The sequence below is a fragment of the Pseudomonas sp. yb_9 genome, assembly GCF_043103635.1.
Taxonomy (GTDB): Bacteria; Pseudomonadota; Gammaproteobacteria; order Pseudomonadales; family Pseudomonadaceae; genus Aquipseudomonas; species Aquipseudomonas monteilii.
The window spans coordinates 1-55,992 of record NZ_JBICKA010000103.1; the positions used below are offsets into that span (position 1 = coordinate 1).

General features: G+C 62.9%; 54 protein-coding genes and 1 pseudogene (1 of these 55 only partly in view). 25 read left to right on the top strand and 30 right to left on the bottom strand.

Annotated features, from left to right (window positions below):
- The coding region (locus ACF8MI_RS25175) for a hypothetical protein (RefSeq protein ID WP_392518040.1) at nt 1-213 on the top strand (213 nt) is incomplete at its 5' end.
- A 314-nt stretch (nt 214-527) separates the two neighbouring features.
- On the opposite strand, the gene ACF8MI_RS25180 is transcribed toward ACF8MI_RS25175, so the two are convergent.
- Together ACF8MI_RS25180 and ACF8MI_RS25185 are read right to left on the bottom strand one after the other, a co-directional pair.
- Entirely contained in the window at nt 528-764 is a 237-nt protein-coding gene (locus ACF8MI_RS25180) for an Arm DNA-binding domain-containing protein (protein ID WP_060499304.1), read from the bottom strand.
- Nucleotides 765-921: 157 nt separating this feature from the next.
- Nucleotides 922-1,596, bottom strand: a complete 675-nt coding sequence (locus ACF8MI_RS25185) for a polysaccharide lyase family 7 protein (protein WP_156866797.1) — start codon at nt 1,594-1,596, stop codon at nt 922-924.
- A gap of 246 nt (nt 1,597-1,842) precedes the next feature.
- Here ACF8MI_RS25185 and ACF8MI_RS25190 point away from each other — a divergent pair, with 246 nt between their 5' ends.
- Complete coding sequence (locus ACF8MI_RS25190; protein ID WP_156866796.1) at nt 1,843-2,163, top strand: DUF1654 domain-containing protein; 321 nt, start codon at nt 1,843-1,845, stop codon at nt 2,161-2,163.
- A 38-nt stretch (nt 2,164-2,201) separates the two neighbouring features.
- On the opposite strand, the gene ACF8MI_RS25195 is transcribed toward ACF8MI_RS25190, so the two are convergent.
- Nucleotides 2,202-3,026 (bottom strand): S24 family peptidase, encoded by an 825-nt coding sequence (locus ACF8MI_RS25195; protein WP_060499301.1) that lies wholly within the window; start codon nt 3,024-3,026, stop codon nt 2,202-2,204.
- Nucleotides 3,027-3,190: 164 nt separating this feature from the next.
- On the opposite strand from ACF8MI_RS25195, the gene ACF8MI_RS25200 reads away from it, so the two are divergent.
- Entirely contained in the window at nt 3,191-3,505 is a 315-nt protein-coding gene (locus ACF8MI_RS25200; protein WP_060499300.1) for a hypothetical protein, read from the top strand.
- 76 nt (nt 3,506-3,581) lie between these two features.
- On the opposite strand, the gene ACF8MI_RS25205 is transcribed toward ACF8MI_RS25200, so the two are convergent.
- Complete coding sequence (locus tag ACF8MI_RS25205; protein ID WP_392518044.1) at nt 3,582-3,764, bottom strand: hypothetical protein; 183 nt, start codon at nt 3,762-3,764, stop codon at nt 3,582-3,584.
- A 94-nt stretch (nt 3,765-3,858) separates the two neighbouring features.
- A complete protein-coding gene (locus ACF8MI_RS25210) occupies nt 3,859-4,203 on the bottom strand; it encodes a hypothetical protein (RefSeq protein ID WP_060499298.1) in 345 nt (114 codons plus the stop codon).
- A gap of 161 nt (nt 4,204-4,364) precedes the next feature.
- Between ACF8MI_RS25210 and ACF8MI_RS25215 the strand changes: the two genes are divergently transcribed.
- A complete protein-coding gene (locus ACF8MI_RS25215) occupies nt 4,365-5,186 on the top strand; it encodes a shikimate 5-dehydrogenase (protein WP_200928545.1) in 822 nt (273 codons plus the stop codon).
- 126 nt (nt 5,187-5,312) lie between these two features.
- Here the strand turns inward: ACF8MI_RS25215 and ACF8MI_RS25220 are convergent, their stop codons facing one another.
- The 3 genes from ACF8MI_RS25220 to ACF8MI_RS25230 form a co-directional block, all read right to left on the bottom strand.
- Nucleotides 5,313-5,555, bottom strand: coding sequence for a hypothetical protein (locus ACF8MI_RS25220; protein ID WP_019099472.1), 243 nt, complete (start codon nt 5,553-5,555; stop codon nt 5,313-5,315).
- Between the two features lie 97 nt (nt 5,556-5,652).
- Complete coding sequence (gloA, locus tag ACF8MI_RS25225) at nt 5,653-6,180, bottom strand: lactoylglutathione lyase (RefSeq protein ID WP_060499290.1); 528 nt, start codon at nt 6,178-6,180, stop codon at nt 5,653-5,655.
- A gap of 225 nt (nt 6,181-6,405) precedes the next feature.
- Complete coding sequence (locus tag ACF8MI_RS25230) at nt 6,406-6,765, bottom strand: histone-like nucleoid-structuring protein, MvaT/MvaU family (protein WP_060499289.1); 360 nt, start codon at nt 6,763-6,765, stop codon at nt 6,406-6,408.
- Between the two features lie 361 nt (nt 6,766-7,126).
- Between ACF8MI_RS25230 and ACF8MI_RS25235 the strand changes: the two genes are divergently transcribed.
- Both ACF8MI_RS25235 and cobF read left to right on the top strand, forming a co-directional pair.
- Nucleotides 7,127-8,416 carry an OprD family porin gene (locus ACF8MI_RS25235; protein ID WP_060499288.1) on the top strand — a complete coding sequence of 430 codons (1,290 nt, stop codon included), beginning with the start codon at nt 7,127-7,129 and terminating at the stop codon, nt 8,414-8,416.
- A 67-nt stretch (nt 8,417-8,483) separates the two neighbouring features.
- Complete coding sequence (cobF, locus tag ACF8MI_RS25240) at nt 8,484-9,227, top strand: precorrin-6A synthase (deacetylating) (RefSeq protein ID WP_060499287.1); 744 nt, start codon at nt 8,484-8,486, stop codon at nt 9,225-9,227.
- Nucleotides 9,228-9,280: 53 nt separating this feature from the next.
- Here cobF and ACF8MI_RS25245 read toward each other — a convergent pair whose 3' ends face one another.
- A complete protein-coding gene (locus tag ACF8MI_RS25245) occupies nt 9,281-9,631 on the bottom strand; it encodes a response regulator (RefSeq protein WP_060499286.1) in 351 nt (116 codons plus the stop codon).
- 247 nt (nt 9,632-9,878) lie between these two features.
- Here ACF8MI_RS25245 and ACF8MI_RS25250 point away from each other — a divergent pair, with 247 nt between their 5' ends.
- Genes ACF8MI_RS25250 through ACF8MI_RS25270 form a run of 5 tightly spaced genes read left to right on the top strand, consistent with a single transcriptional unit; the run spans nt 9,879 to nt 16,378 of the window.
- Entirely contained in the window at nt 9,879-13,346 is a 3,468-nt protein-coding gene (locus ACF8MI_RS25250) for a response regulator (protein WP_200928544.1), read from the top strand.
- Entirely contained in the window at nt 13,343-14,164 is an 822-nt protein-coding gene (locus ACF8MI_RS25255; protein ID WP_019099468.1) for a protein-glutamate O-methyltransferase CheR, read from the top strand. The genes ACF8MI_RS25250 and ACF8MI_RS25255 overlap by 4 nt, the downstream gene beginning before the upstream one ends.
- Nucleotides 14,161-14,736 carry a chemotaxis protein CheB gene (locus tag ACF8MI_RS25260; RefSeq protein WP_104835070.1) on the top strand — a complete coding sequence of 192 codons (576 nt, stop codon included), beginning with the start codon at nt 14,161-14,163 and terminating at the stop codon, nt 14,734-14,736. Before ACF8MI_RS25255 ends, ACF8MI_RS25260 begins: the two co-directional genes overlap by 4 nt.
- On the top strand, nt 14,730-15,956 hold the full coding sequence (locus ACF8MI_RS25265) for a hybrid sensor histidine kinase/response regulator (RefSeq protein WP_060499283.1): 1,227 nt from the start codon (nt 14,730-14,732) through the stop codon (nt 15,954-15,956). Before ACF8MI_RS25260 ends, ACF8MI_RS25265 begins: the two co-directional genes overlap by 7 nt.
- A gap of 44 nt (nt 15,957-16,000) precedes the next feature.
- Complete coding sequence (locus ACF8MI_RS25270) at nt 16,001-16,378, top strand: response regulator (RefSeq protein WP_060499282.1); 378 nt, start codon at nt 16,001-16,003, stop codon at nt 16,376-16,378.
- A gap of 109 nt (nt 16,379-16,487) precedes the next feature.
- Here ACF8MI_RS25270 and ACF8MI_RS25275 read toward each other — a convergent pair whose 3' ends face one another.
- Genes ACF8MI_RS25275 through ACF8MI_RS25285 form a run of 3 tightly spaced genes read right to left on the bottom strand, consistent with a single transcriptional unit; the run spans nt 16,488 to nt 19,128 of the window.
- Nucleotides 16,488-17,069, bottom strand: coding sequence for a TetR/AcrR family transcriptional regulator (locus ACF8MI_RS25275; protein ID WP_104835068.1), 582 nt, complete (start codon nt 17,067-17,069; stop codon nt 16,488-16,490).
- A 12-nt stretch (nt 17,070-17,081) separates the two neighbouring features.
- On the bottom strand, nt 17,082-17,930 hold the full coding sequence (locus ACF8MI_RS25280; protein ID WP_060499280.1) for a 3-hydroxybutyryl-CoA dehydrogenase: 849 nt from the start codon (nt 17,928-17,930) through the stop codon (nt 17,082-17,084).
- Between the two features lie 13 nt (nt 17,931-17,943).
- Nucleotides 17,944-19,128: an acetyl-CoA C-acyltransferase family protein gene (locus ACF8MI_RS25285; protein ID WP_060499279.1), complete on the bottom strand. Its 1,185-nt coding sequence runs from the start codon at nt 19,126-19,128 to the stop codon at nt 17,944-17,946.
- A 168-nt stretch (nt 19,129-19,296) separates the two neighbouring features.
- Here ACF8MI_RS25285 and ACF8MI_RS25290 point away from each other — a divergent pair, with 168 nt between their 5' ends.
- Nucleotides 19,297-20,307: an AraC family transcriptional regulator gene (locus tag ACF8MI_RS25290; protein ID WP_060499278.1), complete on the top strand. Its 1,011-nt coding sequence runs from the start codon at nt 19,297-19,299 to the stop codon at nt 20,305-20,307.
- A 43-nt stretch (nt 20,308-20,350) separates the two neighbouring features.
- Here the strand turns inward: ACF8MI_RS25290 and ACF8MI_RS25295 are convergent, their stop codons facing one another.
- The gene (locus tag ACF8MI_RS25295; RefSeq protein ID WP_060499277.1) at nt 20,351-20,788 is read right to left on the bottom strand and encodes a carboxymuconolactone decarboxylase family protein; all 438 of its coding nucleotides are present in this window, start codon (nt 20,786-20,788) and stop codon (nt 20,351-20,353) included.
- 202 nt (nt 20,789-20,990) lie between these two features.
- On the opposite strand from ACF8MI_RS25295, the gene ACF8MI_RS25300 reads away from it, so the two are divergent.
- Nucleotides 20,991-22,187 carry a cyanate transporter gene (locus ACF8MI_RS25300; RefSeq protein ID WP_060499276.1) on the top strand — a complete coding sequence of 399 codons (1,197 nt, stop codon included), beginning with the start codon at nt 20,991-20,993 and terminating at the stop codon, nt 22,185-22,187.
- Here ACF8MI_RS25300 and ACF8MI_RS25305 read toward each other — a convergent pair.
- The 7 genes from ACF8MI_RS25305 to glcD form a co-directional block, all read right to left on the bottom strand.
- Nucleotides 22,180-23,613, bottom strand: coding sequence for a PLP-dependent aminotransferase family protein (locus ACF8MI_RS25305; protein ID WP_200928543.1), 1,434 nt, complete (start codon nt 23,611-23,613; stop codon nt 22,180-22,182). The two genes, ACF8MI_RS25300 and ACF8MI_RS25305, sit on opposite strands and share 8 nt — an antisense overlap.
- Before the next feature lie 81 nt (nt 23,614-23,694).
- Nucleotides 23,695-24,033: a hypothetical protein gene (locus ACF8MI_RS25310; protein ID WP_060499274.1), complete on the bottom strand. Its 339-nt coding sequence runs from the start codon at nt 24,031-24,033 to the stop codon at nt 23,695-23,697.
- 200 nt (nt 24,034-24,233) lie between these two features.
- Nucleotides 24,234-26,405, bottom strand: coding sequence for a malate synthase G (locus ACF8MI_RS25315; protein WP_200928542.1), 2,172 nt, complete (start codon nt 26,403-26,405; stop codon nt 24,234-24,236).
- 64 nt (nt 26,406-26,469) lie between these two features.
- Entirely contained in the window at nt 26,470-26,868 is a 399-nt protein-coding gene (locus ACF8MI_RS25320) for a heme-binding protein (RefSeq protein ID WP_060499272.1), read from the bottom strand.
- A complete protein-coding gene (gene glcF / locus ACF8MI_RS25325) occupies nt 26,861-28,096 on the bottom strand; it encodes a glycolate oxidase subunit GlcF (RefSeq protein ID WP_200928541.1) in 1,236 nt (411 codons plus the stop codon). Before glcF ends, ACF8MI_RS25320 begins: the two co-directional genes overlap by 8 nt.
- A gap of 9 nt (nt 28,097-28,105) precedes the next feature.
- Nucleotides 28,106-29,158: a glycolate oxidase subunit GlcE gene (gene glcE, locus ACF8MI_RS25330; RefSeq protein WP_060499270.1), complete on the bottom strand. Its 1,053-nt coding sequence runs from the start codon at nt 29,156-29,158 to the stop codon at nt 28,106-28,108.
- Nucleotides 29,158-30,657, bottom strand: a complete 1,500-nt coding sequence (glcD, locus tag ACF8MI_RS25335; RefSeq protein WP_104835064.1) for a glycolate oxidase subunit GlcD — start codon at nt 30,655-30,657, stop codon at nt 29,158-29,160. The genes glcE and glcD overlap by 1 nt, the downstream gene beginning before the upstream one ends.
- 194 nt (nt 30,658-30,851) lie before the next feature.
- On the opposite strand from glcD, the gene glcC reads away from it, so the two are divergent.
- Entirely contained in the window at nt 30,852-31,616 is a 765-nt protein-coding gene (gene glcC / locus ACF8MI_RS25340) for a transcriptional regulator GlcC (protein WP_200928540.1), read from the top strand.
- Between the two features lie 60 nt (nt 31,617-31,676).
- Here the strand turns inward: glcC and ACF8MI_RS25345 are convergent, their stop codons facing one another.
- Nucleotides 31,677-31,994 (bottom strand): DUF2388 domain-containing protein, encoded by a 318-nt coding sequence (locus ACF8MI_RS25345; protein ID WP_016487609.1) that lies wholly within the window; start codon nt 31,992-31,994, stop codon nt 31,677-31,679.
- Between the two features lie 214 nt (nt 31,995-32,208).
- Here ACF8MI_RS25345 and ACF8MI_RS25350 point away from each other — a divergent pair, with 214 nt between their 5' ends.
- Nucleotides 32,209-32,838: a glutathione S-transferase family protein gene (locus ACF8MI_RS25350; protein WP_104835061.1), complete on the top strand. Its 630-nt coding sequence runs from the start codon at nt 32,209-32,211 to the stop codon at nt 32,836-32,838.
- A gap of 24 nt (nt 32,839-32,862) precedes the next feature.
- Here ACF8MI_RS25350 and ACF8MI_RS25355 read toward each other — a convergent pair whose 3' ends face one another.
- From ACF8MI_RS25355 to ACF8MI_RS25375, 5 genes are all read right to left on the bottom strand, one after another.
- Nucleotides 32,863-33,714 carry an RHS repeat-associated core domain-containing protein gene (locus tag ACF8MI_RS25355; RefSeq protein WP_233458183.1) on the bottom strand — a complete coding sequence of 284 codons (852 nt, stop codon included), beginning with the start codon at nt 33,712-33,714 and terminating at the stop codon, nt 32,863-32,865.
- 261 nt (nt 33,715-33,975) lie between these two features.
- Entirely contained in the window at nt 33,976-35,076 is a 1,101-nt protein-coding gene (gene sfnR / locus ACF8MI_RS25360; RefSeq protein ID WP_060499256.1) for a sigma54-dependent transcriptional activator SfnR, read from the bottom strand.
- Nucleotides 35,077-35,085: 9 nt separating this feature from the next.
- Nucleotides 35,086-36,273 (bottom strand): acyl-CoA dehydrogenase family protein, encoded by a 1,188-nt coding sequence (locus ACF8MI_RS25365; RefSeq protein WP_200928538.1) that lies wholly within the window; start codon nt 36,271-36,273, stop codon nt 35,086-35,088.
- A 9-nt stretch (nt 36,274-36,282) separates the two neighbouring features.
- On the bottom strand, nt 36,283-36,843 hold the full coding sequence (msuE, locus tag ACF8MI_RS25370) for an FMN reductase (RefSeq protein WP_016711107.1): 561 nt from the start codon (nt 36,841-36,843) through the stop codon (nt 36,283-36,285).
- Nucleotides 36,844-37,096: 253 nt separating this feature from the next.
- Complete coding sequence (locus tag ACF8MI_RS25375) at nt 37,097-37,687, bottom strand: TetR/AcrR family transcriptional regulator (protein WP_104835054.1); 591 nt, start codon at nt 37,685-37,687, stop codon at nt 37,097-37,099.
- An 84-nt stretch (nt 37,688-37,771) separates the two neighbouring features.
- Here ACF8MI_RS25375 and ACF8MI_RS25380 point away from each other — a divergent pair, with 84 nt between their 5' ends.
- The 10 genes from ACF8MI_RS25380 (at nt 37,772) to ACF8MI_RS25425 (ending at nt 52,885) form a co-directional block, all read left to right on the top strand.
- On the top strand, nt 37,772-38,521 hold the full coding sequence (locus ACF8MI_RS25380) for an SDR family NAD(P)-dependent oxidoreductase (protein WP_060499253.1): 750 nt from the start codon (nt 37,772-37,774) through the stop codon (nt 38,519-38,521).
- A complete protein-coding gene (locus ACF8MI_RS25385) occupies nt 38,514-39,269 on the top strand; it encodes an SDR family oxidoreductase (RefSeq protein WP_200928537.1) in 756 nt (251 codons plus the stop codon). The genes ACF8MI_RS25380 and ACF8MI_RS25385 overlap by 8 nt, the downstream gene beginning before the upstream one ends.
- Nucleotides 39,270-39,426: 157 nt before the next feature.
- Nucleotides 39,427-41,502, top strand: coding sequence for a hydantoinase/oxoprolinase family protein (locus tag ACF8MI_RS25390; protein WP_200928536.1), 2,076 nt, complete (start codon nt 39,427-39,429; stop codon nt 41,500-41,502).
- A gap of 24 nt (nt 41,503-41,526) precedes the next feature.
- Nucleotides 41,527-43,191, top strand: coding sequence for a hydantoinase B/oxoprolinase family protein (locus ACF8MI_RS25395; protein ID WP_060499250.1), 1,665 nt, complete (start codon nt 41,527-41,529; stop codon nt 43,189-43,191).
- A gap of 3 nt (nt 43,192-43,194) precedes the next feature.
- Nucleotides 43,195-44,397 carry a pyridoxal phosphate-dependent aminotransferase gene (locus ACF8MI_RS25400; protein WP_200928535.1) on the top strand — a complete coding sequence of 401 codons (1,203 nt, stop codon included), beginning with the start codon at nt 43,195-43,197 and terminating at the stop codon, nt 44,395-44,397.
- Between the two features lie 25 nt (nt 44,398-44,422).
- Entirely contained in the window at nt 44,423-45,235 is an 813-nt protein-coding gene (locus ACF8MI_RS25405) for an NAD(P)-dependent oxidoreductase (protein ID WP_156866781.1), read from the top strand.
- A gap of 27 nt (nt 45,236-45,262) precedes the next feature.
- Nucleotides 45,263-46,459 carry an FAD-binding oxidoreductase gene (locus tag ACF8MI_RS25410; RefSeq protein WP_156866780.1) on the top strand — a complete coding sequence of 399 codons (1,197 nt, stop codon included), beginning with the start codon at nt 45,263-45,265 and terminating at the stop codon, nt 46,457-46,459.
- A 25-nt stretch (nt 46,460-46,484) separates the two neighbouring features.
- Nucleotides 46,485-48,170 carry a thiamine pyrophosphate-binding protein gene (locus ACF8MI_RS25415; RefSeq protein WP_104835048.1) on the top strand — a complete coding sequence of 562 codons (1,686 nt, stop codon included), beginning with the start codon at nt 46,485-46,487 and terminating at the stop codon, nt 48,168-48,170.
- 62 nt (nt 48,171-48,232) lie between these two features.
- A complete protein-coding gene (locus ACF8MI_RS25420; RefSeq protein WP_060499245.1) occupies nt 48,233-49,681 on the top strand; it encodes an NAD-dependent succinate-semialdehyde dehydrogenase in 1,449 nt (482 codons plus the stop codon).
- Nucleotides 49,682-49,996: 315 nt separating this feature from the next.
- Nucleotides 49,997-52,885 (top strand): HD domain-containing phosphohydrolase, encoded by a 2,889-nt coding sequence (locus ACF8MI_RS25425; RefSeq protein ID WP_200928534.1) that lies wholly within the window; start codon nt 49,997-49,999, stop codon nt 52,883-52,885.
- Between the two features lie 3 nt (nt 52,886-52,888).
- Here ACF8MI_RS25425 and ACF8MI_RS25430 read toward each other — a convergent pair whose 3' ends face one another.
- From ACF8MI_RS25430 to ACF8MI_RS25445, 4 genes and pseudogenes are all read right to left on the bottom strand, one after another.
- Nucleotides 52,889-52,975 carry a helix-turn-helix domain-containing protein gene (locus ACF8MI_RS25430; RefSeq protein ID WP_371920925.1) on the bottom strand — a complete coding sequence of 29 codons (87 nt, stop codon included), beginning with the start codon at nt 52,973-52,975 and terminating at the stop codon, nt 52,889-52,891.
- Nucleotides 52,976-53,260: 285 nt separating this feature from the next.
- Nucleotides 53,261-54,679, bottom strand: a pseudogene (locus tag ACF8MI_RS25435) (sigma-54-dependent Fis family transcriptional regulator); the annotation flags it as partial.
- 85 nt (nt 54,680-54,764) lie between these two features.
- Nucleotides 54,765-55,655, bottom strand: a complete 891-nt coding sequence (locus ACF8MI_RS25440) for a transporter (RefSeq protein WP_060499243.1) — start codon at nt 55,653-55,655, stop codon at nt 54,765-54,767.
- A 61-nt stretch (nt 55,656-55,716) separates the two neighbouring features.
- On the bottom strand, nt 55,717-55,992 hold the end of the coding sequence (locus ACF8MI_RS25445) for an NAD(P)-dependent alcohol dehydrogenase (protein WP_104835041.1). It continues 849 nt past the right edge of the window; the window shows 276 of its 1,125 coding nt (coding positions 850-1,125); its start codon lies beyond the right edge, outside the window; it ends in the stop codon at nt 55,717-55,719.

Consider the following 55,992-nt stretch of genomic DNA (forward strand, 5'->3'; position numbering starts at 1 on the left):
TCTGCGGATCGTGCTCTGTTGCCGGAAGAGGCTTTTGGACTTCAGGGCGTGAAGGCGATGAGCTGGTGGTCTGAGGCGAGCGATACCAATTTTGATACCACTGATGGGGAAATGAGGGGGCATGGAGGGGTATTTAACCCAATGAAATCAACCCCTTGCCACCGCCAACCCCCCCCAAAAAAACTGCATGGTGATGTTGGCGGCAAGGGATGAGGATTGGTGACGGAAACCGCTGTATGTGCGTACAGCCAGCTCGTACCAATTTTTGTACCAATGGCTGTGTTTTCCAGTGGGATGCAGTGTGGTGGTATGGGCTGGAAGGCCCGTAAATACGGGCTTTCCTCACTTTCGAAAACTCGCCAAACCCCAAAAAACATCTGTGGAGTATGGCCCAAACGCTGTCGAATGCCTTATGACTAAAGGGCGCAAGGTGAAGGAAATTTAATCCTGTAGCGGAGCAGAGCCTGATTTCAGGCGCACGGCCGCGCTGGCCGCTGGGCGCGGCCATGATCAGGTCGGATAACAAATCAGTCGGTACGCAGGATGGGAAACAGCTCTTTTGGGTTGCGTGATTCGGCGTTCATCAACGTGCACGCTGCCGCCGCTTCGGACTTGTTGATATAGCCCCGTTTGAGCCGCTGTTTTTCCTGGTTGTCGTAGATGTCGAAGCCGCCCGAAGTGGTAGCGGCATAGAACCGGTTACCGATGCGGAAAGAGTCACCTTCCACTGGCACGGCAGGGATAATGACGAATCGTGATTGCATGTTTCGCGCCTCCCCAGGCAGACAGTTAATTATTAGTCTGGGAGCGGGAAGGCAACAATATGACTCATCGAGACTAATCACTGGCGTGGCGTGTCACGGCGACCCGGCGCAACCCGTGACGGGCAGGGCGCCGAGATGCCTTTAGGGCTTGCATCGATCAGCGGTGGATCAGTGACAGTTCGCTGATGATGCAGACCGAGCCGTCATCGGCCGGTGTTGTATCGGTGTAGTCAACCTGGTTGTAGATGCCGCCGTGAAACTCGAACACGCGTGGCGCCCAGGTACTGTCGAGTTGCAAATTGCCTGACGAGCCGGAAACACCGTTGTATTTGGCCGTTACGTTGACCACGCCGGCAGACGTGGTGTGGATGCTGACGATGAACCTGCCTCCCAGCGGCACGCCTTTCAGCAGTGTCGAGTTCACCGGGTCGGCCTGGTTGTAGGTGCGCCGAAACCCCAGCGTGATGTTGCCCTTGTTCCAGAACACCTTCACTGGCGGGCTATCGTCCCCGCGCACGTGCATCTGGGCGATGACCACCTTCTGTGCAGCGTTGACCTTGGTCAGCGTCATGGTTTGGTAGTTCCAGTGATCCTGGGCGCTGGCCAGTGTCCACTCCTCGGTTTCCGTCCACTCGCAGCGGGTCCTGTGGGTGCTTTTGCTTGAGGCGCCTTTGGTGGGGGCTGAGAACTGGATCGAACCATCGCTGAGCACCTTGACGATGCTCGGGTAACTGGCAATTGCTTCAGCACCGTTGAGTTCGAGTGCAACGGGGTTGGACGAGGATACGGCTACCGGCGTAGCGATGATGAGCTTGCTGATGTCTACGGTCATGAGAACTCCTGACGCAAAGCTAGGATTGGCTGGGGGCTCTGGCGGACGTGTTTGCGGCTGCGGGATAAAAATTAGCCACAAGCTAAATTTTAGTCAATAGCGTAAGGCTAAATAAATTTCGCTTTGCGCAAAATTACCCAATGGCGAAAATTTTCAGCGGTGGGGGCTTTACGCTGGATTTTGCGGTGAGATAAGCTTTTCTAAACAACTGTACAAATATACAGATTTCAGAGTGAGAATAGGCCTATGCACATGCAGTCAACTTCCCGGCAGCGTCAGGCAATGACCGGAATCGAGCGTCTTAGCCTGCGGGTGTCGTCCATGATCAACCACCCGGTCGCGCAGACCCAGCGCTGGGTGGTGGTGCATCGCCTGAATACCGACGGTGATGCGGAGTGGGAGGAGGTGATGGGCCTGTTGTCCGAAACGTCCGAGTTGGACCTTACGTTCAACGATGACGAGAGCGTTACCGTACGTTGGGCGCGCAGCAGTGTGGAGGAGCGCGACGACTTCATCGTTGAGCAGGACAGCAAGGCGGAGGAGGTGGAAGCGCAGGCGCCATTCTGAGCATCATGAAAAGCCCGCCTGGGTGGCGGGCTTCGGCGTTAAACCAGGTGTGCATTCCACACCAGCAGCACCCGGGCCTGGATGTAGGTTTCTTCGCGGCGGATCATGCGGTCCTTGTGCCGTGAGTTGTCGGAGATCATCTCGAAGTGGTCCTCATCAGCGATTTGCAGCCGCTTGATGTAGATGTGATCGCCCCAGGAAAAGAAATAGATCCCGTCGCCCACGAAATCCCGGATGCTCACATCCACGATCAGCGGGTCACGGTGCCTGATGGTCGGTTCCATTGACTGGCCCCAGCCGGTCACCATCTTGAGGTGGTGGTGTTCAGTGAATTCCACGCCCAGCTCGCGAAGATGGCTAGGGCTGACGCGAACGTCCTTGAACATTTCCGGGTAATCGTGGGGGATCTGGCCACCGCCCATGGCGGCCCGCACGTCGTAGTGGGCAATCCATACTTCATCACCCACCAGGCCAGGGCGAACAAGCTCGGCCTTCCCCCGTGTGGCGTCCAGCGGCTCTTCAGCTGCGGCCAGCAACCGCTGCCGAGTTTCTTCGGGGATGCCTTTGCCACTTCTGGCAAGCATCTGCTTGACCAGGTCGGCCGCAGAAAGTTTGCCGTCGACAATTTCGACTGGCAGCTGCACCGGGTCACCTGTCGACAGTGCGTCGAACCACCCGCGTGGCAGGCCTTCGATGCCCTCGATTCGGCGGGCTACGTCATCGCCCAGGTTTTTTGCGGTCTTGTCAGAAAGGATCTGGCTCAGGTGTGCAGGCGCCATCCCCCAGCGTTCTGCGCAGGATCCCTTCCTCTGGCTGCCGATCAATTTGACCAGGTTGTGCTTGCGAATGTCGTAGATGTCCATAGGGCAAAGCATGCCAGTCTTTAGCTTGCTGCTAAATGTGCGCACGGCTAAATTGCCTCTTGTGATGAAATTAGCTGTAGGCTAAATTAAAGCGGCAAACAAGGAAAGCCAGCGAGACACTTTTCTCCAGGGCTCATCACTTCATCATTGGTAATGAGGTTCACATGGATCCGACCGACCTCGGCCCAGGCACAGTCACTTGGCTGAGCGGTACGGGCACGGTGTTGCTAGGTGCGTTTCTGTGGCTGCGCAAGTGGTTGTCCAGGGATGCGGCCGAACGTGCGATGGACAGCGCGGATGTTGCAGTTATCCGCCGCCTGACCGAGCTGCTGGACATCGAGCGCGATGCCCGCCGAGAGGCAGAAACCAAAGCGGACCAGCTGGCCAGGGAGCGCAACGAGCTGGTGCTGACGGTAGGGCGGCTTCAGGGCAAGATCATGGTGCTGAGCAGCCAGCTGAGCCGTAGCTCGCAACGCTGAGGCGGCCCAGGCAAAAAAAAGCCCACCATCTTGGTGGGCCATAAGGGCGTAGGGAGCAACGCACAACAAATTCGGGTCAGGCAACCAAGGTGCCGGGTTGCAACTGTGCAACCAGTGCCTGGGCCGAGGCCAGTGTCGGCATCGGGCCGCTCACGGCTTCACCGTTGCGTACCAGGTACCAGCAAGCCAGCTGGCCCTGCTCACGCAGTGAGGCGGGGACGGCGCTGCCAACGACGGACATGATATGGATAGTGGCCATGGGGACCTCCTGCAAGACATGGCACTACCATACGCAGCCGCCGGGGCGGTTTGAAATCAACGTGCTCAATAGTGGTCATTAGTTCTATCAACCCTTACCAGCGCGGCGGGCCGTAATACACCGGCGGCGGGCCGTAGTAGGTGCGGTAGCCCGGGGGCGGTGGTGCTGGTGCGTAGTACGGCTGGTAATACACCGGCTGCGGTGGTGGTTGCACATAGACTGGCGGCGGGCCGTAATAGACCGGCTGGCGTTCGACATACACGGTGCGGTCACGTCCGCCATACACCGTTGCCCCGACCACCGCGCCGACCACCGCCGCGCCCAACAGCGGGCCCGGCCCATACCAACCGCCGCCGCCATGGCCGCCATGCGCAGCAGCAGGCCCGCTGACGGCCAAGGCACCAATCAGCAAGGCAACTCCGGGAATGAGACGGTTCATAACGCAACCTCGCAGGGAAACCCCTCGTTCGGGGCCTTACTACTATGACTCCGGTCTTCGTCAGCTGAGCACAGGGAAACGGTAAAGGTTATGTAAGGGACGACGAGTGGTTGCCTCTGATACGCTGAAAAAACGTTTCAGCTATGAAAAAGGAGCAGGTTATGTCGACAACTCCAAGCAAGGACACTGTACTGTGCATCTCCCTGGCCGGGCGCCCCGGCACCTTCGGCGTGCGTTTTCACAACCACCTGTACCAGCAGTTGGGCCTGGACTTCTATTACAAGGCCATGCGCACGGATGACCTGCCAGCCGCCGTGGCAGGTATCCGCGCATTGGGGATCCGCGGGTGTGGCGTGTCGATGCCGTACAAGGAGGCCTGCATGGCCCTGGTCGACGAAATCGACCCGTCGGCTGCGGCCATTGAATCGGTGAATACCCTGGTCAACACCGAGGGGCACCTGAAGGCCTACAACACTGACTACCTGGCTGTCCGCCAGTTGCTGGCACAGCATAAGGTCGACCCGGGCACTGCCTTTGCCCTGCGCGGCAGTGGTGGCATGGCCAAGGCCGTGGCCAGTGCCTTGCGCGATGCCGGCTTTGCCGAGGGCTTGATCGTTGCGCGCAACGAGCAAGCCGGGCGCCAGCTGGCGGATACTTGTGGCTATCGCTGGGTACCGGACCTGGGCGATATCTGCCCGCCGATGCTGGTGAACGTGACGCCAATCGGGATGGCGGGTGGACCGGAGGCCGAAGAACTGGCGTTTTCCGAGCTTGCCATTGCAGCGGCGGAGCGGGTGTTCGATGTGGTGGCGATGCCGGCGCAAACCCCGCTGATCCGCCGGGCGCAGGCGTTGGGCAAGCCGGTCATCACGGGGCTGGAGGTGATTGCCTTGCAGGCGCTGGAACAGTTTGTGCTGTACACCGGGGTAAGGCCAACGCGGTCGCAGGTGGATGCGGCGGTGTCGCACGCCCGGGATATCTAGTGACTCCTGTATTGGTCTCTTCGCCGGCAAGCCCGCTCCCACAGGTACTGCACACATTTCAGGTTGTGTGATTTCCCTGTGGGAGCGGGCTTGCCGGCGAAGAGGCCAGTACAGGCAATCAAGGGATCAAAACACCTTGTGCCCCTCATCCAGCTGCTGGTCAACCAGGGCCCGGCCGTGAGCCAGCGACACATGCTGCGCATTCTCAAGGTCCGAGAAAAACTTCATTGGCATCGACATGCGCCTGCTGGTATGCCCGTCAGGGGCGGTGATCAGGCAGCCGGCGGCATAGGGCAGGGGAGAGTCGGGGTGGGGCATCACGCTGGCGGTGATGGTGTGCTTGCGGTATTCACAGTGAAGAGATTGCATCGTCCTTACCTCGCTGTGGCATGTGAAGCAGTTACCTTCATATACCACAGCAAGGGGCCGGGAGTTCCCGGCCCGACGAGCGCACGGCGATGAACGCTTAGCCTTCGAGTTCGGTTGGCTGGATCACTTCCACCCAGTAACCGTCCGGGTCCTTGACGAAGGCCAGGTAGTTCATGCGCCCGTCCTGCAGGCGTTTCTGGAACGGTACGTCCAGCGCTTCGAAGCGTGCACAGGCGGCGCGCACGTCCGGCACCGAAATGCAGATGTGGCCAAACCCGCGCGGGTCGGTGTTGCCGTTGTGGTAGGTAAACCCGGCATCGTTTTCGGTGCCGTGGTTGTGGGTCAGCTCCAGTACGCCAGGGATCGACTTCATCCACTGATGGCGTGCGGCGTCATCGGCAGGGATCTGCGCCGGGTCGACCAGGGCCAGGAAGTACAGGCTGAAAGCGGCTTCGGGGAAGTCGCGCTTGTCCACCAGGCGAAAGCCCAGCACGCGGGTGTAGAAGTCCAGCGATTTCTCGATGTCCTTGACCCGCAGCATGGTGTGGTTGAAGACGAACTGGGCGGTGGCGGTGTCTGGCTGGGCGGTGACGCCAGGCAGGGTTTGCAGATCGTGCAGGCTCATGGGAACTCCTGAGACGGGGCCGGGGCAAGGGCGCCGGCAAAACGGACAGGCTGGCCATGATACGGCAGTGCGCCGATAGCGCAAATGAAAGCGCCCTGCACAAGGCAGGGCGCTGGAATTAGAGGCCCGCATGTGCGGGCGCGTGATGGGGTCGCTAGTCCTTTAGCTGTCTCGATACTGAGCCAGTCCTTGTGAAAAAAGTGTGAAGTGCGCGTGGACGTTTCATCAGCGTACCCAGCTGTCTACCGTCGCGGCGCCGTACTGTTCTTTCCAGGCCTTGAGCCCGCGGTGGTTGCCGCCTTTGGTCTCGATTCGCTCGCCGGTGTGCGGGTTTTGATACACCTTCACCACGCGTGGGCGGCGCTGTTGCTTGGGCGCGGCGCCAGATACCCGGGTCACGGCTTTCGGGTCGAGGATGGCGATGATATCGCGCAGGCTCTTATCATAGCTTTTCATCAGGCCGACTAGTTTCTGCTCGAATTCGATTTCGCGTTTTAGGCCGGCATCCTTTTTCAACGCTTCCAGTTGCGCCATCTGTTCCTGGAGCGCTTTTTCGGCAGCACGAAACTCTGCAAGTCTGGACACTGTAATCACTCCTGTACGTCGGTCGTGGGAGGGCGTGACGAACATTGAGGAAGAATGAAAACGCCGGCCACGCGGGTGGGTTCTGCTGTTCGCTGATATCGAGTGTAGTCATTCATGGGTACTGGGTAAACTGCTAACTTTTTGTAAGTAATTTGGGAACTTTCCTAGTTTTGCGCGCGTTATTTCGCCGGTTTTCTGCGGCGACCTGCCGGGACGCTTAGACCATGGTCCAATGGCCCGTGCCAGAGCCTTTGCGCGATCATTTCAGATGATGGTCGGCTATTGTTCTGGCCTGTCGCAGTACCGTGACCAACGCGTGCCACAGGTTGTTAACCCGTTTTTATTCTGGATGTTTCCTCGCATGTTTGCCCCTTTCCCCCTCGCCCCCGGGCGCCGTGTTGCCGGCCTGTTCCTGTTGTGTGCCGGCGTCAATGCCCAGGCCGCCGGTTTTCTGGAAGACAGCAGTGCCAAGCTTGAAGCACGCAATGTCTATTTCAACCGGGATTTTCGTGACGGCCACAGCAGTTCCAGCCAAGGTGCGTCCAAGCGCGAAGAGTGGGCACAAGGCTTCATCCTCAATGTGCAGTCGGGTTATACCCAAGGCCCGGTAGGTTTTGGTGTGGATGCACTGGGCATGTTCGGCTTCAAACTGGATTCCAGCCCGGCCGACAGTAACAGTGGTTTGCTGCCGTCTTCCGGCCACGACCCACGGCACTCGGCCGACCAGTACGCGAAGATGGGCCTGGCGGCAAAGGTCAAGGTCTCCAACACCGTGCTCAAGTACGGTTCGATGATGCCGGATATGCCGTTGCTCAAGTACAACGATGGTCGCCTGCTGCCGACCATGTTCCATGGCGCCATGCTCACCTCTGAAGAACTGCACGACCTGAAGTTCACCCTGGCTCGCCTGAACAAATACACCGCCCGGGATTCCACCGACCGCCAGGACATTCGCGTGCACTGCAAGAACAAGCGCTATGCCTGCGATATCGAAGCCGACCACTTCGACCTGGCCGGTGTCGATTACCGTTTCAACGAGCGCTTCAGCGCCCAGTACCAAGTGGCCAAGCTGGAAAACATCTACCGCCAGCACTTCCTCGGCCTGGTGGTCAGCCAGCCGCTGGCAGTCGGCAGCCTGTCGGCCGATCTGCGCCTGATCAAGAGTGACGACATCGGCAATGCCCGCGCTGGCGCAATCGACCACCGCGCCTTCAGCGGTATGCTCGGCTACAGCCTGGGTGGCCACAAGCTCAGCGCCGGCTGGCAGCGCATGTATGGCGACAGCGCCATGCCGTACCTGGATGGCAGCAACCCGTACCTGGTCAACTATGCCCAGGTCAACGACTTCGCTGCCGCCCAGGAGCGTTCCTGGCAAGTACGCTATGACTATGACTTCAAGGCGCTGGGCGTGCCCGGCCTGACCTTCTTCACCCGTTACATCAACGGCGACAACATCAAGGTGCCGGGCAGCACGGCCGAAGGTAAGGAATGGGAACGCGACACCGAGTTCAAGTACCAGGTGCAAAGTGGCACGTTCAAGGATGTCAGCGTACGCCTGCGTAATTCCACTTACCGCAGTAACTACGAGAAGTGGGCGCGTGACATGGACGAAACACGGGTAATTGTCAGTTATAACTTCTCGATGTTCTAAGCGATCGCTTTGCCAAATACCAGCTGCCAACTGACAATGGCGGCTGGTTCCCGCAAAGGGCAGGGCAATGAAAAACCTGTTGTTGATCGGCATCGGCCCGGGTGACCCGCGCCAGGTTACCTATGAGGCCGTCGATGCGTTGCGAAAAGCCAGTGTGTTCTTCGTGCTCGAAAAAGGTAGCGACAAGGATGAACTGGTGCGTCTGCGCAAAGGCATTCTGCAGCGCTACCGGCCCGAGGGCGGCTATCGCCTGCTACAAGTAGCCGACCCTTTGCGCGATGCCCGGGCGGACGATTACCTGGCTGCGGTACAGGGCTGGCACCGGCAGCGGGCTGCGCTGTATGCGCAGTTGATCGAACAGGAAATTGACGACGGCGAAACCGGCGCTTTTTTGCTGTGGGGCGAGCCGACCCTGTACGACAGCACCCTGCGCGTACTCGATCTGGTCCGAGAACGTGGCCTGGCGCTACGCCTGCAGATAGTCCCTGGCATCAGCAGTGTGCAGGCGCTGGCTGCGCGTCATCAGGTGCCACTCAACCGCATTGGCGAGCCGCTGACCGTGCTACCAGGGCGGCGCCTCACCGGGCAGGGGCCAATCGACAACGTGGTGGTGATGCTCGACGGGCAGTGCGCGTTTGCCCAGCTGGATGATCCAGCGTTGGTCATCTACTGGGGCGCTTACCTGGGGACCGAGGATGAAGTGCTGATTGCTGGGCCGTTACAGGCGGTGAAGGCGCAGATTCTGGAAGTGCGTGAGCGGGAACGGCGGCGCAAGGGGTGGATCATGGATACCTACCTGTTGCGCAGGTAGTTGTGAGGTGTATTGCCTGTGCCCGCGAATAAGCCGGTACAGGCAACCCTATCTCAAACCGGGCCGAGGATGGCCACCACCTTGTCCCGCAACTGATCGATACTGAACGGCTTGCCGATCATGTGCATGCCCTCGGGCACATTGAGGCTGTCTGCATAACCGCTGGCGAACAGTACAGGCAGTAGAGGGCGCAATTCGCGCGCCTTGCCGGCGAGCTCTTCGCCACGCATGTCCGGCAAACCCACATCGGTCATCATCAGTGCCAGCGCCTGGCTCGCGTCTTCGAGCACCCGCAGGGCGGCTGCGGCGTCTTCTGCCTCGATCACTTCGTAGCCCAACTCATCGAGCACTTCGACCATCAGCATACGAACGATGTCGTCGTCTTCGACTACCAGAAGGTGCATGGTACGGGTCCTGTGCAATGAATGTCTTTAATCTGTGCACCGGGCGGCACCAGAAGTTCCCGAGGATACCGATCCATGCAATCAGATGGAACGATTGGCGCACGCCACCTTCAAATACTGGCTAAATGCCCTGCCAGACCTGCCAAAGCTGGTTAGACTCGCTTAACAGGACGGCGCAGTGGCAGACAACTATAACGATTGATCAGCCACGCTTTTCAATGGACTTTTCTTGCTTGGGCCCTTTCACATGATGCAATCAGCCTTGATGGACCAACGAAGCTTTCGCAAGCTGTTGAGCCGCAACATCGGTCTCCCGCTGGGGGTGGGCCTGCTGGGTGCCGTGGCCTTTGTCGCGGTGATCAACTACCTGCTGTCGGCCATGCAGTGGGTTGAGCATACCGACCGGGTGATCGGTAATGCCAACGAAACGGTCAAGCTGTCGATCGACATGGAAACCGGCATGCGCGGCTTTCTGATCACTGGAGACGAGCGTTTCCTCGACCCCTACGAGGTGGCCAAGCCGCGTATTCTGGCCAGCTTGCAGAGCCTGCGCGGCATGGTCGAGGACAACCCGCAGCAGGTCGACCGCATTGATCGGCTGATTGCCCTGCAGCAAGCGTGGAATACCTTCGGCAGTGAGATGATCAACCTGCGCCGCAACCAGGGCGATTACCAGGGGTCGATCGGCAATGGTCGGGGCAAGCGCCTGACCGACGAGATCCGTAAGGAATTCGATGGCCTGATCGGCACCGAGCAGCAACTGCGCATGGCACGCAACGAAAAGGTCAGCAGCGTTACCGTCACCGCCATTTCAGCCTTTTTGCTGTTCATCGTCGGCCTCAGCGCCTTGTTGGCTTATCTGGGGCGGCGCGACCTGCTGGCGTTGTCGAACAGCTACGAAGAGAACTTCAAGGCCCAGCAACGTGCAGCCGAGCGCCTGGAACACCAGGCCTGGCTGCGCAATGGCCAGACCCAACTGGCCGAACAGGTGCTGGGCCAACTGACCCTGCCCATGCTCGGTGACAACATCCTACGCTTCTTTGCCCGCTACCTGGGCAGCGTGGTGGGGGCGGTGTATGTGCGTGACGAACACGGGCGCCTGGTGCGTGTGGCCACCTATGGCCTGGACGCTGAAGAGCAAGCCCGGGAACAGGTGAAAGGCGATCATGACGGCCTGCTGGCTCAGGCCGTACGTGAAGGCCGACTGCTTTGCCTTGAGGAACTGCCTGAAGACTATTACCGCTTGAGTTCCGGCCTGGGCAGCGGCCTGCCACGCAATGCCTTGCTGATGCCGGCGATTGATGGCGGCCATATCAACGGTGTGGTCGAGCTTGGCTTTCTGCGCCCCCTGGAGGCGCGTGATCACGAAATGATGGAACGCCTGGGCGGTAACCTCGGCATTTCCATTGAAAGTGCCCGCTACCGCCAACGCCTGCAGGAAGTGCTGGCCGAAACCCAACAGCTGAACGAAGAGCTGCAAGTGCAGCAGGAAGAGCTGAAAACCGCCAACGAAGAGCTGGAAGAACAATCCCGCGTGCTCAAGGAGTCTCAGGCCCACCTTGAAATCCAGCAGGCGGAGCTGGAGCAGACCAACGAGCAGTTGTCCGAACGCACAGAGGCGCTGGACCTGAAGAACGACGAGCTGATGCAGGCTCAGGACGAACTGCAGGCGCGCGCCGACGAGCTGCAGCGCTCGAGCAAGTACAAGTCCGAGTTCCTGGCCAATATGTCCCACGAGCTGCGCACGCCGCTGAACAGCTCGCTGATCCTGGCCAAACTGCTGTCGGAAAACGCCGAAGGCAACCTGAGCGATGAACAGGTCAAGTTCGCAGATTCGATCTACTCGGCCGGCAATGACCTGCTCAACCTGATCAACGACATTCTCGACATTGCCAAGGTCGAGGCCGGCAAGCTCGAAGTGCGCCCTGAAAGCACCCAGGTGGAACGCCTGGTTGAGGGCCTGCGCGGCATGTTCGAACCGCTGGCCGGGCACAAGGGGCTGGCCTTCGAAGTAAACGCTGAACCGAATGTACCCGCCACCCTGTTCACCGACCGCCAGCGCCTGGAGCAGATCCTCAAGAACCTGCTGTCCAATGCCATCAAGTTCACCGAGCGTGGCCAGGTGAGCCTGAACATCGGTTACCAGGCTGGCACTGGCATTGTCTTCGCTGTGCGCGATACTGGCATCGGCATTGCCGCCGACCAGCAGCAGGCCATTTTCGGTGCCTTCCATCAGGTCGACGGTACCAGCAACCGCCGTTACGGTGGCACCGGCCTGGGGCTTTCGATCTCGCGCGACCTGGCGCATTTGCTGGGCGGGCAGATCAGCGTTGACAGCAGCCCTGGCAAAGGCAGTGTGTTCAGCCTGATCCTGCCAGAGCACTACGAAAGCGTGGGGCACAGCGTGGAGCCCCTCAGCCTGCGCCCGGCGGTCGACACCCTGCCGCCTGCCCCTCAGGTGCCGGTGGCGGCAGCGCCAAAACGCCCGTTGCCGGCGTTTGACGACGACCGTGAGGGCGCGCCGTTCGGCAACCGCTGCATCCTGGTGATCGAAGACGAACCCAACTTCGCCCGCATCCTCTTCGACCTGGCCCATGAACTGGGTTACAGCTGCCTGGTGGCGCAGGGCGCCGACGCAGGGTTCGAGCTGGCCGCCCAGTACATCCCCGATGCGATCCTGCTGGACATGCGCCTGCCCGACCATTCGGGCCTGACGGTATTGCAGCGCCTCAAGGAGCAGGCCTGCACCCGGCACATCCCGGTGCATATCATTTCTGTCGAAGACCGGGTCGAGGCCGCCATGCACATGGGCGCTGTCGGCTACGCGGTCAAGCCCACCAGTCGCGACGAGCTCAAAGAAGTGTTCGCCCGCCTGGAGGCCAAGCTGACCCAGAAGCTCAAGCACATCCTGCTGGTGGAAGACGACGACCTACAGCGCGAAAGCATTGCCCGCCTGATTGGCGACGACGACGTCGAAATCACGGCCGTGGCCATGGCCCAGGACGCCCTGGAACTGCTGCGCGAGAACATCTACGACTGTATGATCATCGACCTCAAGTTGCCCGACATGCTCGGTAACGAGCTGCTCAAGCGCATGACCGCCGAAGATATCCGTTCCTTCCCGCCGGTGATCGTGTATACCGGTCGCAACCTGACCCGCGAAGAAGAAGCCGACCTGCTCAAGTATTCGCGTTCGATCATCATCAAGGGCGCTCGCTCGCCGGAGCGCCTGCTGGACGAAGTCACGCTGTTCCTGCACAAGGTCGAGTCGCAGTTGTCCAATGAACGCCAGCGCATGCTCAAGACCGCACGCAGCCGCGACAAGGTGTTCGAAGGCCGCAAGATACTGCTGGTGGACGATGATGTGCGTAACATTTTTGCCCTCACCAGTGCCCTGGAGCACAAGGGCGCGATTGTGGAAATCGGCCGCAACGGGCGTGAAGCCATCGAGCGCCTGGAGCAGCATGACGACATCGACCTGGTGCTGATGGACGTGATGATGCCGGAAATGGACGGCTTCGAAGCCACCCGCCTGATCCGCCAGCAACCGCGCTGGCGCAAGCTGCCGATCATCGCCGTGACCGCCAAGGCCATGAAGGATGACCAGCAGCGTTGCCTGCAGGCCGGGGCCAATGACTACCTGGCCAAACCGATCGACCTGGACCGCCTGTTCTCGCTGATCCGTGTATGGCTGCCGCAACTGGAGCGAATTTGACTAGCGAACGTAACACCGACATCGAGATCCGCTTGCTGATCGAGGCCATCTACCTCAAGTACAGCTACGATTTCCGCAACTATTCCGGCGCTTCGATCAAGCGCCGGATCCTTCACGCGCTGCGCCAGTTCGACTGCCTGACCGTGTCGGCGCTGCAGGAGCGCGTGCTGCACGACCCGGGCATGTTCATGCAGTTGCTGCAGTACCTGACGATCCCGGTTAGCGAAATGTTCCGCGACCCGGGGCACTTCCTGGCGCTGCGCAACGAAGTGGTGCCGTTGCTGCGCACCTGGCCTTCGATCAAGGTGTGGATTGCGGGCTGCAGCACGGGTGAGGAGGTGTACTCCATGGCCATCCTGCTGCGCGAGGAAGGCCTGTTGGAGCGCACCATCATCTACGCCACCGACATCAACCCGCATTCGCTGGACAAGGCCAAGCAGGGTATCTACTCGATGCAGAGCATGCGCGAGTACGCCGAAAACTACCGCATCGCGGGCGGGCGCAGGGACTTTTCCGAGTACTACACGTCGGCCTACGGCAACGCCATCATGGACAGCACCCTGCGTGACAACGTGACCTTCGCCGACCATAGCCTGGCCACCGACAGCGTGTTTTCCGAAACCCAGCTGGTGTCGTGCCGCAACGTGCTCATCTATTTCAACAAGGAACTGCAAGACCGCGCCCTGGGCCTGTTCCATGAATCCCTGTGCCACCGCGGCTTCCTGGTGCTGGGCAGCAAGGAGTCGGTGGACTTTTCGGCCTACAGCGACCGGTTCGAGCCGCTGGTCAAGCCTGAACGGATCTACCGCAAATCATGAACGGCATACGCGCGGTGGTGATCGGCGCCTCGGCGGGCGGCGTGACGGCGTTGTTCACCGTGCTCGGCGCGTTGCCCGCCGGCTACGGCATCCCGGTGGTGTGCGTGCTGCACCTGCCGGATGACCGCGACAGCCAGTTGGCCGAGGTGCTGCAACGGCGTTTGCAGCGCCCGGTGTGCGAGGCTCGCGACAAGCAACCGCTGAAGCCCGGGCAGGTGTATGTGGCAGGGCCTGGCTACCACTTGTCGGTGGAGCGCGACTTCACCCTGTCGCTGAGCCAGGAGCCACCGCGGCATTTTTCCCGGCCATCGATCGATTTCCTGTTCATGTCGGCGGCTGACGCCTACGGTGACGGCCTGCTTGGCGTGTTGCTTACCGGTGCCAATGAAGATGGCGCCGAAGGGCTTGCCTACATCAAGAACAGCGGGGGGCGGACCATCGTCCAGGACCCCCGTGACGCACAGGTTGCGCTGATGCCTGAGGCCGCCCTGGCCCTGCACCAGCCTGACCATATACTTTCTCTGAGTGGCATCGAGCAGTTGCTCGCCGCCCTGGAATCCAGCGCATGCTAAGCCACACCATCGCCAAACTGTTGATTGTCGACGATCTGCCGGAGAACCTGCTGGCCCTCGACGCCCTGATTCAGGGCGAAGGCCGCGAGGTGCATCAAGCCCAGTCTGCAGAGGCCGCATTGTCGCTGCTGCTCGAACACGAGTTCGCCCTGGCCATCCTCGATGTGCAAATGCCAGGCATGAACGGCTTCGAGCTGGCTGAGCTGATGCGTGGCACGGAAAAGACCCGCAACATTCCCATCGTCTTCGTCACCGCAGCCGGGCGTGAGATGAACTATGCCTTCAAGGGCTACGAAAGCGGGGCGGTGGACTTCCTGCACAAGCCGCTCGATACCCTGGCGGTGAAGAGCAAGGTGTCGGTGTTCGTCGACGTGTACCGCCAGCGCAAGGTACTCGACCGCCAGTTGCAGGCGCTGGAGCGCAGCCGCCAGGAGCAGGAACTGTTGTTGGCCCAGTTGCAGACGGCGCGAGGCGAGCTGGAGCATGCCGTGCGAATGCGGGATGACTTCATGTCGATCGTCGCCCACGAGGTTCGCACGCCGCTCAATGGGTTGATCCTGGAAACCCAGCTGCGCAAGATGCACCTGGCACGCGGCAACCTTGCAGCGTTCAGTGGCGAGAAGCTGCAGGCGATGGTCGAGCGCGATGAACGGCAGATCAATAGCCTGATTCGCCTGATCGAAGACATGCTCGATGTGTCGCGTATCCGCACCGGCAAGCTGTCGCTACGGCCCAAGACCTTCGACTTGAGCCAACTGGTAGGTGGCCTGGTGGAGAATTTCGCTGCCCAGGCCACTGCTTTGGACACGCGTATCGAGCTACAACGTTGCGAACCGCTGCACGGTGAGTGGGACGAATTTCGCATTGAACAAGTGGTGGTCAACCTGTTGTCCAATGCTTTGCGATATGGTGAGCGCAAGCCGGTGCAGGTGCGGGTGTTCGAACAGGACGGCCTGGCGTGCGTGCAAGTGCAGGACCAGGGTATCGGCATTGGTGCGGCCAACCAGCAGCGCATTTTCCAGCAGTTCGAGCGGGTGGCCACCCAGCAAGCCAGCGGCGGATTGGGCTTGGGGTTGTTTATATCGGAACAGATCGTGCAGGCCCATGGCGGGTGCATCCGGGTCGACAGTGAAGAGGGCAAGGGGGCTACGTTTACCTTGCAACTGCCGTTGGCAACCTACGAACAACAAAACGACCAGGCGCGGGCAACCTCTGCATGAGCCTGGGGTCTGATGGCCAACTGTAAGCATTTCAAGGCGTTAACATGAGTGAAGATGCACAAGATGTAGTGCTGATCGTCGAGGATGAACCGGCGATTCGCATGATTCTGCGGGATTACCTGGCGGGCGAGGGGTATCACGTGCTGGTGGCCGAAGATGGCGAGCAGGCGTTTGCCATCCTGGCCAGCAAGCCGCACCTGGACCTGATGGTGACGGATTTCCGCCTGCCGGGTGGTATCTCCGGGGTGGAGATTGCCGAGCCTGCGGTGAAGTTGCGGCCGGACCTGAAGGTGATCTTCATCAGTGGCTACCCGGCGGAGATTCTCGAATCGGGCAGCCCGATCACTCGCAAGGCACCGATCTTGGCCAAGCCGTTTGACCTGGATACCTTGCACGAGCAGATCCAGGCACTCCTGCGATAACTGAGTTGGCTTTTTCGCGGGCAAGCCCGCTCCCACAGGTACGCCACAGATTTCAAGCACAGTGGAGGTCCTGTGGGAGTGGGCTTGCCCGCGAAGAGGCCGGCACAGGCTACCGCAAGGTTCGCTCAATACCCCCTACCAACATACTCTCCATCAACCCCAGCCCCTGCTCCTCAGGCAGCGCCTTCAACATCCCCGGCAACTGGTTAAGCAGCGTCGCCACCACATGCGCCGTCGCCACCAGGGCTTCCCCTTGCAGCTTCGCCTGCGGTGCAATCAGCCTCAGCAGCCCCGCTTCATAACGCGAACGCAACAACGCCAAACGCGCCCGCTGTTCGTCACTCAGGCAGCACAAATCCCGCTCGGCCAGCCGAAACTGCATGGGCCGCTCGGCATGCAACTGCCAGTGCGCCGCAATCAGGCAGCTCAACGCCGAGGCCCCACGCGCCATGGCCCGGCGGCCCTGGTCCAGGGTGGCCTGCAGTTCCTCGTACAACTCCTCGATCAGGTCGTACAGCAAGTCCTGCTTGCTCGGGAAGTGATGGTACAGCGAGCCTGCGGTCAGCCCCACATGGGCCGCCAGCTCGCGCATGCTGACCTGGCCAAAGCCCTTTTCGGCAAACAGCGCCATGGCCCGGTCACGTCGCTCTTCAAAATTGGCACAGCGCATTGCGGCATTGACCGGGGGCATGGCGCAGGGCCCTCAATAGGTGAAGAAGCCGCGACCGCTCTTGCGCCCCAGCCAACCGGCCGCGACCATTTCCTTGAGCAGCGGGGCAGGGCGGTATTTGCTGTCGTTGAAGCCCTCATGGAAGGCCTCCATGATCGCCAGCAGCGTGTCCAGGCCAATCAGATCGGCCAGGGCCAGTGGGCCGATGGGCTGGTTGCAGCCCAGGCGCATGCCGGTGTCGATGTCCTCGGCACTGGCCAGACCCTCCTGGCGCACGAAGATCGCTTCGTTGATCATCGGCACCAGGATGCGGTTGACCACGAAGCCCGGGCGGTTGCCGGCGGTGATCGGTGTCTTGCCGACCTTTTCGGTCACCACCAGCGCCTGGGCATAGGTGCTGTCGCTGGTCTGCAGGCCGCGAATGATCTCCACCAGCGCCATCATCGGCACCGGGTTGAAGAAATGCACACCAATGAAACGCTCGGGGTGATCGATGCTGGCAGCCAGCTGGGTGACCGACAGCGACGAGGTGTTGGTGGCAATCAGGCAGTCGGCAGCGACGTTGGCCGCCACCTGCTGCAGGATGCGTTGCTTGAGCTGCAGGTTCTCGGTCGCGGCCTCGATCACCAGCTGTGCACCGTTGAGCTGGCTATAGTCGGTGCTGGTGCGAATGCGGGCTTTGGCGGCTGCGGCGTTGTCCGCATCCAGGGTGCCTTTGTTGACCTGGCGCTCGAGGTTTTTGCTCAAGGTGGCCACACCACGCTCCAGTGCTGCGTCGGACACGTCCACCAGCAGCACCTGGTAGCCGGCCACTGCGCACACCTGGGCAATGCCGTTGCCCATGGTGCCGGCGCCGATCACGGCGATTTGTTCAATGCTCATGTGTCAGCCTCCCTCAGACGCGTTCGAAGACCACGGCAATGCCTTGGCCGCCACCGATGCACATGGTGGCCAGCGCGTAGCGGCCCTGGATGCGCTGCAGTTCATGGATGGCTTTGGTGGCGATGATCGCGCCCGTGGCGCCCACCGGGTGGCCCAGGGAAATGCCCGAACCGTTGGGGTTGACCTTTTCCGGGTCGAAGCCCAGCTCGCGGGCCACGGCGCAGGCCTGGGCGGCGAACGCTTCGTTGGACTCGATCACGTCCAGGTCCTGCACCTTCAGGCCGGTCTTTTCCAGCACCTTGCGGGTGGCCGGGATCGGGCCCAGGCCCATCAGCTCAGGTTCGACACCGGCGTGGGCGTAACCCACCAAGCGGGCCAGCGGCTTCAGGCCCAGGCGGCGTACGGCGTCGCCCGTCGCCAGCACCAGGCTGGCGGCGCCGTCGTTGATGCCGCTGGCGTTGCCGGCGGTGACGGTGCCGTCTTTCTTGAACACCGGCTTCATGCCGGCCAGTTGTTCAGCGGTCACTTCGCCACGCACATGCTCGTCGACACTGAACTGCACGCTGCCTTTACGGGTTTTCAGCTCCAGCGGCACGATCTGGCTGTCGAAGCGGCCTTCGGCAATGGCGCGGGCGGCGCGGCGCTGGCTGGTCAGGGCCAGTTCGTCCTGCATTTCGCGGGTGATGCCGTGTTTGGCCGAGACGTTTTCGGCGGTGATGCCCATGTGGAAGTGCTGGAACGGGTCCTGCAGCACGCCGACGGTGTAGTCGATGCCTTGCAGGTCACCCATGCGCGCGCCCCAGCGTGCCTGTGGCAGCAGGTATGGGCCACGGCTCATGGATTCGGCACCGGCTGCAACGGCCACGTCGGTGTCCCCCAGCAACAGCCCCTGGGCTGCCGAAACGATGGCCTGCAGGCCCGAGCCGCACAGGCGGTTGACGTTGAACGCCGGGGTTTCCTTGGGGATGCCGGCGTTCATTGCTGCCACACGGGCCAGGTAGGCGTCACGCGGCTCAGTGGGGATTACCGTGCCCATCACCAGATGGCCAACGTGATCGGCGGCCAGGCCCGAACGCTCGATGGCAGCACGGGTAATGGTGCTGGCCAGGTCGGCCAGCGGCAGGTCCTTCAGGGAGCCGCCAAAGCCACCAATGGCTGAACGGACGGCACTGACGACGTAGATTTCTGCGTTGCTCATAGGGGCTCCGATTGCGAAGGCATGGCGGGACCGGGCCAGGCTCTGCGAGAATGGCCGGCGGTCCCGGAGTGGGATCGAGTCTAGGCAAAGGCTCTGTTGCAGCCTATGCCGGAACTGTTCAAACAACCTGGCACTTTTTGCCACTCAGCATAGACAGCGAAAACCGCCATGCGCGATAGCGATTCGGTCGCCGTGTACTTTCTCAACGCCATGCTCCATGCCCTGCGCGACAACCCCGCCGAGCGTGATGCACAGCTGCGTGCCGTGGGCATCGACCCACAGCTGCTGGAACAGCCCCAGGCCCGCGTGCCGGCCAGGGCCTTCGCCCAGCTTTGGCTGGCGATGATTCAACGGCTGGACGACGAGTTTTTCTGCCTCGATAGCCATGGCATGCCGTTGGGCAGCTTCGCCCTGATCTGCCGGGGCTTGATACTTGAACCGAACCTGGAAAAGGCCTTGCGCCAATGCATGGGCGGCTTCGGCCTGTTTCTGCGCGACCTGCGTGGCAGCCTGACGGTCCGTGGCGGGCGGGCGCTGATCAGCGTGCAGTCGAACATCGCCGACCCGCTGACCCGGGTGTATGCCGAGGAAACCTATTTGGTGCTGATGATCGGCATGCTGTGCTGGCTGGCCGGGCGGCGCATTGCCATCGACCGTACCGAGCTGGCGGTGTCGCGCCCGGCCCAGGAGGACGACCTGCTGCTGTGGGGGCCAGACTTGCGCCTGGGCAGCGGCCGTACCGAGGTGGAATTCGACAGTGCCTACCTGCGGTTGCCGGTGGTACAGGACCTGCCAGCCTTGAAAACCTTTCTGCGCACTGCGCCACAGGGGCTGGTGATTCGCTTTCGTAACCAGAACGGGCTGGTGGCCGAGGTGTACCGGCGTTTGCGCGCACTGCGTTATGGCCAGTGGCCGACATTGGCGGCGCTGGCGCAGCAGCAGGGGGTCAGCGCCAGTACCTTCCGCAGGCAGTTGGACCGGGAGGGGCGTTCGTATCAGCAGATCAAAGACGAAGTACGCCGGGCGATGGCCTTCGAGCGCTTGCGCGAAGGGGTGTTGAGCATCGCCGAAATCGCCGAGCAGGCGGGGTTCCAGGAGCCCAGTGCATTCCACCGTGCGTTCAAGAAGTGGACCGGGCAGAGCCCCGGGAGCTATCGGGCGCGGTTGACTGGGCGTTGATGTGTCACCTGTGGTGGCCTCTTCGCGGGCTACCGGTTAATGATCAGGACGGCACCATGGCAAACCCGACACCAAACCGGTTCCAGGCATTGATGGTGGCAATCGCCAAGGTCAGGTTGGCCACCTCGGCCGGTTCGAAATGTGCCTGCAAGGCTTCATATTCCCCCTGCGGCGCCCCATGCTCAGGCAAGCGGGTCAGGCTCTCGACCCAGGCCAGTGCCGCACGTTCACGTGGGGTGAAGTAGGTGGTCTCACGCCATACGCTCAACGTCTGCAAGCGCGCCTCAGTCTCGCCGGCCTTGCGTGCATCGTTGGCATGCAGGTTCACGCAGTAGGCGCAGCCGTTGATCTGCGATGCCCGCAGGCGCACCAGCTCCAGCAGGGAACTCTCCAGGCCGCTCTTGGCCAGGGCCTGTTCCAGGCCGACCATGGCTTTGTAGGCTTCGGGGGCGTGCTTGGCCCATTCGATACGGTTGTGCATGGCTGTCTCCAAAGGATATGGGGTGGGAATGGCACTACTGTAGCGCCGCCCTTTGGCCACCCCCGATAGCCAATCCCGCGCATATGCAGGAGGCCAATCGACCATTCAGGTGGCCACTGACAGGCATCCAATCTCTTCATTTCTGCCAGGCTGACCGAGCCGGGATAATGGCCGGGTCTTGCTACAAGAGAACCGATTCACAATGAGAGCTGCGTTGAACCTGTTGCTGGTGAGTCTGCTGGCGCTGAACTTGCGGCCGATCCTGACCAGTATCGGCCCGTTACTCGAACCTATGCGTGCCAGCACTGGCCTGGGCTACCAGCAGGCCGCCTTGCTGACGGCGTTGCCGGTGCTGTGCATGGGGCTGGTACCGTTGCTGCAACCCTGGCTGCGGCGCTGGATCAGCGAGCATGGCGGCATGCTCGGTGGCCTGGCTGCGATCGCCCTGGCCTGCCTGTGGCGCCTGCAACTGGACAGCGCCTGGGCGTTGATTGCCAGTGCGGTGGTCGCGGGCCTGGGCGTGGCGGTGGTGCAAGGCATGATGCCAGGGTTGGTCAATCGATGGTTCCCTGGGCGGCTGGCCGGGGCGATGGGCCTGTATTCGGCGGCACTGATGACGGGCGGCGGCCTGGCGGCCGTGCTTGGGCCACATATCAGTGGCCACTTCGGCCACTGGCAGGCCGGCCTGGGCCTGTGGGCAGCCCCGGCAGTGCTGGCGGTGCTGGCCTGGGTCGTGCTGCGCCCACGTCAGGAAGCACCGAAGCTGGCGGGCGCTGCGGGTGGACACTGGTTCGGCACCCGCCGGGCGTGGTTGCTGGCCTTGTACTTCGGCCTGATCAATGGCGGTTACACCAGCATGGTGGCCTGGTTGCCGGCCTACCATATCGAGCACGGCGGCAGTGCCCAGGGTGGCGCTGACCTGGTCGGCCTGATGACCATTTTCCAGGTGGCTGGCGCGCTCGGCCTGCCACTGCTGCTGCGGCGCTGGGCAGATCGGCGTCCAGGCCTCTGGCTGGCGCTGGCGATTCAGCTGGCGGGTTTCCTCGGCCTGCTATTGGCCCCCACGGTGGCTGCAGGACTGTGGGTCGCCATGATCGGCTTTGGCCTGGGCGCCTGCTTCAGCCAGAGCCTGACGCTGACCCTGGAACACCTCAAGACGCCTGCCGAAGCCGGCAGCCTGGCGGCATTCGTACAGGGGATCGGCTTTATCATCACCGGTATCGTGCCGTACATCACCGGCTGGTTGCGTGACGTGAGTGGCGACTTCCAGGCATCGTGGATGCTGCTGACCGTGACCGTGATGGCGATGCTGCTGGTAACCGCCTGTTTCAACCCGCGTGGCTATGCTGCGGCCATCGCGCGCCCGCCCGCGGCGGGCAGGGCCGCGCCGGTCAGCTGAGGCGTTGCAGGGTATCGCGCACCCGGTCCAGTGCCGGGTCGATGTCCAGCAGCTCGATAGCGCCAAAGCCCAGCAAAAGCCCCGGGCGTACCGGTGTTTCGCTGAAGAACGGCGCCAGCGAATACAGGCCCACCTCCACCTTGCGCGCCAGGTTGGCCAGCAACTCGACATCGACCCCGGGCTTGGCCAGCGCGCTGAGGTGGAAGCCCGCGCTGGCAGGGATGGCGCTGAACCACGGTGACAGGTCGCCGCCCAGGCGCGCCAGGATACGTTCGCGGCGGGCGCTGTAAACCTCATGGCAGCGGCGGATGTGCTTGTTCAGGTGGCCTTCGCCCAAAAAGCGCGCCAGCGCCCACTGCAGCAAGGTCGGGCTGTGCCAGTCACTGAGGTGCTTGGCCACGCAGGCCGCCTGCAGCACGGCAGGCGGCAACACGGCATAGCCCAGCCGCAGCTCGGGCAGCAACGTCTTGGAAAAGGTCCCCACATAGGCCACCAGGCCATGGCGGTCGAGGCGCTGCAATGCGTCCGCTGCCGGCCCGTGGTAACGGAACTCGCAATCGTAGTCGTCTTCGATGATCAGCGCGCCCAGCTCAGCCGCCCGGGCCAGCAGGGCGTGCCGACGTGGCTCGCTCATGGGCATGCCCAGCGGGAACTGGTGTGACGGCGTTACATAGATCAACCGGGTGCCATCGGCGATGTGCTCGACGCGCAGGCCTTCATCATCCACCGGAACGGACTGCACGCGCGCACCAAGGGCCAGGAACAGTTGCCGGGCGGGTGGGTAGCCGGGGTCTTCCATGGCCACTTGGCAACCGGGTTCCACCAATACCCGGGCGATCATGTCCAGCGCTTGCTGGGCGCCGTTGCACACCAGCAGGTCGGCTGCGCTGCAGTGCACGCCGCGGGCGTAGGCGATGTGGTGGGCAATGGCCTCGCGCAGCTCCGGCAGGCCCTGGGCCGGAAACTGCCGCTCGGGGTGGCGCTGGCTGCGGCGCAGGGCGTAGTTCAGGCAGCTGCGCCACTGGTCGAAGGGGAACTGTGCCTTGCTTGAAGCACCACCGATAAAGTCATAGCGGGAGGGCGCTTGCAGCTGGCGTTGGCCGAGCACGGTGGCGTGCTGCTGCCAGCGCTCGAGGGACGCGGCGCCGGCCAGGGGGATGGTGGTGGATTCATGGCTACGCAGCGGTTGGCGCGGCGTGATGAAAGTGCCACGGCCGACCACACCGCTGAGCAGGTTGTCGTAGGTAAGCCGCGAATAGGCCTCGGCCACCGTCTTGCGCGACACGCCCAGTTGCTCGGCCAGCAGGCGGGTGGGTGGCAACTGGGTGCCGGCGGTCAGGTGGCCACTGTCGATACCGGCGCGCAGTTGCTGATAGAGCTGGTCGGCCAAGCCTTTGCGGCCCTCCAGGCGAATGTGCAGTTCCATGGGGCGGTCCGGAGCGGGGGAGTGCTCAGGATAGCGGATTGGCCAGGGAAGGGCATGGGGCTGCAAAGCAGCCCCATAATCTCAGAGCCGGGCTGTACTCACCGTGATATAGCCCTTGTCGGCCACTGCGATGCGTATCACCGTTTCATCCGCTGGCGCCTTGCGGTTGCGCTTGATGCGCACGCCATCGACTGCGGCCGCTTTCAGGTGTTCCGCAATGGCCCGCCCGTTCGGGTCGAAGAACACTTCGCTGGCCAGCAACTCGATACGCTCGATCAGTTGCCGGGAGTGTTCGTCGGTGGCGCAGAAGAACATCACCCCCGACAGGTGCGGATCCTCTTCGGGGTTGCGGATGTCATGGGCCAGCATTTCGCACAAGCTGCTGCGCAGTTCGGCAATGGAGCGGGCGTAAAGGTGCATACGGAGCCTCCTCTGGATCGCGACCTTGCGTTTTCCAGTGCCGATCTTGTTTTTTGCGTGCAGAGGCAGCAAGTAGGACGCTTCCGGAAAGGTTGTGGGAAATTTCTGAAGACGCCGGAATGCCACCCCTGACTGGCCGGTGGCAGATGTTTGCTGCCGGCGCGACACAAGGCCGCGCCAGCAACACCGCGCAGCTTGGGCTAGCGTTGAACCTGCTGCTTGAACCTCAACCGCCAGCCATGCAGCAACGGCTCGGTATAGCCATTGGGCTGCTCGCGCCCCTTGAACACCAGCGCTCGGGCGGCGCGAAACGCATGCGATGCCTCGAAGTTGGCCGCCATTGGCCGGTACGCCGGGTCCCCGGCATTCTGTTGGTCTACCACCTTGGCCATGCGTTGCAGCGTGGCCTCGACCTGCTCGGCACCCACCACGCCATGGTGCAGCCAGTTGGCGATGTGCTGCGCTGAAATGCGCAGGGTGGCGCGGTCCTCCATCAGGCCCACATCGTGGATGTCCGGTACCTTGGAGCAGCCGACCCCTTGTTCGACCCAGCGCACCACGTAACCGAGGATGCCTTGGCAGTTGTTGTCCAGTTCAGCCTGGATATCGTCGGCACTCCAGGGCCGCTCGGGGCTGACCGGTACGCTGAGAAGGTCGTTCAGCAATGCGTCGCGCTGGGCGTTCCGGTTGGCTGCTTCCAGCGCCTGCTGTACCCCTGCCACGTCTACCTGGTGGTAATGCAGCGCGTGCAGCGTTGCGGCCGTCGGCGAGGGCACCCAGGCGGTGTTGGCACCGGCCTTGGGCTGGGCAATCTTCTGTTCGAGCATGGCCGCCATCAGGTCGGGCATGGCCCACATGCCCTTACCGATCTGCGCCTTGCCGCGCAAGCCGCAGGCCAGCCCCACCCGCACGTTGCTGCGCTCGTAGGCCTGGATCCAGGCACTGCTTTTCATGTCGCCCTTGCGCAACATGGCACCGGCTTCCATGGCGCTGTGCATCTCGTCCCCGGTGCGGTCGAGGAAGCCGGTGTTGATGAACACCACCCGTGATGCCGCACTGGCGATGCAGGCTTTGAGGTTGACGCTGGTGCGCCGCTCTTCGTCCATGATGCCCATCTTCAGGGTATTCGCGGGCAGGCCCAACAGGGCCTCGACGCGACCGAACAGCTGGTCGGCAAAGGCCACTTCGGCCGGCCCGTGCATTTTCGGCTTGACGATGTACAGGCTGCCTTCGCGCGAGTTGCCTCGGCGCTTGAGGTCGTGCAGGCCAATCAGGCTGGTGACCACGGCATCGAGGATGCCTTCCGGAATTTCCCGGCCATCGCGGTCGTGGATCGCCGGGTTGGTCATCAGGTGGCCGACATTGCGGATGAACAGCAGCGAACGGCCCGGCAAGGTCAGCGGCTGGCCGTTTGCCCCGTGATACTGGCGGTCGGCGGCCAAGGTGCGGCTGAAGGTTTTGCCGTCCTTGCTGACCTGTTCGCTGAGATCGCCTTTCATCAGGCCCAGCCAGTTGCGATAGACATTGACCTTGTCGTCGGCATCGACGGCTGCCACTGAATCTTCGCAGTCGATGATGGTGGTCAGTGCGGCTTCCAGCAGGATGTCCTTGACCCCGGCCAGGTCCTGCTGGCCGATGACGTTGGCCGGGTCGATCCGGATTTCGAAATGCAGTTGGTGGTGCTGCAGCAGGATCGCCGTTGGCGTGTTCGGCTCGCCTTGGTAGCCACGCATTTGTGCGGGGTTTTGCAAGCCAACCTGGCGGCCATCGGCCAAGGTGACCTGCAGTGCGCCCTGGTTGATCGCGTAGGCCTTGACGTCGCTGTGTGAGGCGCCGGCAAGCGGGGCTGAGGTATCGAGGAATTGCCGGCCATAGGCAATCACCTTGGCGCCGCGCACCGGGTTGTAGCCTTGGCCGCGCTCGGCACCCGCGGTTTCGGCGATGGCATCGGTGCCATAGAGGGCATCGTACAGTGAGCCCCAGCGGGCGTTGGCGGCGTTGAGGGCGTAGCGGGCATTGCTCAGTGGCACGACCAGTTGCGGGCCGGCTTGTACGGCGATCTCGCGGTCGACGTTGTGGGTGCTGATTTGCACGTTTTCGGGGGCATCCACGAGGTAGCCGATGCCTTGCAGGAAGTGCCGGTAGGCGGCCATGTCGCGGATCGGGCCGGGGTGCTGGCGGTGCCAGTTATCCAGTTCGGCCTGCAGGCGCTCGCGTTCGGCAAGCAGGGCACGGTTTTGCGGGGCCAGGTCGTGGACCAGGGTGCTGAAGCCTTGCCAGAAGGAGGCGGCTTCGATGCCGGTGCCGGGGAGGACTTCGTTTTCGATGAAGCGCTGGAGGATGGGGGCGATCTGGAGTTGATGGTTTGGCATTGTCTGTCCGCTCGGTGTTCAGTCTGCTCGATATGTGTTGCCCGCGAAGAGGCAGGTACAGGGCTCAGAGGGCCGCCGCCCCGACCTTGGCGACCTGGGCATCCTGCTCGGACTTGACCCCGGACACCCCAATCGCACCCACCACCTGGCCCTCCACCCGCAACGGCACGCCACCTTCCAGGCTGGTGAGCAGCGGTGCAGTGACAAATGCAGTACGGCCACTATTGACCATCTCTTCGTAATCCCGTGTTTCCTTGCGCCCCAGCGCAGAGGTCCGGGCCTTTTCCACGGCGATGTAAGCACTGGCTGGCGCACAGCCGTCCATGCGCTCCAGGGCCAGCGGGTGACCTCCGTCGTCAACCACGGCGATGGTCACGTTCCAGTGCTGGACCAAGGCTTCCTGGCGGGCGGCGGCCAATACGCGGGCGACTTCGGCCTGGCCGATCACGAACTTGCTATGCATGGGGGTTCTCCGGGTTCAAGGCTGCTTCGACAATTTCTATCCAGTGGCGTACCGGCGTACGCCCGGCCCCGTCGAGGTGGGCCTGACAGCCGATGTTGGCGGTGGCGATGACGTGCGGTTTGCCGCTTTCCAGTGCGTTGAGGCGGTTGTCACGCAGTTGCAGCGACAATTCGGGCTGGGTCAGCGAATAGGTACCCGCCGAGCCGCAGCATAAATGGCCGTCCGGCACAGTGGTGAGGTTAAAGCCCAGGCGCGTCAGCAGTGCTTCTACCGCGCCGCCCAGCTTGAGGGCATGTTGCAAGGTACAAGGGCAATGGAAGGCCAGGCGCTGTTCGGCGCACAGGCCCAGTTGCTCGACCGGCTCATCGCGCAGTACTTCTACCAGATCGCGGGACAGGGCGCTGACCCGCGCGGCCTTGGCGGCGTAACGGGGGTCGTTTTCCAGCAGGTGGCCGTAATCACGCACGAATGCGCCGCAGCCGCTGGCGGTTTGCACAATGGCCTCGGCCCCCGCTTCGATGGCGGGCCACCACGCGTCGATATTGCGCCGCGCACGCTGCAAGCCTTGCTCTTGGGCATTGAGGTGGTAGTCCACCGCGCCACAGCAGCCGGCCTGGTGGATCGGCTGCACGCTGATGCCCAGGCGGTCCAGCAGGCGCGCGGCGGCGGCGTTGGTGTTGGGCGACAAGGCCGGCTGCACGCAGCCTTCGAGCATCAACACCCGCCGTGCATGGCGTGGTGCCGGGCGCTGGCCGGGTGCGACTACCCGTGCCGGCAGTTTGCGTTTGAGTGTGGCCGGCAGCAGCGGGCGCAGGGCCTGGCCGCCACGGGTCAGGGCCTTGAACAGCGCCGGGCGTGGCACCACGGCTCGTAGGCCCTGGCGCAGCAGGCGCTGACCGAGCGGGCGCGGCACCTGTTGTTCGACCACGGCGCGGCCGATGTCCAGCAGGTCGTGGTACTTCACCCCTGAGGGGCAAGTGGTTTCGCAGTTGCGGCATGTCAGGCAACGGTCCAGGTGCAGTTGCGTGCTGGCCGTGATCGGCTCGCCTTCGAGCAGTTGCTTGATCAGGTAGATGCGCCCGCGCGGGCCGTCCAGTTCATCGCCCAGCAACTGGTAGGTCGGGCAGGTGGCGGTGCAGAAACCGCAGTGTACGCAGGACCGCAGGATGCTTTCTGCCTCGTCGGCGCGGGCCAGGCGTCGGGATGCTTCACTCAGGTTGGTTTGCATGGTCTGGCCTCACAGGTTCGGGTACAGGCGGCCAGGGTTGAACACGCCCTGGGGGTCGAGCTGTTGCTTCAGCGTCTGGTGGTAGCGCATCAGTGCCGTGGGCAGCGGCGGGCTGCTGTCTGCGCTGGCGGCGTAGCAGGTGGCGTGGCCGCCAACGTTGGCGACCAGGTCGCGAATGGCCTGGGCCGGTGCGCTGGACGTGAGCCAGCGCTGCGCTCCACCCCAGTCGATCAATTGCTGGCCGGGCAGGTCCAGCTCGCCAGTGGCGTTGGGCAGTGACAGGCGCCACAGCGGTGCAGGGCTGTTGAAGAATGCCAGGCGCTGCTCGCGCAGGTCGCTCCAGAACCGGCTGTCGAGGGTTGCGCCGCCCAGTCGCTGGCGTGCCGACTGTACCGAACCTTCACCGCCTTCCAGGCGCAGGTACAGTGCTTCGCCGTCATGGCAAGCCGCGCTGATCGGCAGCGGCTGCTGGCCCCATTCGGCCAACTCGGCCAGCGCCTCATGCCTGCCCATTGGCAGGCGCAGGCTCAGGCATTGGCGCGGCCGGGGCAGTACTTTCAACGAAACCTCGGTCAGCAACCCCAGGCAACCGAAGCTGCCCGCCATCAGCCGTGATACATCGTAACCGGCCACGTTCTTCATCACTTCGCCACCAAAGCGCAGCAACTTGCCGTGGCCGGTGATCACCCGCGTGCCGAGCACGTAGTCACGTACCGACCCGGCCCATGGCCGCCGGGGGCCAGACAAGCCGGCAGCGACCATGCCGCCCAAGGTGGCGTCCGGGCCCAGGTGTGGCGGTTCACAGGGAAGCATCTGGCCGGCTTCGTGCAGCGCCGCTTCGATCTCGCGCAGCGGTGTGCCGGCGCGGGCGGTGAGCACCAGTTCGGTCGGGTCGTAGCTGACGATGCCACGGTGGCTGCGGGTGTCGAGTACTTCGCCAGCGACAAGGTTACCCAGCATGGCTTTGCTGTTACTGCCCTGGATACGCAGCGGTGTGCCTTGGTTCAGCGCCTGGCCGACCTGCTCCAGCAGGGCCTGGCTGTTGTCGCGGTCCATGCTCATCAGAAGCGCTCCAGCTCGGGGAAGGGCAGTTGCCCATGGTGCACATGCATGGCGCCGAACTCGGCGCAGCGGTGCAGGGTGGGGATGTTCTTGCCGGGGTTGAGCAGGCCCTGCGGGTCGAAGGCGGCCTTCACCGCGTGGAACAGGGTGATTTCGTCGCTGTTGAACTGCGCGCACATCTGGTTGATTTTTTCGCGGCCTACGCCGTGCTCGCCCGTGATGCTGCCGCCTACCGCCACGCACAGTTCGAGGATCTTGCCGCCGATGGCTTCGGCGCGCTCCAGCTCACCTGGCAGGTTGGCATCGAACAGGATCAGCGGGTGCATGTTGCCGTCGCCGGCATGGAACACGTTGGCCACGCGCAGGCCGTATTCCGCGGACAGGTCACTGATGCCCTTGAGTACCCGTGGCAGTTCGCGACGCGGGATGGTGCCGTCCATGCAGTAGTAATCCGGCGAGATGCGCCCTACCGCCGGGAAGGCGTTCTTGCGCCCGGCCCAGAAACGCACGCGCTCGGCTTCGTCGCGGGCCAGCCGTACCTCGCGGGCCCCGGCTTGCGCCAGCACGGCGGCCACCCGTTCACAATCGTCATGCACATCGGCCTCGACCCCATCCAGCTCGCACAGCAGGATGGCCGCTGCGTCCACCGGGTAGCCGGCATGAATGAAGTCTTCGGCGGCGCGGATGGCCAGGTTGTCCATCATCTCCAGGCCGCCGGGAATGATACCGGCAGCGATGATTTCGGCGACTGCCCGGCCGGCGTCCTCGACACTGTCGAAACTGGCCAGCAGCACCCGCGCCACCTGGGGCTTGGGGAGCAGCTTGACGGTAACTTCCGTGACGATGCCGAGCATGCCTTCGGAGCCCGTGAACAGTGCCAGCAGGTCGAAGCCCGGGCTGTCCAGGGCATCGCTGCCGAGGGTCAGGCGTTCTCCTTCCACCGTGAGGATTTCCACCTTGAGCAGGTTGTGCACGGTCAGGCCGTATTTCAGGCAGTGCACGCCACCGGCGTTTTCCGCGACGTTGCCACCGATGGAACAGGCAATTTGCGAGGACGGGTCTGGTGCGTAGTACATACCGTGGGGTGCCGCCGCTTGGGAGATGGCCAGGTTGCGCACGCCGGGTTGCACACGGGCGTAACGGCCCTGTGGATTGACCTCCAGAATGCGGTTGAAACGCGCCATTACCAGCAGGATCCCCTTGGCCAGCGGCAGAGCGCCACCCGACAGGCCGGTGCCGGCACCACGGGCCACCACGGGTACACCGCGCTGATGGCAGAGCCTGAGCAAGGCCTGCACCTGCTCCAGGCGCTCGGGCAGCACCACCAGCAGCGGTACCGTGCGGTAGGCCGAGAGGCCGTCGCATTCGTAGGGTTTGAGGTCTTCTTCGCGGTACAGGATATCGATGTCTGGCAGGGCCTTGCGCAGCGCATGCAACAGGTCCGCCTGGTCTACGGTGGGCAGCGCGCCATCGACGCGTTCGTCGTACAGGATATTCATCGGCTCACTCGGCAACGTTTTTGTTGTTGTTGGCAAAGCGGTCACCGTTGCAGCCTGCGCGTGCCAGCGGCCCGGGTCGAGTACGTCGTTCACTGGTCCTACCAGTTTTTCTGTAAAGGGCTGGTTATTGACGGCTTTGACTGGCTAGATTGGAACCATCGGTCGAAGTGGTCCTACCAGTGGGAGAGGGCGTGATGGGTGCTGAAGGCAAAGCCAAGGTCGCTGACCAGGTGGCCGAGCGGGTGGAACGGCTGATCGTTGACGGCGTACTCAAGGTGGGCCAGGCCTTGCCTTCGGAGCGGCGGTTGGTGGAGAAACTGGGGTGTTCACGCTCGGCACTGCGCGAAGGGCTGCGCATTTTGCGGGGGCGCGGCATCATCGATACCGAACAAGGGCGGGGTTCGTTCGTCGCCGACCTGACAGGGCAATCGGGTGCCACACCGTTGATGCATTTGTTTGGCTCGCAGCCGCGTACGCTTTTCGACTTGCTGGAAGTGCGGGCGTTGCTGGAGGCCGAATCGGCGCGGCTGGCGGCGTTACGCGCCACTGAGGTTGACCGCTTGCTGATTCGCCGGCGCTACGAAGAAATGCTGGCCGCGCACGAGGTACCCGACGCGATCGATGCCCGTGAACATGCCCGTCGCGACCACGCGTTCCACCGGGCGATCAGTGAGGCGTCACACAACCCGGTGCTGGTGCATACCTTGCAATCGCTCAGCGACCTGACCTTGAGCACGGTGTTTGCCTCGGTCAACAACCTGTATTGCAGGCCGGCGCAAAAGCGCCAGATCGACCGCCAGCATGCACGGTTGTATCAGGCGGTGATGGAGCAGTTGCCGGAGCAGGCGCAGCGGGCGGCGCGCGAGCATATCAACGGAATACGCGACAGTTTGCGGGAGATCGAGCAGGAAGAACAACGGTTGGTCAGGGCGATCATGCGTATGGATGGGTGGGGATGATCTAATACTGTGCCGGCCCTTTCGCGGGCTTGCCCGCGAAAGGGCCGGTGCAGGCTTATCTCAATGGTCAGCTATACGGTCATCCTGCGACAGAATGGCCCGGGCCAGTTCTTCATCATTGGCTTGCAACCCAGGGTGGTCCTTGCGGGCCTGTTCCAGCGCCGACTCCACATAGGCGCCACGGATAGCCCCACCGCTTGCGACGAAGGCAGAAAGTTCATCGCGTGCCGGGATGATCCGTTTATCGTCCTTGAAGGTCGAGTAAAGCGAAGCGGAAACACCGGCCGAGGTGGCGACGTCGCCCGCATCGACGCGGGCCAGGGCAGCACCGGCAGGCAGCAGGAGCAGCAGCGCAGGAGCGAGGAGTAGGTGGCGCATGTCGTGTTCTCCAGTAGCGTGAAGCCCAAGGGAATAAACCACTCAGTGTTTAAGAAAGCACGGAGTGGTTTATTCCCTTGGGAGGCGTGGAGATTACTGCGGCCGTTGCGTCGTCACGCATTGACCAGGCCGGCGATGGCGTGATCTTCTCTGTCTGGGGGCTATTAGCGGTATCGCCCGGCACGATCATTCAAAGAAAACTGAAGGTCCCGTCATGCCCGACTACAAGCTGCATTGCTTCGCTGAATCCGGAAATGCCTACAAAGCCGCGCTCATGCTTGAACTCACCGGTCAGGCCTGGCAGCCGGTGTTCGTCGATTTCTTCAACGGCCAGACCCGCGAGCCAGGCTGGCGCGATGAGGTGAACGAGCAGGGCGAGGTGCCGGTGCTGGAGCACGCGGGCAAAACCTTCACCCAGTCTGCGTTGATCCTGGACTACCTTGCCGAACAGACCGGCCAGTTCGGCCCGCGTGATGAAGACGAAAAACGCGAGATCTGGCGCTGGATGCTGTTCGACAACCACAAGTTCACCAGCTACTACGCCGCGCTGCGCTTTCTGTTTTGCCTGAAGAAAACGGGGGAAACGGACGTGACGCGGTTCCTGCGTGAGCGTGCCACGGCGGCTTACCGTATTGTCGATGCGCACCTGGCGAAGACGCCGTTCATGGTTGGCGGCCGGCTGACCATCGCCGACCTGTCGTTGGCAGGGTATGTGTTCATGCCGGAGGATACGGGCATTCCGTTGGCTGAGTTCACTCATATCGAGGCGTGGAAGGCGCGGATCGAGGCGCTGCCGGGGTGGAAGCATCCGTATGAGCTGATGCCGCGGACTGTATCCGCTTGACAAAGCATTGTGGCCGTTGCGTGATCAGCGGCCTGATTTTACAGGATCCCTGATACCGTGAGCGTTGGTATAAATGGGGAAGAATTTCTGTAGTCCAAAAGAAAATTTATCACCAAATGCCTTATCAAGCTGAGGTAATGGTTTGGGGCCGGGTAACCGTACGTATCTAGACGTGTAGGAGTTGCTGCTGGTGTCGAAATAAGTTTTACCTATGATTACGTCGCCAGGTGCTCGAACAGGTGTGTTGGTGGTACGTGCAATCTCTGCAGCAAAGTGTTTTCCGGTATAACATGAAATAAAAATAATTTCACTAAAGTTATTGGTGTCGATGGATGAGTTGTTCAGTAGGCTAGGAAATTCTTTGGCCGTATAAGCGTCGTCGGCAAAATAGACCTTTTTGCCATCGGGATCGTCATGCAGATTAACCAATAGCTTAGGTTCTTTTGCTTTGGGTTGGGTAGCAAAAAAGCCCATTGGCTTTTTTTCGGTAGGATCGAGTTTGAGGGCTACAAGGTTTTTATAGTATTTATATTGGTGGTGGCCGTCGGGGTCGTAGCTGTTGACAGGATCGTTATGCGTATACGCGTACGCGCTGACACCCCCTTGGCCGAACGGGCTAATGTCATCCGCGGCCTGAAATCGCTTCAGGGTGGGAGAGTACCAGCGATAGCCCTGGCCTAATCCGTAATTACCGGTAAACGGGTCGGGATATTCACCATTGAATCCGACACTCACCTGTTGCTTATGGAGGGCGAATCCGAAGGGCGTATAGTTAAGGTGTACTATTTTTTCAGGTGAAAGAATAGCTGTCGGCGTATTCATCATGGTGCTGGCTACAAGATTGGGATAAAGCTGGGGAGAGTGCTTGATAGCCAAGGTAAGCCGGCCGTAACTCAATGCTCGGGTGGAAGCGACCTGGCTAATCCGTGTACATGCCACATTGTGTTGATAGAATATTCGCATCTGGTTATGCCTCTCAGATGATCGAGCATAAAGCGTCGTGCGTTACATTCGCTACTGACAAAAATGACAGGTATGGATAAGCTGCTCCCACAGACTGGACCAATGCCGGAGCCGTGCGCTGCACCTGTAGGAGCGGCTTTAGCCGCGAAGAGGCCAGCGCAGGCACTGCAAGATTCAGATCGACAACCGCACTACCCGGTTGTCCAGCACCTGCTGCTCTTGCCCCCGCCGCTTGTTCACCACCAGCTCGCCAATGGCAATCAGGCGCGTGCGCGTGATGTTGCGCGACAAACCCAGCAACTGCGCGGTATGCACCTGGTTGTAATGGCAGAACCGGTAGGCCGAGCGCAGCAGGGCATTTTCCACCTTTTCGTACAGATCGCCCGGTTGCTCCTCGTACAGCCGGCTGAACGCCCGCTGCAACAAGTCGTCCACACCATTGCCCGCTGGCTCTTCCTCTTGCCGTTCGATGCGCAGGTTTGACAGGCGCAGGTCCTGTGCCTGCACCGTGCCGTCGCCGCAAGTGAGCAAGCTATGGTGAATCACGTTTTCCAGTTCGCGGATATTGCCCGGCCAACTGTACTCCACCAGTTTGGCCTGGGCCTTGGCGCTCAGTTCTACTGGTCCGTACCCCAGCCGGTCGCTGTAGCTGCGGATGAAGTGCCGGGCCAGCGGCAGGATGTCACCCGGGCGGTCGCGCAGCGGGTGCAACTGCAAGGTCACCACGTTCAGGCGGTAGTACAGGTCTTCACGGAAATGCCCGGCGTTGATGGCCTTTTCCAGCTGCACGTTGGTTGCGGCCAAGACCCGCACATTGATCGGGATGCTCTTGCGCGACCCTAGCCGCACCACCTCGCGCTCTTGCAGCACGCGCAGCAGCTTGACCTGGATTGGCAGGGGCAGGTCGCCGATTTCGTCGAGGAACAGCGTGCCGCCATTGGCTTCCTCGAACCAGCCGGCCTTGGCCGCCAGGGCGCCGGTGAAGGCGCCTTTTTCATGGCCGAACAGTTCGGCCTCCACCAGCGACTCGGAGAATGCCCCGCAGTTGACTGCGACGAACGGGCCGTTGCGCCGGCCGCTGAGGTTGTGGATGTGGCGTGCGACCAGCTCCTTGCCCGTACCGGTTTCGCCGATGATCAGGACGCTGGCCTCGCTGGGGGCGACCTGTTGCAAGTGGGCGAGCAGCGCCTGCGATCTGGGGTCTTCGAAGACCTGTGCGGTCGCCCTGATCGAGGTAGCCAGTGTCGGTGACGGGGGGAGGGTCAGCAGTTGCATGGGCAATCCTCAGGAATAGAAGGATGGGGCAGGGCGCTTGTCGTTGAGGGCCCACTCGCCGAGTTCGTGGATGCGGTAGTCCACCGGATCGTGCAGGGTTTGTGTGCGAAGGTTGCGCCAATGGCGGTCGAAGCGCAGCGCGGCATGGGTGGCGCGCGCGCCGGTGACTTCGAACAGGCGGTTGCAGATGTCCAGGCCGTGGCGGCTGGCGGCGACCTTGGCGGTGCCGATGGCCAGGGCCAGGTCGCCGCGCTCTTCCGCCGTGAGGGCATGTTCCTTGGCCCAGGCGGCATCCAGCTGGCGTGCGGCCCGTTCGATCAGCAGACGCACGCTTTCAAGGCCAACCCAGAACTCGCCGTAATGGCGCAGCACGTAAGGGTCTTCGGCAGTGCTGGCGGCGCTGGAGCGGAACCACGGCCGGCTTTCCTTGAGGGTGTACTGGCGGGCTTCTTCGAAGGCGCCTTCGGCAATGCCGAGGAACAGGTTGGCGAAGTGCAGCTGGGCAATCAGCGGGCGCAGGGCGGCGAACGGAGTGCTCAGCGGGCCTGGTTCAAGCAGCAGTTCGTTGTGCTCTACCCGTACCCGCTCGAACGTGGCGCTGCCGCTGTCGGTCTGGCGTTGACCGATGTTGTTCCAGTCGCTGTGCAGGCTGATGCCGGTGCGGCCACTGGGGATGGCGGCAATCAGCAGCTTGCCGCCGGCACGTTCGTCCACAGCCGAGGCGATGAGCATTTCCGAGTCGCTGGCACCGGAGCAGAAGCTTTTCTTGCCCGAGAACTCGCACCAGCCATCGAGGTGCTTGACCACGGTGCGGGTGTCCAGCGGGTTCAGGGCATTGCCCCAGAACCACTGTTTGCGGGCGGTCTGTTCGAACCAGGGCTGCCATTGGTCGGGGCGTGAGAACAGGCGCACGGTAGCCAGCATCAGGTGGTGAAAGCCGAACACATGGGCAATGGAGTTGTCGACCCGCGCGAACTCGCGCACCACCGCGAACGTGTCGTGCCAGTTGGCGCCCTGGCCACCGAAGACCTGCGGGATCACCAGCGACAGCAGGCCGCTGTCACGCAGGGCATCGCGCTCGGCTTTCGGCGTGCCGCCGCGCTCGTCGCGTTCGACGGCGGTCTGGGCAAACTGCCCGGCCAGTTCGCGGGCAATCGCCAAGGCCGGGCGCAGCGGGGTATTCACAGGTGCATTCATGGCCGCTCCTCAGGCGCTTTTACGCAGTGCGTGGTGGGCGCCGAACAGCGGCACGGCACGCTCTGCAGCCAGGCGGATACGGGCGGCGAGGGCATCGCTGGACACGCGGTAGTCGGCCAGTTCTGCCTGGCTGGCGAACACGCCGATGGGCAGGGTCAGGGCTTGCAGGAAGCTGAACAGCGGGCGCAACTGGTGGTCGAGCACCAGCGCATGGCGCTCGCTGCCGCCGGTGGCGGCGAGCAGAACCGGGGTGTCGACCAGAGCGTCCTGGCCGATCAGGTCGAACAGGTGCTTGAAGTGGCCGGTAAAGCTGCCGCGGTACACGGGGGTGGTCACGACCAGCAGGTCGGCCTTTTCCACCAGGCGCAGTTGCTGCTCGACGGTGTCGGGCAGTTCGCTGCGCCACAGGGCGCTGCCCAGTGGGCGGGCGATGTCGCCCAGTTCGATCAGGTGCGGCTTGATGTGCAGGTGCTCGGCCAGTTCGGCGAGGATCGCCTCGGTCAGGGCCAGGGTGCGTGACGGGCGGGAAGTGCCGCCGGACAGGGCTACGACGTTCAGTGGGGTGCTCATGGGCAGGTCTCCGGTTCGGGTTGAGCGGGGGACTTTGCTTGAGCAATCGTCGTGCCGGGTTCTAATGTTCTTCTAAATCAACACGTTATCGCGTTAGCAGGTTTGCGTCGCTGTTGCCGGGCGGGCGTTTCGTGTTGATTGGGTGTTGCGCTGCGAACAGTTGGCCAGGTGTTGGCGGCTGTGCAGTGGAGAGAGTTATAGAGGATTATCTTTCATTAAAAAAAGAATAAGAATTCATATTGTTATGCATTTTTTATCGATAGGCCGCGGTCTTGCCGGTACCGACAATGCCCTGTACGAACGTCACCAGTTGATCCCTCGCGGTGGTCACGCTTCCCCATTGCGCCTGCCCGCACAGCAAACCCAGCACGGCATGGGCAATCGACCGCGCTCGGCGTGCCGGCAGCCCGCATTCTGCGGCGACAATGTCACTAAGCAGCCCGCTGTATTGCAGTTTCAACTGTTCGATTTGCAACAGTTGCTCTGTGTTCAGGTTCATGGCTTCCCGCGTCAGCAACACCAGTTTGTCGGGGTTGGCCTGGCTATACGTCACGAAGGCCTGCACAAAGCACGGCAAGCGTTCACGGGTGGTACGGGCACCTTTGAGGCATTGTCGGGTTTCATACAGCAGGTCGGTCAGGCTCGACTCGATCAGCTCGAACAGCAGCGCCTGTTTGCTCTCGATGTGGTGGTACAGCGAGCCGGCGCGCAGGCCCAGGTGGCTGGCCAGGTCACGCAGGCCGATGGCCTGGTAGCCATGGCTGGCAAACAAGGCGCTGGCCGCATCCAGCAAGCGGTCCCGAGCGTGCGGGGTGGGGACGGGCGAGAAGCTGGAAGCGGGCATGCAAGCACCTGTCGGCGAATTGATGTTTGACCAAATGTAAGACAACAGGCATCTTACGTAAAGACTCAATCGCGGAGGTGTTTTGTGGAAAATCAAACGGTGGTGATTGTAGGTGGTGCCTCGGGGCTGGGCCTGGAAACAGCCCGGCTGATGGTAAAACGTGGTGCCGGCAAAATCGGCCTGATCGACCGCAACGAGCAATTGCTGGTACACGCTGCAGAAGAACTGCGCGGGCAGGGTGTAGAAGTGGCAATCGCAGTAGGCGACATTGCCCGCAAGGACACCGCCCATGCGGCCTTCGCCCAGATCGTCGAAGGCTTGGGGCGGGTGCATTGCCTGGTCAACAGTGCGGCCATCTACCCGCGCAAGGACATCTTCGAGATCACTGACGACGAGTGGGACCTGGAGAACGCCGTCAACATCAAGGGCACCTACCACATGATGGTCGCCGCGGTGCGCCACATGCAGCAGTACGTGGCGGCCCCGGCGGTGACCGGGCGTATCGTCAACGTGACGTCGGTGGACGCCTTCAAGGCCCACCCGCAAAACGCCCACTATGCCGCCACCAAGGCAGCGGTGGTAAGCCTGACCAAGTCGTTCGCCCAGGCCTGTGCCAAGGACCAGATCCTGGTCAACTCGGTAGCCCCGGCCGGTTTTGCCACCGAGCGCGCCAAACAGCTGGGCTTCCTCGGCGAGCTGGCGGCAGCCAACCCGCTGGGCCGTGCTGCGGAACCGGCAGAAATCGCCGAGTGGATCGTGATGATGGGCAGCAGCCGCAACAGCTATGCCACCGGTGAAAACGTGATTGTCAGCGGGGGTTACATCTATGCCTGAAGTCGCATTCCCCGAGGGCTATCAGCGCGCGCTGGTGACCGGGGCTACCAGCGGTATCGGCAAGGCCATCGTACTGGCGCTGCGTGATGCCGGCCTGCAAGTGATTGCCGTGGGGCGCAGCCCTGAGGCGTTGGCCGAGCTGGCTTGCGAGCCGGGTGTGACCACCTTGCAGGCGGATGTGCGTGATTACCGTTCGCTGGCTGCCGCGCTGGAAGGGCAAGCGGTGGATGTGCTGGTCAACAACGCGGGCATTCTGTCCACCCGGGCGGCATTCCAGGACATCGACGAAGCCGAAATCGACAACATGCTCGACATCAACCTCAAGGCGCCGTTGCACCTGGCGCGCCAGGTGCTGCCAGGCATGGTCGGGCGGGGCAGGGGGCACCTGTTCTTCATAGGTTCCAGTGCTGGCCGAGCGCCGCACCCGGGCGCAGCGGTGTACGGTGCGTCCAAGGCCGGGGTTAGCCTGTTCTGCGATGCCTTGCGCTGTGACCTGTTGGGCAGCGGCGTTCGGGTGACCGAGATAGCCCCGGGCCGGGTGCAGACCCAGCTGTACAAGACTGCCATGGGCTTGCAGGCGGCAGGCAGTGAGCTGTATGACGGTTATGAATCGATCCAGCCGGTAGATATCGCCCAGCTGTTGCTAGCGGCGCTGAAGATGCCGCGGCAAGTGGATGTGTCGCGGTTAGAAGTGTTCCCCACAGCGCAGGCGGTGGGTGGCGGGCGGATGGTCAAGACGGCTGGTTGATCTGGCAGTTGTGTTGCCTGTGCCCGCTAAGAGGCCAGCGCAGGCAATGCAGATTTGAGCAAATAGGTGCTTGACCACCTGTAAGACAACATATAACTTACATGAAGACCGCCCCAACCGGTCGAGACAACTACAAAGCATTGCAGGGGATATGACGATGACTGCGACATCATGCCGGGTCGGCGTGGACATAGGCGGCACCTTCACCGATATCGCGCTGGACGTGAACGGCGTGCTGCATTCGACCAAGATCCTGACCGACTACGAGTTGCCTGAACGGGCCATCCTCACCGGCGTGCGCCAGGTGGTGGAGCAGGCGGGCTTGGCCTTGTCGGACATCGACCAGTTGATCCACGGCACCACCCTGGCCACCAACGCCCTGATCGAGCGCCGTGGCGCGCGCACCGCCTTCATCACCACCGAAGGCTTCCGGGACACACTGGAAATGCGCACCGAAAACCGTTTCGAGCAATACGACATCAACATCGCCCTGCCGCCGCCACTGATCGATCGTGAACACCGCTACACCTTGCGTGAGCGCCTGAATGTCAAAGGCCAGGTGCTGATCGCTCCTGCGCAGGCCGAGGTCGATGCCCTGGTCGAGCGCATTGCCGAAGGCAACTACGAAAGCGTTGCCATCGGCTTCATTCACAGCTACGTCAACGGTGCCCACGAACGCCAGTTGCGCGATGCCCTGCAGGCGCGACTGCCGCAGTTGTCGATTTCCATTTCCAGCGAAGTCTCGCCGCAGATGCGCGAGTTCGAGCGCTTCAATACCGTGTGTGCCAACGCTTACGTCAAGCCGCTGATCAAGTCTTACCTGGACCGCCTGGTGGTGACCCTCAAGCAGGAAGGCGCCCATTGCCCGGTATTCATGATCCACTCCGGCGGCGGCATCATCTCGGTGCAAAGCGCCGCTGAGTTCCCGGTCCGTCTGGTGGAGTCCGGCCCGGCCGGTGGCGCCATCTTTGCGGCCGACATCGCCCGCCGCTACCAGCTGGAGAACGTGCTGTCGTTCGACATGGGGGGCACCACGGCGAAAATCTGCCTGATCGAACACCAAGTACCGAAAACCGCGAAAACCTTCGAGGTTGCCCGCACCTACCGCTTCAAGAAGGGCAGCGGCATGCCGATTTCCATCCCGGTGGTGGAAATGGTCGAAATCGGTGCTGGCGGCGGCTCCATCGCCAGCATCGACAGCATGCGCCAGATTCGCGTGGGCCCGCACAGTGCGGCCTCCGAGCCTGGCCCTGCCTGTTACGGCCGTGGGGGCCTGGAGCCGACCATCACCGACGCCAACCTGCTGCTCGGCCGCCTGGATGCAGACAACTTCGCCGGTGGCGCGCTGCGTTTGTCCACCGACAACGCGGCCAACGCCATGGCCCGGGTCATCGGCCAGCCGTTGGGCATGCAGGCCGACACCGCAGCGTTTGGCGTGTGCGAAGTGGTTGACGAGAACATGGCCAACGCCGGCCGTGTGCATGCGGTGGAAAGCGGCAAGGACATTGCCGACTACACCATGATCACCTTTGGCGGTGGCGGCCCGCTGCACGCTGCACGGCTGTGCGAGAAAATGGGTGTGGCACGCTTCATCGTCCCGGCGGGTGCCGGCGTGGGTTCGGCGATCGGCTTCCTGCGTGCGCCATTCGGCTACGAGGCCGTACGCAGTGCGTTCGTACGCTTGTCCGAGTTCGAGGCCGCGCAGGTCAATGATCTGATCGACGAGATGAAAGCCGAATCGCTGGGCTTTCTGCGCCAGGGCATGCCGATCGGTGAGCCGGAAATGGACTGCACGGCGTTCATGCGCTACGTGGGCCAAGGCTGGGAAATCCCGGTTGCCTTGCCATTCAAAGCCTTCAGCGCTGCCGACACGCTAGCGTTCAAAGCCCGTTTCGAAGAAGCCTACACCCGCTTCTTTGGCCGCCCCATCGAAGGGCCGGACATCGAGATCGTCAGCTGGTCGGTCAAGGCCAGTTCGCCCCTGCCACCTGTCACGCAGGTTGAAGAGGTGGGCGCCGCCTACCGCGCCCATGAGATTTCCCGCCGCCAGGTGTTCGACGTGGCCGCCGGTGGTTTTGTCGAAGCCGGCATCCACCCGCGCGAAGAGCTGCAAGTCGGTGCCCGTGTCGACGGCCCGGCGATCATCGTCGAGCGCGAAACCTCGACCTTCGTCACCTCCAACTTCACCGCCACGGTCCAGCCAGACGGCTGCCTGCTGGTCGTGCGCCGCTAACGCCTGAATTCGGAAGCCAGAACCATGAGCGATACGTTGATCGACATTCAAATGCAGGTGATGTGGAACCGCCTGGTCTCGGTGGTCGAAGAGCAGGCCCTGACCCTGATCCGTACTGCCTTCTCCACCAGTGTGCGCGAAGCCGGCGACCTGTCCGCCGGGGTGTTCGACCGAGCCGGCAACATGCTGGCCCAGGCCGTCACTGGCACCCCTGGCCATGTGAACACCATGGCCGAGGCGGTGGTGCACTTCATCAATGACATCGGCGAGGACAACATTTTCGAAGGCGATGTCTACGTGACCAACGACCCGTGGAAGGGCACTGGCCACCTGCACGACATCACCATCGTTTCGCCGTCCTTCTACAAGGGCAAGCTGATCGGCTATTTCGCCAGTACTGCGCACGTGGTCGATATCGGTGGCCGGGGCTTCGGCCCCGATGCCCGCGAAGTGTACGAAGAAGGCTTGTTCATCCCGATCATGAAGTTGTTCGAGCGCGGCAAGGTCAACCGCGACCTGATCAACATCCTGCGCAACAACGTGCGTGAGAGCGACCGGGTAGTGGGCGACTTCTATGCGCTGTCGGCGTGCAACGAAACCGGCCACAAGCGCCTGCTGGACATGCTCGAAGAGTTCAAGCTGGACGACCTGGAGCACATTGGCGGGTTCATCCTCGAACACAGCCGTCGCGCTACCCTGGAATGCTTCAAGTCGCTCCCCCACGGCACCTTCAGCAACAGCATGACCCTCGACGGCTACGATGTGCCGGTAACCCTGGCGGTGACCATCACGGTTGGCCCCGATGGTATCAAGAGCGACTTTACCGGCACCTCGGGCATGAGCCAGTTCGGCATCAACGTGCCGCTGGGCTACGCCAAGGCTTATGCCTGCTATGGCCTCAAGTGCATCGTCGCGCCGGAAATCCCGAACAACACCGCTTCGCTGGCGCCGTTCGACGTCACCGCGCCCGAAGGCTGCATCCTCAATGCCAAGCACCCGGCGCCGGTATCGGTGCGCCATGTGCTGGGCCATTTCGTACCCGACCTGGTGCTCGGCGCGCTGCACAAGTGCCTGCCAGGCAAAGTGCCGGCCGAGGGTGCCAGCGCCCTGTGGAACCTGCACCTGAGCGTGCGCCCGCTGGAGAGCAACCCCAACGGCCGCAACGCCGAGATGCTGATGTTCAACAGCGGCGGCATGGGTGCCCGCTCGGCGATGGATGGCCTGAGCGCCACGGCGTTCCCCAGCGGCGTGCACACCATGCCGGTGGAAGCCACCGAGCATGCCGGCCCGGTAGTGGTCTGGCGCAAGGAACTGCGCGAAGGCTCTGGCGGTGCCGGACAGTTGCGCGGTGGCCTGGGCCAGGAAATCGAAGTCTCGGCGGCCGAAGGCTACAGCTTCCGCTTCAGTGCCATGTTCGACCGTATCCAGTACCCGGCACGCGGCCTGGAGGGCGGCCAGGAGGGCGCCCAAGGTTTCGTTGGCCTGGATGACGGCAGCTTGCTGCGCGGCAAAGGCCAGCAATTCGTACCCGCTGAGCGCCGCCTGGTGCTGCGCCTGCCCGGTGGCGGTGGTTATGGCGACCCGCGCCAGCGCGACCGCAAGCAGGTTGAGCGCGATGTGCGTGCGGGTTACATCAGCGCCGAACAGGCACGTATCGACTACGGCTTTGACGCCGCTCAGGAGCGCTAGACGATGGACGTGCAAAGCAGCCGCGTGCGCGCGGTAAAAAGCTCGCCAAGCATGGCCGTGTCGGTACTGGCCAAGCAGATGCTGGCCAAGGGCGAACCGGTCATCAACCTGGCACTCGGTGAGCCAGACTACAACGTGCCGGCCCACGTGATCGAGGCGGCCTATCAGGCCATGCTGGCGGGCAACAACCACTACACCGGGCCCAATGGCCTGGAGGTGTTGCGCCAGGCCATCGTCGACAAGTTTGCCCGGGAAAACGATCTGGTCTATGGCCTGGACGAAATCTGCGTAGGCAACGGTGCCAAGCAGCTGTTGTTCAACGCCTTTCTGGCCACGCTCGAACCGGGTGACGAGGTCATCACCCCGGCGCCGTACTGGGTGTCGTACACCGACATGGCCATGCTCAACGGTGGTGTGCCCAAGGTCATCCCTTGCGGCGCCGAGCAGCGGTTCAAGCTCACGTCCGAGCAGCTGGACGCGGCCATTACCCCGCGCACGCGCTGGGTGATGCTCAACTCGCCGAACAACCCGAGCGGGGCGATCTTCACCCGTGAAGAGTTCGCGGCGTTGGGCCAGGTATTGGAGCGCCACCCGAACGTGCTGATCATCTCCGACGAAATCTACGAGCACATCGTGCTGGGCGATGAGCCGTTCGTGTCGTTCGTCACTGCTTGCCCGCAACTGCGCGAGCGCACCTTGCTGATCAACGGCGTGTCCAAGGCCTATGCCATGACCGGCTACCGCCTGGGTTACGCCGCCGGGCCGAAAGATCTGGTCGTGGCCATGAACAAGACCCAGTCACAAACCACCACCTGCCCGTCGAGCATTTCGCAGCTGGCCGCCGTGGCGGCGCTGAACGGGCCGCAGGACTTCGTGCGAGAGGCCAACCGTGAATACAAGGCGCGCGGCGCGCTGGTGGTGCAAGGCTTGGCGCAGATGCCGGGCTTGCAGCTGCAGATGCCGCAGGGCGCGTTCTATGCGTTCCCTGAGGTCAGTGCCTTCATCGGCAAGCGCACCCCGGATGGCCAGGTCATTGGCAACGATGCCGACCTGTCGACCTACCTGCTGCGTGTCGGCAAAGTCGCGACCGTGCCGGGTTCGGCGTTTGGCCTGGAGCCCTACATTCGTCTGTCGTTCGCCACGTCGCGGCAGGAACTGGAACAAGCCCTGGGGCAGTTGCGCGACGCGTTCGCGGCGCTGTCCTGAGCCCATCAAGCAATCGAGGTAACACATGAGCAAGCCTTTCAAACGCCTGCTGATCACCGGCGCCGCCGGGCGCCTGGGCAGCGTGCTGCGCAAGCACCTGGCCGCCTTCGCCGATGAGCTGCGCCTGACCGACATCGCCGACATGGGCCAGGCCGCGCCCCATGAACAGTTGGTGCGCTGCGACCTGGCCAATTTCAACGATGTGCTGCCGCTGACCGAAGGCGTCGATGCCATCGTGCATGCTGGTGGCGTGCCGGTGGAGGACACCTTCGAGAAGATCCTCAACGGCAACATTGTCGGCACCTACAACATCTATGAAGCGGCGCGGCGCAACGGTGTGAAGCGTGTGGTGTACACCAGCTCCAATCACGCCATCGGCTTCTATGACCGTACCGAGACCATCGATGCCACCGCCGCGCATCGCCCCGACAGCCTGTATGGCGTCAGCAAGTGCTTTGCCGAAGACCTGGGCCGCTACTACTGGGACAAGTTCGCCATCGAGTCGGTCAACCTGCGCATTGGGTCGTCGTTCCCCGAGCCGCTGGACCGGCGCATGCTCGCCACCTGGCTGTCGTTCGACGACTTTGCCCAGCTCACCGAGCGCTCGTTGTTGGCGCCACGGGTGGGGCACATGATCGTCTACGGCATGTCGGCCAACCGTGAAAGCCTGTGGGACAACCGGCTGGCTTCGTCGATCGGCTACGTACCCAAGGACAGCGCCGACGACTACCGCGACAAGGTCCTGGCCGAGCACCCGCCACTGCACCCGAATGAACCGGCTGCACGCTTCCACGGCGGCAACTTCGCCGGCGCCGGCCATTTCGAAGACCCGAAATAACGCCCACATCAGAAGAGAGCTAATTCCATGGCTTCCACCGCTAAACAACAGAACTACGATGTGGTGATCGTCGGCGGCGCGGTCAACGGCAGCGCCACCGCCTACTTCCTGGGCAACAACCCGGACTTCAAGGGCTCGGTGCTGGTCATCGAGCGCGACTGGACCTACAACAAGTCGGCTACCGCATTGTCCAGCAGCTCCATCCGTCAGCAGTTCTCCAACCCGATCAACATTGAAATCTCCAGGTTCGGCGCCGAGTTCGTGCGCAACTTCCCCGACGTGATGGAGGTGGAGGGCGACCGTCCGGACTTGGCCTTCCACGAGAATGGCTACCTGTTCCTTGGCGACGACAAGGGCTATGAAGTGCTGCGCCGTCTGCACGATACCCAGGTGTCTCACGGCGCGGATGTGCACCTGCTCGACCCCGAGCAGCTCCAGCGCAAGTTTCCCTGGGTGAACATCGACAGCCTTGCTGGCGCCAGTTATGGCCAGAGTGGAGAAGGCTGGTTCGACAGCCTTGGCATGCTCAACGGCTTCCGCCGCAAGGCGCGCTCGATGGGTATCGAGTACATCGAGAACGAGGTGGCGGGTATCCAGCGTGAAGGTGACCGCATTACCGGCGTCCAACTGGCCAGCGGCGAGCGCATCGGCTGCGGCCTGTTGGTGAACTGTGCCGGTACTCGGGGCACCAAGGTCGCGCGCATGGCGGGCTTGGATATTCCGGTCGAGCCACGGCGCCGCTCACTGTTCGTGTTCGACTGCCGCACCCCGCTGGAAGGCACCGTGCCACTGACCATCGATCCCACCGGGGTGTTCTTCCGCCCGGAGGGCAAGTTCTACCTGGGCGGCACGTACCCGAAGAACGACCCGGAAGTGGACTTTGAAGACTTCGACGTGCTGCACGAAGAGTTCGACGAAGAGGTATGGCCGATTCTTGCCGAGCGGGTGCCAGCCTTCGAGGGCATCAAAGTGGTCAACTACTGGGCCGGGCACTACGACTTCTGCGTGCTCGACCACAACGCCATCGTTGGCCCGCATAACGAAGTGAACAACTTCCTGTTCTGCAACGGCTTCAGCGGGCACGGCCTGCAGCAGGCACCGGCCATTGGCCGCGGGCTGTCCGAGCTGATCACCTATGGCGGCTACCGCTCGCTCGACCTGGGCGCGCTGAGCTACCAGCGGGTGATCGACAACAAGCCGTTCCTGGAAGATTCGGTCATCTGACCGCAGCGCCTGAGGGAGAACAACAATGAGCAACTCCGAAGTGAAGCGCAGTGGTGGCCAGGTGCTGGTCGATGCTCTGCGGGTGAATGGTGTCGAGCGTGCGTTCTGTGTACCGGGTGAAAGCTACCTAGCGGTGCTCGATGCACTGCATGATGTGCAAGATGAAATCGACCTCATCGTCTGCCGCCAGGAGGGTGGTGCCGCCTACATGGCCGAGGCCTACGGCAAGTTGACCGGCAAGCCGGGCATCTGCTTTGTCACCCGTGGCCCAGGCGCCACCAACGCCTCGGTGGGTGTGCACACCGCCTTCCAGGACTCCACGCCGATGCTGCTGTTCATTGGCCAGGTGGCCCGCGACCAGATCGAGCGCGAAGCCTTCCAGGAAGTGGATTACCGGCGCATGTTCGGCCAGATGGCCAAGTGGGTTGTGCAGATCGACGATGCCGCACGCATTCCCGAACTGGTCAACCAAGCTTTCCAGCGCGCCATCAGCGGCCGCCCCGGGCCGGTGGTGATCGCCTTGCCGGAAGACATGCTGACGGACTTGGTACAAGTGGCCGATGCCCGCCCGGCCCAGCGTGTCGAAGCTGCCCCGGCGCCGCAGGCGCTGGGCGAACTGCAGGCGCTTCTGGCCAAGGCCCAGCGGCCATTGGTGATTGCCGGTGGCGGTGGCTGGAACGACCAGGCGGTGGCCGACCTGAAGCGCTTCGTGCAGGCGCAGCATTTGCCGCTGGCGGCGTCATTCCGCTGCCAGGACCTGTTCGACAACACCGACCCGCACTATGCCGGCGACCTTGGCCTGGCTGCCGGCCCGGTATTGGTCGATGCAGTGAAGCAATCTGACCTGTTGATCGTGGTAGGCGCACGTCTGGGCGAAATGACCACGGGCGGTTACGCGCTGGTCGACATCCCGACACCGAAACAGGCACTGGTGCACGTGCACGCCAGCGCCGAGGAAATTGGCCGCGTCTACCAACCGACCCTGGGCATCAATGCCGGCCCGGCCAGCTTCCTGAACCAGGCCGCCACCTTGCCCGCCGTGCGCCCGGCGGCGTTCACCGACTGGGTCGCCAGCCTGAACTGCGGCTACCGGGGCAACTTCGAAACCCCGCGTTCGCCGGGTGATGTGCAGATGAGCGAAGTCATCGCCTGGCTGAACAAGACCTTGCCGGCCGATAGCATCCTTACCTGCGGTGCCGGTAACTACACCGGCTGGGTGCACCGTGGCTACCAACACCGTGTATTCCGTACGCTGCTCGGGCCAACCAACGGCTCCATGGGGTACGGCGTGCCGGCAGCAGTAGCAGCCAAGTTGACCTACCCGCAGCGCACGGTAGTGGCGTTTGCCGGCGACGGTTGTTTCCTGATGAATGGCCAGGAGCTGGCCACGGCGGTGCACTACGACGCCCGGGTGATCACGGTGGTGGTCAACAACGGCATGTACGGCACCATCCGCATGCACCAGGAGCGTACTTACCCGGGCCGGGTGTCTGGCACCGAACTGCATAACCCGGACTTTGCCGCCCTGGCGCGCGCCTATGGGCTGCACGGTGAAACGGTCACTCGCACTGAGGACTTCGCCGCCGCTTTCGAGCGTTGCCAGGCGTCCGGCAAGCCGGCGCTGATCGACGTGCAGGTCGACCCTGAAGCCCTGACCCCGCGCATGACCCTCAGCCAGATCCGCGACAAGGCCCTGCAGGCCAAACGCTGATTCACCTCAGGTGGGGTGCGGTCCGGCCCCATCTTTTTCATCCTTCGAACGAGCCAATCGACATGAACCTTGCCGATCGTGATCTGCTGCGTGAAGTTTGCTATATCGATGGACAATGGCTGGCCGCCGACAGCGGCCAGCGCATTGCCGTGACCAACCCGGCCACAGGCGAAGTACTCGGCCATGTGCCGCGCATGGGCACAGATGAGACCCGCCGCGCCATCGCCGCCGCCGAGCGCGCCTTGCCGGTGTGGCGGGCACTGACCGCCAAGGAGCGCGCAGCCCGGCTGCAAGCCTGGTTCCGCGAAATCCTTGCCCATCAGGAAGACCTGGCGCGCATCATGACCGCTGAACAAGGCAAGCCATTGGCCGAATCCCGTGGCGAAATTGCCTTTGCCGCGGCTTATGTGGAGTTTTATGCCGAGGAAGGCAAGCGCATCTATGGCGATGTGATCCCTTCACCGAACCGTGACCGGCGCTTGATCGTGACCAAAGAGCCGATCGGCGTCTGCGCGGCCATCACGCCGTGGAACTTCCCGGCAGCGATGATCACGCGCAAGGCGGCGCCGGCCCTGGCGGCTGGCTGCACGCTGGTGCTCAAGCCCGCTTCGCAAACGCCATTCAGTGCGCTGGCGCTGTGTGTGCTGGCCGAGCGTGCCGGCATTCCGGCGGGTGTCCTCAGCGTGGTCACCGGTGACTCGGCAGCCATCGGCGGCGAGCTGACGGCCAGTCCGACGGTGCGCAAGCTGTCATTCACCGGCTCGACGCCCATCGGCATCCAGTTGTTGCAGCAGTCGGCGGCGACGGTGAAGAAGGTGACCATGGAGCTGGGTGGCAACGCCCCGTTCATCGTGTTCGACGATGCCGACCTGGAAAAGGCGGTGGAAGGTGCGCTGATCGCCAAGTTCCGTAACAGCGGGCAGACCTGCGTGTGCGCCAACCGCTTCTACATCCAGGACGGCATCTACGCGCGTTTCGTGGCGCGGTTTGCCGAACGGGTGGGGGAATTGGTAGTCGGGCAGGGTGATGCGCCTGGCACACAGGTCGGGCCGATGATCGATGGACGTGCGGCCAGTGGTGTCGAGCGGCTGGTGGGCGAGGCTGTGGAGGCCGGAGCGAGGGTGGTGGCGGGTGGGCATCGGCATGCCTTGGGCGAGGCCTTCTTCGAGCCGACCTTGCTGGCGGATGTCACACCGGACATGCGTGTAGCGCGTGAGGAAATCTTCGGGCCGGTAGCGCCGATCTTCCGCTTCAGCAGCGAGGAGGAGGTGATTGCCCAGGCCAATGACACCGAGTTCGGGCTGGCCTGCTACCTGTATGCCCGGGACGTCGGGCGCATCTGGCGCGTGTCCGAAGCGCTGGAGTACGGCATGGTCGGGGTTAACGTCGGTGGGGTGGCGACCGAGGTCGCGCCGTTTGGTGGGGTGAAGGCGTCGGGCTTGGGCCGGGAAGGCTCGCGTTACGGGATCGAGGACTACCTGGAGCTCAAGTATGTGTGCCTTGGGCTTTGAATCGTGCCTGAGAGGCTGAGAGCCTCTGCCGGCCATTGCACGGTCTTACCCGCGAAAGGGCCGGCACTGGCGCTGCAAGGTGATGTCGGCGCGCTGGTGATGCTGGAGCAGCGCGCGTCTACCTGACGGGATTATGACCCGCCACGTTATTTTTTTCTGCCAAACCGGCAGAACCCCCAGCCGCACTCTACACTCCTGTCAAGATGGGCCAGGGCTATTGGCCACCATTCGGCCCATCTCGCTGCCTGCGAATGGCTTCGGCCCGCATGATCGTCCTGGCTGCTCCCTCAATTTGCCTCACATGGAGTACCTGGGATGGGCTGCGTGTCGACGGGTCGTGATACCGGGAGGACCTGGCGTGGCATTTCACTGCAATGGCTGGTGGCGCTGGCCATCGTGCTGGGCATGCTGTTGCTGGGTGCCGCGCTGGCCTGGCAGGGCTATCGCGGTATCCGCCAGACCCTGGTGGCCGCCGCCGGCGATACAGCCCAGCAGGTGGGCAAGACTATCGACGAGCGCGCCCGGCGCCTGATCGACCCGGTGCAAAGCAGCATCCGCCTGCTGGCTCACAACCCTGCTGCGCATACCCAGGCGCAGCGCCTGGAACGGCTGCCGCAACTGGTCGAAACGCTGAATGCCAACCGCATGCTCAGTGCCGCCTACATGGGCTACCCCAGCGGCGATTTCCTGTTGGTGCGCCGGCTGCGTGACCCGCAGTTGCTGCAGCGCTTCGCCGCGCCGCCGGGCACGGCGTTTCTGGTGCAGCGTGTCAGCCGTGGCGAGGGCGGGGTAGTGCAGGGCGAGTGGCGCTACTACGACCAGGCGTTGAACCTGTTGCAGGCCCAGGCCAAACCCGAATACCGCTACGACCCGCGTACACGCCCGTGGTTTGCCGAAGCCAGTGCGCAGCCCGCCACTGTGCTGACGCCGCCGTACGTGTTCTTCACTACCCGTGAAATCGGCCTGACCCTGGCACAGCGCAGCGTTGACGGAGAAACGGTGATAGGCATGGATGTTTCGGTCAACGACCTGGCCAGCGAAACCCAGGGCTTGCGCATCACCCCCGGCACCGAAATTGCCGTGCTCGACGACCAGGGCAATGTTGTGGCCTACCCGGACTTGCAGCGGGTGATCGTGCGTGAAGGGCAGGGCGTGCGCCTGTCGCGCATCAGCGAGCTGAACATTGCAAGCCTGCAGCACCTGTACGCTGACCTGCCGTCAGGCACGCAGGCACAGCCGTATCAGGTGGACGGCCAGACCTGGTATGGCATGCGCATTCCGCTGACCAGCCTGGCCGGGCAGGATCTGCAGGTGTTGATTGCCGTGCCAGGCCATGAACTGCTGGCCGGTGCGCGCCAGGTGTTGTTCGAGCAGCTGCTCTGGACCTTGGCGTTGATGGCCGTGCTGCTGGTACTTGGCGGTGTGCTCGGCCGGCGTATCGTCCGCCCGCTGAAGGTGCTGGCTGAACAGGTGCAGGGCTTGGCCAACTTTGATTTCAGCCGCGAAGTGGGGGTGAAATCGCAGGTGTCCGAAGTACGAGAACTGAGCCATGTATTGAGCCGCATGGCCGGCACCATTCGCGGTTTCCAGGCCATTACCCTCACGCTCAGCCGCGAGCGTGACCTGGCGCGTATGCTCGACGGTGTTCTGGCTCACCTGGTGCACGCTGCCGGTGTCGAGGCCGGTGTGGTGTATTTGTTCGACGCCGAGCACGCGCTGCTGCGCCTGGCCGCCGCCTGCCGGGGTGAGCAGTACCCCGGCGAGCTTGCCGTGGATGAGGGCGCCCGGCGCACGCTGGCCGCAGCGGTGACGCAGGCCCTCGGCCTGGACGAGCGCAGCCAGGCCGTGGTGCTGAAAGACCGTAGCCAGGCGCTGCTGGGCATTCTGGTGCTGCAACTGGATGAAGCGCAGGCGCGCGACCAGCTGGGCCAACCGTTCCGGCAATTTGTCGAAGAGCTATCTGGCGTGGCGGCAGTGGCCATCGAGACACGCCAGCTGGCCGAAGCCCAGCAACGCCTGATGGATGCCATGATCAAGTTGCTGGCTGACGCCATCGATGCCAAAAGCCCCTACACCGGTGGCCACTGCGAGCGTGTGCCGCAACTGGCGCAGATGCTGCTGGACCAGGTGGTGGCCGCCGACAGCGGCCCCTATGCCAGCTTCAGCATGACTGAAGCCGAACGCTACGAATTTCGCGTAGCGGCCTGGCTGCACGACTGCGGCAAGGTCACCAGCCCGGAGTACGTGGTGGACAAGGCGACCAAGCTGGAGACCCTGTACAACCGTATCCATGAAATACGCATGCGGTTTGAAGTGCTGTGGCGTGATGCCGAACTGGCCTACTGGCAAGGCCTGGCCAGCGGCGCCGACCCGAAGGTGCTGCAAACCGCGCTAGCCCAGAGCCAGGCCCGGCTGCAGGATGACTTCGCCTTTGTCGCCCAGGCTAACATCGGCGGCGAGTTCATGCAGGATGCCGATATCGAACGCCTGCAGCAGATCAGCCAGCAGCGCTGGCGGCGCCACTTCGACAACCGCCTGGGTATCTCCCGCGATGAGGCGCAGCGCTATTCCGGCGTGCCGCAACCCGCGCTGCCGGTAGACGAACCGCTGCTGGCCGACCGCCCCGAGCATCGGGTGCCCTGGGGCGAACGCAAGCCCCCGGTGACCAAGGGCGACCCGTACAACCGATGGGGCTTCGACATGCGCCTGCCAGCCCACGCCAGCAACCACGGCGAGCTGTATAACCTGTCGATCCGGCGCGGCACGCTGAATGACGAGGAGCGTTTCAAGATCAACGAGCACATCGTGCAAACCATCATCATGCTCAGCTCGCTGCCGTTTCCGCGTCAGATGAGACGCGTACCGGCCATCGCCGGCAACCACCATGAAAAGCTGGATGGCAGCGGCTACCCACGCCGGCTGGGTGAGCATGACCTGGGCATTGCCGAGCGGGTAATGGCCATTGCCGACATATTTGAAGCACTGACGGCGGCCGACCGGCCTTACAAGCCGCCGAAGACGTTGTCCGAATCGGTGAAGATCCTGGTGTTCATGGCCCGTGACCGGCACATCGACGGGCAACTGCTGGCGCTGTTCCTCAGCAGCGGGGTGTACCGCCAGTATGCCGAGCGGTTCCTGCGTGCCGAGCAGATCGACGAGGTGGATGTGCCGTACTGGCTGGCGCAGATGCGCTGCCCGGCCTGAGTGCTAGCGCGAACCCAGGCGCTTGTACAAGGTGGTACGGGAAATACCCAGCGCCTTGGCGGCAGCACTGACATTGCCCTCATGGGCCAGCAAAGCGCGCTCGATCACGTCGTGGGTGGCGTCTGAAAGCGAGCGCGGCGGCGCGACCGGCTGGCCTTGCAGGTCTTCTGGCAGGTGCTGCACGCCTATGCTGGGCTCACCCGCGGCCAGCACCCCGACCAGCCGCGCCACGTTCTCCAGTTGCCGCAGGTTGCCCGGCCAGTGGTAGGCCAGCAGCCGGCGCCTGGCCTCGGCCTGCAGCGGCGCAAAGCCCGGACGCTGGAAGAAGGCTTCGATCAGTTGTTGTTTATCCAAGCGCTGCTCCAGACCGGGCAGGCTGACACGCAGGCCGTCCAGGCGGTAGAACAGGTCTTCGCGAAAACCACCGTTGGCTACCAGCGCGCCAAGGTCTTTGTGTGTGGCTGCGACAATGTGGGCGTTGAAGGGCGATGCTGTGGTGCTGCCAATGCGGGTGACCTGCCGTTCCTGCAGTGCCCGCAGCAACCGGCTTTGCAGGGCCAGCGGCATGTCGCCAATTTCGTCGAGCAGCAGGATCCCGTCCCCGGCCGACTCCAGCAGGCCCATGGCACCGCCTTTGCGGGCGCCTGTGAAGCTGCCTTCGGTATAGCCGAACAGCTCAGCTTCGATCAGGCTTTCGGGCAGGGCCGCGCAGTTGATCGCAACGAACGGGGCCTGAGGGCAGCAGTGGGCATGCAGGGCTTTGGCGAACACTTCCTTGCCGCAACCGGTTGGCCCGGTGATCAGCACCGGCAAGTTACCGGTCACGGCCTTGCAGGCGTCTTCGAAGCGGGCATTAACCCGCCGATCGCTGCCCAGCGGCGTGTGGCTGGGCCGAAGTGGCCGAGTTTTGGCCGCAGGTTGCGCCAACAGCCGACCATACAGGCGTGAGCCATCGGCCAGGGCCAGCAACTGCGGCGAACCGTCGAGGCCGTTGTGGCCGGGGCGGTCAAACAGGTGCTCCAGGGTCAGCCCCTCAGGGCGGTAGTCGGGTACCCCCAGCAATTGTTGCGCGGCGCGGTTGGCCGCGTACACCGTGCCATCGTCTTGCACGGCCAGCAACGCCTGCAGCGGCGAGCCAAGCAGCCTGGGGTCGTGTTGCAGTTCCAGGATGCGGCAGCCCGGCAACGCGTGGAAAAAGTTGTTCTCGGTGGCCAGCGCCGCATGCTTGAGGCGTTCGAGCATGGTCCCGGCATTACGGGTGCCGATACCGGTCAGGTCCAGCGCCCCCAGCAACTCGCCATTCACCCCGCGCAGCGGCACGCTGACGCAGAAAAACCGGGCAAACTCCTGCAGGTAATGCTGGTTGCCGGCCACGATGGCCGGCAGGCCGTCCATCAGCGTACAGGCCGGGGCAGTGGTGCCGACGTCCACCTCGCTGACCCTGCGCCCGGCGTGCAGGGCCGACAGCGGGCTGTCGATACCGCCCGGCTTGCGCGTTTGCACAATACGGTTTTCCGGGTTGACGCAAAACAGCATCCAGTGGGAATCGCCAATCAGCTCCCACAAGCGCTCCAGCTCGGGCTGCACGCAGGCGGCCAGCTGGGTGTCTGCGTCGGTCAGTGCCTGCACATCCAGTTGCCCGCGCGCCAGGCGTGGCTGCCAGGGGCTGAGCCCGGCAGCCCTGGAACGCTCCCACGAGCGCTCGATAGGCTCGGGCAGTAGCCCGGCGGGCAATGGCAAACCGTCGGCAAACTGCTGGCGGGCGCTGTGCAGCTGGAGTTGTAGGCGATCCATGGGTACACCTTGTGAGGGTTGACGGCACGCTACTGACTGCGCACGTTGCGCCGCTGCCAGCAGCGCGTCAAGGCTGGCGGGCCAATCAGAACAGCAACAGCGCTCGCAGGTTGACCCCGGTGTCTTCCTGGAAACCGCCGATCACGCGGGTGTCGTGGGTCAGCTGGCCGCTCAGTTGTACGGTCTTGCCGACCATCTGCTGGAACTCCAGGCGCACTTGCTGCACTTCGGTCTTCTGCCCGGTGTAGTCGCCTGACAGGTGCTGCTTGCCACCCTCGCTGGCTGAGAAGCCCAAGGCCAGGCGCTGGGCCGGGTTGAAGTCATAGCGCAGGTTGGTCTGCAGCTGATAGGTCGGGTTTTGGCGCAAGGTCTGGCTGCCGCTGCCGGCCTTGTCATTGCTGCCGTAGAGCACGGCATCGGCATACCACTCCATCGACCAGCGGCCCCACAGCGGCTCCACCCAGCCCAGTTGCAGGTCGCCTTTCCAGCGGTTTTCGCCCAGGTTCACACCGGCGTCGCGGTCATACTGCCCCCATGGCAGGTACAGCAGCGGGGTGATGCCGAAGTAGCGGCCACTGGCACCCACACCCGGCTGGTTCACCAGCCAGAACGTGGCGCCGATGATCGGGTCGGCCATGCCGCTGTTGCTGCCCAGCGGCTGCCCGCCCACCTTCACGTCGTAGACATGGCCGAAGGGCAGGAGTATTTGCGGGTCTACCGTTATGCCGCCGATTTCGGTGAAGTGAATCAGGCGCAGGATGCTGATGTTGGCGCGCAGGCGGGTGTTGTGTGTGGCGTCGGGCGCGCCGTCGCCCTTGAAGCGGTCGGCGCGGCTGAACTGCTGGTACCAGGCGGCGACGTTGGTACCTGGCGGCAGCGCGGTGTAGTCACCGGCATTCACATCTACGGCCAAGGCTTTGGCCGAAACCAGCGCGCAGGCCAGCGCGCCCCAGGCAGGGCTGGAGAGTCGTGTCATGTCAGGGTTTCCCTTGTTCTTGTTATGGGGTGAGGGCAGCGCGTGGCTGCCCCCTGAGGGTTTATTTCTGGATGCGGATGATCGGCTTGAGGGTCAGGCCTTTCTCGCTGTCCTCGGCGGCCTGGTTGATCTGCTCGAAGTCGTAGAAGCGCACCAGCTTGTCGAAGGCGAAGCGGCCTTGCAGGTACAGGTTGACCAGCTCGGGGATGAACTTCTTCGGCACGCTGTCACCCTCAACGATGCCGCGGATGACCTTGCCGCCCAGCAACAGGTCGTTGACGTCGAATTGCGCGGTGGTGCCCAGCGGCGGTGCGCCCACCACCCCCAGCGCGCCCCG

Coding starts and splice junctions, on each gene's coding strand:
- ACF8MI_RS25180 (WP_060499304.1), bottom strand. CDS start 764: ATGCAATCACGATTCGTCATTATCCCTGCCGTGCCAGTGGAAGGTGAC.
- ACF8MI_RS25185 (WP_156866797.1), bottom strand. CDS start 1,596: ATGACCGTAGACATCAGCAAGCTCATCATCGCTACGCCGGTAGCCGTA.
- ACF8MI_RS25190 (WP_156866796.1), top strand. CDS start 1,843: ATGCACATGCAGTCAACTTCCCGGCAGCGTCAGGCAATGACCGGAATC.
- ACF8MI_RS25195 (WP_060499301.1), bottom strand. CDS start 3,026: ATGGACATCTACGACATTCGCAAGCACAACCTGGTCAAATTGATCGGC.
- ACF8MI_RS25200 (WP_060499300.1), top strand. CDS start 3,191: ATGGATCCGACCGACCTCGGCCCAGGCACAGTCACTTGGCTGAGCGGT.
- ACF8MI_RS25205 (WP_392518044.1), bottom strand. CDS start 3,764: ATGGCCACTATCCATATCATGTCCGTCGTTGGCAGCGCCGTCCCCGCC.
- ACF8MI_RS25210 (WP_060499298.1), bottom strand. CDS start 4,203: ATGAACCGTCTCATTCCCGGAGTTGCCTTGCTGATTGGTGCCTTGGCC.
- ACF8MI_RS25215 (WP_200928545.1), top strand. CDS start 4,365: ATGTCGACAACTCCAAGCAAGGACACTGTACTGTGCATCTCCCTGGCC.
- ACF8MI_RS25220 (WP_019099472.1), bottom strand. CDS start 5,555: ATGCAATCTCTTCACTGTGAATACCGCAAGCACACCATCACCGCCAGC.
- gloA (WP_060499290.1), bottom strand. CDS start 6,180: ATGAGCCTGCACGATCTGCAAACCCTGCCTGGCGTCACCGCCCAGCCA.
- ACF8MI_RS25235 (WP_060499288.1), top strand. CDS start 7,127: ATGTTTGCCCCTTTCCCCCTCGCCCCCGGGCGCCGTGTTGCCGGCCTG.
- cobF (WP_060499287.1), top strand. CDS start 8,484: ATGAAAAACCTGTTGTTGATCGGCATCGGCCCGGGTGACCCGCGCCAG.
- ACF8MI_RS25245 (WP_060499286.1), bottom strand. CDS start 9,631: ATGCACCTTCTGGTAGTCGAAGACGACGACATCGTTCGTATGCTGATG.
- ACF8MI_RS25250 (WP_200928544.1), top strand. CDS start 9,879: ATGATGCAATCAGCCTTGATGGACCAACGAAGCTTTCGCAAGCTGTTG.
- ACF8MI_RS25260 (WP_104835070.1), top strand. CDS start 14,161: ATGAACGGCATACGCGCGGTGGTGATCGGCGCCTCGGCGGGCGGCGTG.
- ACF8MI_RS25265 (WP_060499283.1), top strand. CDS start 14,730: ATGCTAAGCCACACCATCGCCAAACTGTTGATTGTCGACGATCTGCCG.
- ACF8MI_RS25270 (WP_060499282.1), top strand. CDS start 16,001: ATGAGTGAAGATGCACAAGATGTAGTGCTGATCGTCGAGGATGAACCG.
- ACF8MI_RS25275 (WP_104835068.1), bottom strand. CDS start 17,069: ATGCCCCCGGTCAATGCCGCAATGCGCTGTGCCAATTTTGAAGAGCGA.
- ACF8MI_RS25280 (WP_060499280.1), bottom strand. CDS start 17,930: ATGAGCATTGAACAAATCGCCGTGATCGGCGCCGGCACCATGGGCAAC.
- ACF8MI_RS25285 (WP_060499279.1), bottom strand. CDS start 19,128: ATGAGCAACGCAGAAATCTACGTCGTCAGTGCCGTCCGTTCAGCCATT.
- ACF8MI_RS25290 (WP_060499278.1), top strand. CDS start 19,297: ATGCGCGATAGCGATTCGGTCGCCGTGTACTTTCTCAACGCCATGCTC.
- ACF8MI_RS25295 (WP_060499277.1), bottom strand. CDS start 20,788: ATGCACAACCGTATCGAATGGGCCAAGCACGCCCCCGAAGCCTACAAA.
- ACF8MI_RS25300 (WP_060499276.1), top strand. CDS start 20,991: ATGAGAGCTGCGTTGAACCTGTTGCTGGTGAGTCTGCTGGCGCTGAAC.
- ACF8MI_RS25305 (WP_200928543.1), bottom strand. CDS start 23,613: ATGGAACTGCACATTCGCCTGGAGGGCCGCAAAGGCTTGGCCGACCAG.
- ACF8MI_RS25310 (WP_060499274.1), bottom strand. CDS start 24,033: ATGCACCTTTACGCCCGCTCCATTGCCGAACTGCGCAGCAGCTTGTGC.
- ACF8MI_RS25315 (WP_200928542.1), bottom strand. CDS start 26,405: ATGCCAAACCATCAACTCCAGATCGCCCCCATCCTCCAGCGCTTCATC.
- ACF8MI_RS25320 (WP_060499272.1), bottom strand. CDS start 26,868: ATGCATAGCAAGTTCGTGATCGGCCAGGCCGAAGTCGCCCGCGTATTG.
- glcF (WP_200928541.1), bottom strand. CDS start 28,096: ATGCAAACCAACCTGAGTGAAGCATCCCGACGCCTGGCCCGCGCCGAC.
- glcE (WP_060499270.1), bottom strand. CDS start 29,158: ATGAGCATGGACCGCGACAACAGCCAGGCCCTGCTGGAGCAGGTCGGC.
- glcD (WP_104835064.1), bottom strand. CDS start 30,657: ATGAATATCCTGTACGACGAACGCGTCGATGGCGCGCTGCCCACCGTA.
- glcC (WP_200928540.1), top strand. CDS start 30,852: ATGGGTGCTGAAGGCAAAGCCAAGGTCGCTGACCAGGTGGCCGAGCGG.
- ACF8MI_RS25345 (WP_016487609.1), bottom strand. CDS start 31,994: ATGCGCCACCTACTCCTCGCTCCTGCGCTGCTGCTCCTGCTGCCTGCC.
- ACF8MI_RS25350 (WP_104835061.1), top strand. CDS start 32,209: ATGCCCGACTACAAGCTGCATTGCTTCGCTGAATCCGGAAATGCCTAC.
- sfnR (WP_060499256.1), bottom strand. CDS start 35,076: ATGCAACTGCTGACCCTCCCCCCGTCACCGACACTGGCTACCTCGATC.
- ACF8MI_RS25365 (WP_200928538.1), bottom strand. CDS start 36,273: ATGAATGCACCTGTGAATACCCCGCTGCGCCCGGCCTTGGCGATTGCC.
- msuE (WP_016711107.1), bottom strand. CDS start 36,843: ATGAGCACCCCACTGAACGTCGTAGCCCTGTCCGGCGGCACTTCCCGC.
- ACF8MI_RS25375 (WP_104835054.1), bottom strand. CDS start 37,687: ATGCCCGCTTCCAGCTTCTCGCCCGTCCCCACCCCGCACGCTCGGGAC.
- ACF8MI_RS25385 (WP_200928537.1), top strand. CDS start 38,514: ATGCCTGAAGTCGCATTCCCCGAGGGCTATCAGCGCGCGCTGGTGACC.
- ACF8MI_RS25390 (WP_200928536.1), top strand. CDS start 39,427: ATGACTGCGACATCATGCCGGGTCGGCGTGGACATAGGCGGCACCTTC.
- ACF8MI_RS25395 (WP_060499250.1), top strand. CDS start 41,527: ATGAGCGATACGTTGATCGACATTCAAATGCAGGTGATGTGGAACCGC.
- ACF8MI_RS25400 (WP_200928535.1), top strand. CDS start 43,195: ATGGACGTGCAAAGCAGCCGCGTGCGCGCGGTAAAAAGCTCGCCAAGC.
- ACF8MI_RS25405 (WP_156866781.1), top strand. CDS start 44,423: ATGAGCAAGCCTTTCAAACGCCTGCTGATCACCGGCGCCGCCGGGCGC.
- ACF8MI_RS25410 (WP_156866780.1), top strand. CDS start 45,263: ATGGCTTCCACCGCTAAACAACAGAACTACGATGTGGTGATCGTCGGC.
- ACF8MI_RS25415 (WP_104835048.1), top strand. CDS start 46,485: ATGAGCAACTCCGAAGTGAAGCGCAGTGGTGGCCAGGTGCTGGTCGAT.
- ACF8MI_RS25420 (WP_060499245.1), top strand. CDS start 48,233: ATGAACCTTGCCGATCGTGATCTGCTGCGTGAAGTTTGCTATATCGAT.
- ACF8MI_RS25425 (WP_200928534.1), top strand. CDS start 49,997: ATGGGCTGCGTGTCGACGGGTCGTGATACCGGGAGGACCTGGCGTGGC.
- ACF8MI_RS25440 (WP_060499243.1), bottom strand. CDS start 55,655: ATGACACGACTCTCCAGCCCTGCCTGGGGCGCGCTGGCCTGCGCGCTG.